This is a genomic window from Pseudoalteromonas sp. Of7M-16 (assembly GCF_022347805.1).
GTDB lineage: Bacteria > Pseudomonadota > Gammaproteobacteria > Enterobacterales > Alteromonadaceae > Pseudoalteromonas > Pseudoalteromonas luteoviolacea_F.
This window is the reverse complement of the sequence record NZ_JAKRFY010000038.1, coordinates 1-49790: the sequence shown is the minus strand read 5'-3', so window position 1 is coordinate 49790 and position 49790 is coordinate 1. Positions and strand designations below refer to the sequence as shown.

Sequence of the window (49790 nt, the reverse complement as noted above, 5' to 3'; positions counted from 1 at the left end):
CGCTCCTATCCCTTTTGACATTTCCTATGTCTGCACATCCTGTGCTGTATCCTTTGCCACCTTGGCTCCTCTTCACCTAATCCGTCGGCGCTCCTATCCTTTTTGACATTTCCTATGTCTGCACATCCTGTGCTGTATCCTTTGCCATCTTGGCTCCTCTTCACCTAATCCGTCGGTGCTCCTATCCTTTTCGACATTTCCTATGTCTGCACATCCTGTGCTGTATCCTTTGCCACCTTGGCTCCTCTTCACCTAATCCGTCGGTGCTCCTATCCCTTTTGACATTTCCTATGTCTGCACATCCTGTGCTGTATCCTAGCCTCTTGGCTCCTCTTCACTTAGTTCCTTAAGCGCTCCGAACTTCCCGTGTATAACTTTTCCGATACCTTCCTGGTAGCAATCTTTGCTTTGCATCCTTTCGTCCTTCAACACCAACAAGTCTACGCAACTTAGCGCTAATAAATAGGATATATTCTCAATTAAATAACTTAAAAACTATTGAAACATTGAGTAAAAGCAAATTAAAACAATAATTTAAGGTTAATTTTAAGATGCTGACACGCGATACTTCCCACTAATACGCACAAGCTTGTAGGAAAAGTCTTACAGTGGTTTTTCCAAAACGTCTGTTCGAGCTTTAAACAGTAACTCGCCAGAAACCGATCGAAAGACAACTTCTTTCACTAAATGGTAGCCATGCTCTTCAAAGAAGTTGACTTGATTACCCTGTGTGACAAACACTGCCATGCCAGACATAAAGTCATTTTCACGAACTAAGGTATCCAGTGCACTAAGCAGATAATGACCGTAACCCTGTCCTTGGTAATGTGGATCTACAGCAATAAAAGATAGGAAATAGTATTCCCCCATTTCGCCTAAATGTGCTTTTATTGCGCGCTCTTTTTCCATGATTTGTTTGGCTTGCAGCACACCAGCTCCCATCATTAAGGTTAACCTCCAATGCCAACCAAAGCTTTTCTCTATTTCACAATGAGATGCAAATGCACACGCTACCGCCACTAAATTATGTTCAATGTAGATACCTAATATCGGTTGACCCGACTTGCTAAAACGTGACAACTCCTGGCGTATGAGCGCCCTAAGCTTCGCATCATACTTACTTTGGTTTGGCTCATTTAAAATTTGCATAAGCAATGGATCTTGTCTGTAAGCTTGAAATAGTAGGCTAGCAGCAACATGGATATCTTCTGGCTCAATAAACTTCGCACCAACAGTGGGGGCGTGCACCTGTTCTTCTGTATTAGACATAATATTCCCTTGTATATTATTTATTCTAAAAAAGAGAGTCGTATATAATCGGCTTGGCTGTACTGAATTAAACCTGATGTATAAAACAGCCGTAAATTTACTATAGTTGTAGAGTATTTCTTGTTCAATGGAGAACATATGGATAACAGCTACCACTCACTAAAATCACTATTTTCCCAACTAGGCTTGGAAAATAGTGATGAGAAAATATCGCAGTTTATCGACAACAATAAGCTACCTAGCCAAACACTGTTGGTCGATGCGCCATTTTGGAATCAGGGACAAAAACACTTTATTGAAGAGTCGTTAAGAGAAGACGCAGACTGGAGTGAAATTATTGATACGTTAGATACTTTGTTGAGATAAGCGTCTAAGGTACCTCAAAGCTTAGATCTCTCTTTGGGCAAATAAGATAAAAATGATAAACTAAGCTTTATTTTTTGGTCTTTTCTTATGCACCCAGCAGCTCAACAAGCCATCAGTACATTACTTGCCGAAGGTAAAACTCCGACAGTGGCCACCGTCAAAGCTAAATTGACAGAGCCACTGCCTATGCCAGTCATTATCGCCGCATTAGCAGCATACAAAAATAACCCAGATGCAATAACTCAATCTGCATCAATTAGTGCACCTGAGCCTTCAGAGCCAAAAAGCCAATTAGACAGAATAGAGGCTAAACTGGACAGACTCTTAGCACTACTGGAAGAGAAGAAGTAATATGTTTGTTGTAGATTTAACATTTGACTGTTACCAAGACACGACCCTTGAAAAGGCGGAGCAGGCCATAAACCAGCTTGTCAATGCATTGCGTTTTAATGGTCAGATCATAGGTGATGAATTTCCGACGGTACTCAAAGATGGTTTTTTCATTACTCGAGTCATGTGCCCACTCGAAGACTCATTACACCCTTTGCATCACAGTCCCTTCGTCAAACATGCAATTGAGCAGCTGCAACAAGCGGGTCTACTGGCCCCAAAGGTTAAAGTGATTGGTCAAGATATTCACGCTAATGGCGCAGATCTGTGCCAAGCACCATCTAGCTATATCCTTTATACAACCTATGTCCATACTTGTAGTCCACTGTATTGTGGTGACGACTTTCAACCTGTACCGCTATACAACATCCCAGCAATTGCAAATGGCGACTATAAAGCTCTGATAAAATGGCAAGAAGATTGGCAGGCTTGTGATCAGATTCAAATCAATGGAGCCACACGTTGTGAATTTGCCGCTTTGGAAGAGATAACCAGTTTATCCAGTGATTTATCTCGCAGAGGCTTAGATCTCTCAAAACGTATTCGCTACCTCACCAAAAAGCCCGTTTACTATTATTTATACCGCGTTGGTGGTGAAAGCCTTGAAACGGAGAGGCAAAGAAAGTGCCCAAGTTGCGATGGCGACTGGGCACTGAGTGAACCATGGTTTGGACTATTCGATTTTAAATGCGATAAGTGTCACTTAGTTTCGAATATTTCATGGGATTTTCAGTAATTAAAGCTTAGGGCTGCTAGAAACGATTCGATGTTCTCAGCCAGCACATGATGTGTTGGCTTACCAACATACTCTAAACATACCTCACCGCTATTGAGTTTCACCGAGATCAGTAAATCATCTCTGTCTGTCAAACCAATAAATACGGTGTCATCTTGCTTCAATCTTCGTTTCATTAAAACATGGCCAGTAATATTCTGTTGTAAATTTACAAAGTCTTCTTCATTCCAAACTTGCAATAATTCAATATCATTGCCATCAAATTGGGCGCGGATATTACCCGCAAATACAGCGCCATAATAGGCATGCAATGCAGCTGGAAACTCTACTTCTAATGCTTTAGCAAGATCTTCCAACCCATTCATAGGTTGACGAGTAACCGCTTGCCACTGGATGTTGCCTGAAGTATCCGCTTCACCAACCTCACATGCGCTAGGATAGTCTGGATCGTGTGGGATTTGAGGCAGGTGCCCGAGTTGTTGTTTCGTTGCCGTCGCATATTGCTGATGTAACGTTTCCATCATGGTCGTTAAAGATGCCATACTGCCATTCTCATTTTAATTCGCTATAATTCCGGCCATTGTAACCACTATTGGTGAAACATGACAGATTACAACAACGCACCTGAACTCAAAGCATCAGTGCTTGGTAAAACTACCGAATATGCATCTCAGTATGATGCCACCTTGCTACACCCTATTGCGCGAAAGCTCAATCGTGACCAAATTGCCGTCGATGAGCAAGCATTGCCCTTTAAGGGTGAGGATACCTGGACTGGCTATGAGCTTTCTTGGTTAAATAGTAAAGGAAAACCACAAGTTGCAGTCGCAACCTTTGTCTTTCCATGTCAAAGTTCGCATATTATTGAATCAAAGTCATTTAAGTTATATTTAAATAGCTTTAATCAAACTCGATTTACCTCTGAGGAAGAAGTACATAAATACTTAACCACGGATCTCTCCAAAGCAGCAAATTGTGATGTCACTGTGACACTTTACGGCCCGGATGAGTACAATTGCTTACCATTTACGCAGTTGCCTGGGGAATGCATTGACGAATTAGATATTGAAGTTGATGCCTACAGCCCTGAAGAGGGAATATTGGCACATAGCGAGCAAAGCGAAGTTTCTGAAACCTTGTATAGTCATCTTTTGAAATCTAACTGCTTGATCACCTCCCAGCCAGATTGGGCCAGTATCGTGATCCGCTACCAAGGCCAACAGATCTGCAAAGAGTCACTTCTGAAATACTTGATTTCATTTCGCGACCACAATGAATTTCATGAACAGTGTGTTGAACGTATTTACTGTGATATTCAACGCGCTCTCAAACCGACAAAGTTGGAAGTCTATGCCCGTTACACTCGTCGCGGAGGGCTAGATATAAACCCTTACCGCTCAAGTGAGCAAGACGCAACCCGCTTTAATATTCGTGTAAACAGACAGTAATTACTCGCTTCAAAGTGCCGTTGCGACGGCACTTTCTTTAACCTTTTCTTCTTGTTGGTACAGTGATAGAACACACATCCACAAAATTGGGCGTAAATTTAAACCACGGCTCTGGTCGGTTGGTTCTTGCCGCTACCAGCTCCTCAAAATGCGTCGAACTAGTATCGAAAAACTCAAACACACTGTTGTCTTGTGAGGCTATGTCGCTTAAGACTTCAACTCCTTTGATGGGATTAAATGGACGTCCATTTTCAGGTTCCCTTTGCAACTTCTGCACATGTTGCATTCCCTCCAGCACACGGCCAAAGACGGTAATATTGCGGTCTAAGTAACGCTGTGGTGCCAGTGTGATATAGAACTCAGTGCCACCACTATTAATCTCATTCCCCCTCGCCATAGCAAAAGTACCAGCGCAATGAGTCATCCAAGTTTTTGTACCATCTCGATTTTGCCCAACCGCAAAACCATCCAAAAAGCCGGTGCGTATCGCATAACCATCAGAACCATCTAACGCCATAATATTCAAAGCACTGTTTGTTTTGTAAGATAACTCAGCTGCGAGCCGTTTCTGTCCTTTTTTGGGGATCTTAGTATCAGTTTGGTCTCCACCTTGCGCAACAAAACCTTCAACAAATCGATATACACTCAAGCCCTCATAAAACCCTTCACGTGCCAAAAGCTTTATATTATTGGTATGATTTGGGGCCAATTTGGCATTGAGTTCAACGTAAACATGACCTGTTTCAAGTTCTATTCGAATTACATTGTCATTGTTAACGCTACGCCATGCACTACTCGGGGCTGTATTCACAATATCAAAAGGTGCACGCACAGCTTTATTGGGCTTGTCTGGTTGCTGCATGCAACCGCTCAGTAAAGCCACTGCACATAGCAACGTGGATTTAGCTTTTATCATTTTGTTTTTTATACCATAACTGGGAATTATTAAGCGGCGCACTGGGCGGGAGACTGCGGTTTCTCAGCTCAATCAATGTGCGCTGTTCAAGTGAAAGCTCTTCGACAAGCTTGGCAAAATGGCGAGAGAACAATTGTTCAAAACTGCCATCTTTGAGTGCCTTATTTAAACCTTCTTGGAGCACTGTATACAGCGCACTATCTTGTTTATCTACGAAAAAATAAACCGCTGATGGATAGTAAAGTAGCAACTGCTGCTCTGCAAAAGCATTATAGGTTTTTAAAATGTCAGGCAGCTCCAAAATACTGATGGGAATAGCATCAAAACGCTTTGAGGTCAGCATATTTAAAGCGCCGGGTAAAGCGTGAAAGGCGTTAACAGACAGCTTGTTGTCAACAAAAATATCGTGATCTGGCCAATCATGCCTCAGCCCATAATGAAAAGACTGTAACTGAGAGATATGGCTCAAATTTGAAAAGCGGTGCTGTTGAGACTGGTCAATCAGTAAAATGCGGTAACCAAGTAACCCTTTTACAATTGGCACCCTGATCGCACGCGCAATGTTTTCTCGCTCAAAGCTGGTTACAGACCAAAAAATATCGATGCCATTGTCTTTGCCCAGTAGGCGGATCGCACGGCTCTGGGTTGGTATATTTTTTATATACTGTAATTTATATGGTGTGCTTTGATATGACAGTGCAAGCTCGATCAACTCAATTACGTAAGGATGGGCCCCATCTGTGACTCTTACATATTTTGCTTCTTTAGCAAGGGTCGAACAACAAAACAAGGCAACGAGCAAACAGCTCAAATAGCGCATTAATCACCCCAATCAAACTTGTACAACAGATCAATACTATCGTAGAGACCACTCGTCGCTTCTAAGTAAAGCTTTGAAAATACTCGATAACGTACTGCTATTTCACTCAATGAGGCAAATACACCAACTCGATAGCTGACTTGTACGCTCGGTGTAATGTAACCTGAAAGTTCAACTTGTGTATCATCACCACTTCCCTTTGCCGCTAAATTTATATCTCTTAATCCTAACTTTTTTCCAGCTTTTGTAAATAATCTTTTACTTTTATCAATGCTTTTCGCAAGCAGAAATTGAGCTAACAACGTATTATTCGAACTTTCCCCAGCCCCCAGCCGTTCGCCATTTAACAAATACTCCAATGCTTCAGCCTGATCCTTTGCTGGCTCTGCAAAAATAGTTAATTGCGGAGATGCAATGCTCCCTGTAACAGATACACCTGCGATAACATCGTCAGCTGTGGTCTCGGGATTGCGAATCGCACGAATGTTCAGATAAGGCTTGTCCAAAGGCCCATTAAACCCAAGTTGCCCAGTTTCAATTAATAAGTCTTGTCCAAACGCCGTATACTTCCCTTCTAGCAGGGATACTTCTCCACCAGCCAAAGGGGCATTGCCAACATGACGCTCAATATCTAGTGCTCCGGTCAAATACGCATCTAACCCAAGAGCAACAACTCGAACATCATCCAGTAATTTGATATCAATATCAGCACGATAATCCACAAGCGCTTGATCCTTTTCTGACTCAGTGTCATCGACAATGATCTGATCGCCACTTACCACAACGGCCTCGTCTGGCAGAGCATCTAATGTGAATCGAGCAAATGGTATTGACACTTCTCCGCCAATATCAATTAATTTGTCAGCATAATCTACTGTTAGATCAGGAGATACAGCCACTTTTACACCTGACATAGGTGTGACGTGCAGATTTGTTCCTTGAATTTTTGCATTTAGCGCCAATTCAGATTGCCAATCTACATGTCCAGACAATTGTGCTACTCCATCTTGCGGTGTTTTAAAGCCCCCTTGCAGAGATAACTGGCGCTCATCAAACTCTGTAGATAACGTCAATTCGGTTACTTGCATCGGTAGATAACTCGACTCGATACTCAGGTTTTCAGCATGTAATTGGCCATAAAGTGATGGGTTGCTCAGCTCTCCTGAAAAGTTGATCGTGCCGTTTAATGATCCGTCTAAACTTATATCAGGCCATGAATAGGCACGTGCGTAAGGGGTAAATTGACGTAGTTTGATCTCATTTATATGGATATACCCAGTTGCTTGCTGACTTATTTGCATGTTTGCAAAAGACAACCCACCTTTAATCAATCCCAATTTCTCAAACTCTACATGCCACTGAGCCTCAATATTTTTCTCGCTTGAGGCTAATGACACTTCAAACTCTTCCACATTCAGCACATTAATAGGTAACTCATCGGTGACTTCAACCTCTGCCGGCAAATCAATCGCCACCTGTGCGCCCTTAACCCATAGCTTGGTATCGAGTGCTGCAACATTTCCATGTTTAATGGAGAGCTTACTTGTGCCATTCAGCTTGCCTTGAACAGATACGCCATTTTTTATCCATTTATTTACGCTGTTTAATGGAATATGCTCCAAATTAATACTCATCTCGCCCTGCTGTTCCGCCAACATAGCCGAGGCACATGCCCTACCACCATTGATCAACCAACAAGTGTTTGCCAAACTGAATCTATCTTGGCCTACTTGCAGATCGACTGGTGCTGCAAGCTTGCCTTTTAAATCGTCAATAGCAAATGCACCTTTTGAGATCTGTCCGCGCCAGATATTTTTATCAAACAGCCCATGTAGGCTTGTCATCAACGCATACTGTGCGCTGTGCAATGACAAGTGAGCAGCATGGGACTGGCGGCTTCCATCTAAAACAAATTGTAATTTTCCGTGATTGAGCTGTGCTGCATTGATATCAGAAATATCAAGCCTGACCTGCCCTTGATAGTCTTTTGCTGTATCTAGCTCTGCTGACAACGTGCCTTGATTGATTGATATTTTATCTTCGAAGTCAATTTTGGAGAGCTGCGCATTGAGTTTTAATTGCGGCTTTGTAACGCTGCCTTTTACGTATAGCTGTGCATCCATCAACGCATCCAAAGGTATAACACGATTCGCGCTGTGGTTAATATTTGCATTGAAGTGCAAGTCTGCACTGTTACCAATTTCACCAGTAGCCTCCACTGTGCTACGGCCATATGTGATCCGAGCTTGCTCTAGCTTGCCTATATACTCGTCATTCACTTCTCCACTGAGTGAAATTTCCAAAGGTGTATCGGCTACCATACCCATCAGCTCTAGTTTGGGAATATTCACTGACCACTGTTCATGCGCAGATAAAAACCGTAGCTCATACTCTCCGGATAGCGTTGCCGCTTCCTCAATCCCCAAATGTGGTAATGGAAGCGCATGTAACTGACCCTGTAATTGTGCTTTCAGTCCATTGTGCCATGAAGCCTGAGCTGACAATTCTGAAAATGCATCACCGACTGTGATACGACTTTTGTTAAAATCAACCATGGACAAGCGCCCTGTCAGCGACATATCTAACAAGACATCTTCACCAACATCATAATGCGCTGAACTATCAAATACCGCGTTAACATTGGCTTGATAGTTATCTAAGTTACCACTGCCTGATAAGTTGAGGTGATTCACTCTACCCACTTGAGCAATGTCTAAACTTGACAGACGCGCATGGAGGTTAAAAGGCCAATTAACCACTGTAGGTGAAACTTGCAAGGATATACGGCCGCTGGCTTTTCCCGAGACACGACCTCTTAAAGCTATATTGTCCATGTCTCCATCAACAAGCAACACGGCAATCGAGTGCGTATTGCCATAGCTCAAAGCGCCTTTTACAACGCTGGTCGACATATCATAATGTAAGTCCATATGAGCAGATGCATCTTTATAGGTAAGCTGAAGCTGACTGACCTCTGCTATTTGTTGCTTAACACTGATACCAGCACGAATATCACTCAGTACTGTTGGTGCATCGCTCGGTGTCTGGTATGTCACCTCCTCTAAATGCACTCTTTGTATTTCAACATCTAGAGGAATGAAAATCGAAGGAAGCTGCAAAGGCGCAATTTTATCGGGCAACACAAAAGCTCTTTTTTCTGCCACAGTTTGGCTGTCAACTATCAATCTTTGTGCGCTGAGATAGGCCACCTGAATATGAGCGTCGCTAGCTCGGGCGGCAAATGCTAAGTTTTTTGCTGATACCCGTTGCAGACCTGTATTGAGCGTCATTGATTTGACCGTAAGGCTCTCAATACCAATTGAAAATGGAAGTTTAATATATTCATCACTTGCCTCAGAAGCACTCGTAGGTAATTCAGATGAAGTACTTTTCACCTCTGATGAATTTGTTAAACGCACATTTAGCTCGCCACTACTTGCGCTTAGACATAGGGTTGCGCAATCAAACCAATTAAGATTCAAATGCATGTTTTTAGCAGTAACAGCTGCGCCTTGCGTTGTAAATTCTAATTGAATCAAACCACCTGAAAATAATCGCCCAGAAAGTAGCTCAATTTTGAGACCCGACACCCAATAATTTGCTGCCAAGAGCAATATTCGATTACCTGTATGTGTCTTAAATAGCACTGTGAGCATCACCATTCCAGCAAGTAGCAGCATAAGCCACTTGCTTTTCAACAGAGGTAAAATACGCTGTTTCATCATATTTCTGGCCCTATAACAATGCTTAAACGCGTACTGCGGCTTGGTTTGCTCACCCCCCAAGCATGATCAACACGCACAGGCCCGATCGGAGTAAGATAGCGCACGCCAAATCCAGCCCCCACAGCCCACTTTTCTTCAAAATCATTGGTTGCAGTACCCATATCAACGAACACAGCCGCCCGCCAATTGGGTAAAAACTGATAGTTATACTCAGAACTGGCGGTAACTAAATATTTGGCCCCCAGCAATTCCCCCTGCTCACCTTTGGGTGAAATCGATTGATATGCAAATCCACGAATACTTTGATCGCCCCCAGCAAAAAAACGTAAGTTGAGCGGAGTTTTATCGAAGTCTTTTGCAATAACGGCGCCCAGTTCAGCCTTTAGTATCACTAAATGCCGCTCCTGAAAACTTCTGAGCCAGGCTTGTTTCCAGTGCACTTTGGTTAACGATGTTGAGGAGATCAGGCTTTCATGAGCAACTTCAATAGTAAATAGCTGCTCGCTCCCCCAATACGGTGTCATCCCCCCTTGGCTCTGTTTTTTGGCATAGCTCACACCTGGCAATAGCATCTCGGTATCAAGTATGAGTCCAGTTTGCTCACTTCTTTCATGCTCTCGCTTGATAAAAGCCGTTCTTACCCAGTGACTTTGCAAAACCCACTGTCTTTGCAATTGTACATTCCATGCCGTTAGCTTAACCCCGTCAGTTAAGTCATCTTGCAACTGATAACCTCCTAGCACACGCAGTACATCAGTGTTAGGGTCTTCCACCGGGATGGTATAGGTTGCGCTGACATCTTGTTTGCGCTGCGATACATTCAAATCAGTATTGAAGGAGTGACCAAAATCATTCACCCATGGCTTATTCCACTTACCACGAAACTTTGCGCCAAGATCCGTGCTATAACCGCCTCCTACTTCGAAGCTGTTGGCAGGCTTATCTGTCACATCCACCCGGATCGGTACGCGGCCCGCAGTACGCAATTTAAGTAAAGGGTACACTTTAACGCTGGCAAAGTAGGGAGTTTCATTCAACGCGAGACTAAAATCGCTTAATAGCTTTGCATCATATTTTGTATGCGGCCTAAAGGGAGCCAATTTAGTAATAAAATGTGCAGCTTTTGACGTACCAGATAGCTTCATTTCACCAAATTGATAACGTACCCCGGAGTCCACAATAAGCTTTGCTGTTCCCTGCTTTAGAGCGCGATTAATCTCCAGTGCACTTTGCGACCAAACAAAATCAAAATAACCTCGCTCTAAAAGTGCACTCTCAATTTGATTTTTCGCAGCACTGTATAAGTCATGACGGATCTGCTCGCCTTTTTTAATCGGTAAGGAGTCGAGCAACAAACTTAATTCAAGATCTCTGCTACCTTCGCCCTTAATTTGCACTTCGATAGATTGCCAGTGAAATGCAGGTGCTAATGACAAGTTGATATTTAGAACCTGAGCTTGGCTAGAATAAGTAAGTTCGCTTTCAAAGTTATAATAACCCACAGCCTGCAACGCCAACTGTATATCGGCCGAAATTGCCTGTTCCTGACGGTGTGAGAAAATAGTATTTTGGTACTTTTTTAAATACAGATTCGTATTTTCTTCAGCAAGTTCACTAGTCGAGTGCACTTTGATCTCAGAAATTCGCTTTTGCTCGTTGGCAAAAACAGGTTGAATACACACACACAGAGTGATCAGAAAATATATTAGACGTGGCACACAAACCCTTTTAGCAAAATTATCAACGCTTTGATTCTTCGTAAGCGCTACATACGGGTAAAGCTATCACAAGCAACCGCATATTCTCGACAAATATTTTACTGCGATGCTTTTTATTTCAGCTAGGATAACGGACAATATGCATAATTTTACTAATTGAGTGATGATATGCAATTTCCAAACGATGACAATGGTCAGCTGTTATCTGAGATCGCGGCTGCAGGCGTCGATCTTACGCAAATGCAAAAAATTGATTTCTACATATTATTTGAGCAAAAGGATAATGCAGAACGCTTTATTGAAGCCATCAGTAAAGACGATTTAGCACCGCAAACTAAGTTAGGGAAATGTCCAGATACTGGTGTTTGGGAAGTTTTAACTACCGTGACTATGGTCCCAATGCATGAGTTGCTCGATCAAACTGAGCAATACCTTGAGTCCATCGCAAATAGCCACGAGGGATACGGGGATGGTTGGGGTTTAATGGCCCAAGAGTAACGCCCTGATAAAGCCGCAGATCCATCCATGCTGCGGCTTGCTATTATACTAACTTTTATCTGCGACTCTAAAACTGCCCTTATAGTCAAAAATCTTTTCGACTATTTGCCAGCCATACTTTTTATGTTGCTTTGCAATGACAAAATCAGGGGCCGTCAAGGTTGTTATTTCAACCTCATTTGCACTACTCCACTTACCTACCGCACTGCCTGATTTAACGCGCTTAGCAAAGTTCTTATGAAAGTAAAACTTACTGCCTTTGACATTAAAGTCATACACTTCACTTGCTTCAGCCCCATCTTCATCAAAATACGTGACTTTAAGGACCTCAGACTTGATCACTTCCGCTGTCATACCACAACATCGAATGACTAACGCATTTTTCAGGTTTAATGCGTCACGCAACTTATCGTCTGGATCAGCCATAACTTCGCCACAATTGAGGCATTGGCGCGCAGCGATATCATTTTCAGCACCACAGTGATCACATTCTTTAAATCTAAAGCGATAATCACATTGCACCGACTCAGCGTCGGCTTCATTTTCTAAAATACCTTTGCAACGGCGGCCAAAATGTTCAATGACTTTACCTTGTTCATCAAGTTTGCCCCAAAATGTATTGGCAAACCCACAACCTGGACACAGGACTTGAACTGGCTCGCTGTCTGGATTGGGTTTAACACTGCCGACTTCAGGGTGAAAAAGATCAAAGTCATTACCTGCGTAATCAATTACAAGGCAATCTCGTTTATTCTTATCCAAACGAAGACCCCTACCCACAATTTGTTGATATAAACTTACGGATTCAGTTGGTCTAAGGATCGCGATAAAATCCACATGTGGCGCATCAAACCCAGTGGTTAATACGGACACATTAACTAAAAATTTTATCTGCTTATTTTTAAATCGAGCAATAATATTATCACGCTGTTTGTTTTCAGTATCACCGATAACAAGTTCAGTCTCTGCACTCGGCAGATAACTGACAATTTCTTTTGCATGTAGCACAGTTGCGGCAAATATCATCACCCCCTGCCGTGACTTTGATTCCGTTAAGACATGTTCAATAATACTTTTAGTGGCGCGAGTATGGTTGCTTAGCAAGTTATTCATATCGCTTTCACTAAACTTACCAAAACTATCTGGCTTTAAAGCTGAAAAATCGTAATTTTCAATCGCAGGATCGACTTTCTTAGGTGGTGTCAAATACTGATTATTGATCATATAGCGCAATGGCAATTCATAAATGCACTTTGAAAATGGACTTTCTTTTTCGCCTCTTATAAAGCCATGGTAATGCTCGTGATATATCCATCCAAGCCCTAGACGATAGGGCGTTGCTGTCAAGCCCAGTAGCTTTAGCTGCGAATTAAACTCTTTCAACCTGTTTATCACTTGCATATATTGGCTGTCTTCGTCACCACTGACACGATGGCACTCATCGATAATCACTAATGAATAAAATGTATTTAGTTGCTCTAGATTACGAGCCAATGATTGAACAGAAGCAAAAGTGACCTGCTGATCGAGTTCTTTTTTATTTAAACCAGCAGAAAATATGCTCGCCTTTAATCCATAACTCTCATATTTTTGAGCGTTTTGCTCTACCAATTCTTTGACATGTGTCAGTACTAATATTTTCCGCTTTGCAACCCTCGCTAGCTCAGCAATAACCAGACTTTTTCCTGCCCCTGTGGGTAATACTATAACTGCAGGATAGTTGCTTTTTCTAAAGTGCGCGATGGTGTTTTCCACGGCTTCTTTTTGGTAGGGCCTTAGCGTATAAATAATGCACCTCAAGTAATCAATCTACGCAAAAGAAAAGTATACCACTGAATCTTCACGAGGAGCTATGTCAAGGTATTGCCATCCATAAAGTACGACAATACAGCTGCCCAACAAAACCCATAAGAGGTACATTTATATATCTGTAATTATTATAGGTAATTAATTCAAAAGTAAAAAAGAAATAGTTTTAAAATAAAGAGAAGAAGGCTTCTATCAAGATAAATAAACTAAAGCAGGTACGCAGTGGTTTTGTATTGAAAATAAAAACAGGTGAAGCAATTTAGTGCTTCACCTGCTCAAACGAATAGTTCCTTTCAATTTAGAAAGTGATTAAAAAATATTTTATACTTATATCTTATAATCATCTAAATTTACGTTTGCGAACGCTTTTGGTGTTTTACCGCGCCCGGTCCACTCATGGACTTTACCGTCGATTTCAATTCGATATTTTGGACTGACTTTGCTGCGCTTGTCCATAGCACCAGAACCAACTAAGTCATCTAGCGTTAATCCCTTTTCTTTTAGCAAAGCTAGTACTTCTTCTTTAGCTTGTGCCTGCTCTTGTTGTTGAGCAATTGCATCTTGAAGTAGTTCATGTGCTTTAGTTAGCTCACTGAAGCTAGCATTTTTAATAAAAGATTTTATTTCACGCATTAGATTTCTCTCACAAAGTGTTGATTACAATTTTCATTGAAGTATTAAAAAGCTCTAATACTGAGAGTATATTATATTTATATAATTTCAAATTAATAGACATTATTTTAATCAAATTAGGTTTTATTAAAAATAGGTACACCTTAACAATTAACATAACCTGCATTAACTTTTTTCATTTTGAATGTATCAAAAATTTATTAAGCCCATGTTTAATAAAGAATTAGCTTATCTTACCCTGACAAGGAATCACTATTTTTCTAATAAAATTTTCAACATTCTTTTCTCTTTAAATTTTAAACTATCTAAGTTATCAGACCTCTTTTTAATAGATTTATCAGTCAATTCGAGACTGTGCTTGCTTCGACAGTGCTGAAAACCAGTGCAACTCCATCAGAATTAACTACACATTTGTGAAGCGACACAACTAAAAAATGAAAATAAGAGAACCAGAATCGAGTCATAATCGTATTACAAAGAACTCAAATCAATATAGTCGAATAATACTAATTACTGCGCGAACACGCCTAATTTCGAGGGATACAGATACATAGCATGCATGGATAACTAAAACGTTCACTTTGCATTGCTTGGCCATAAAGAATGTTGGACAAAATGAAAGTGATAATAAATAGTCACTCACCTTTATTATCGAGAGCTATCTAGATGCCGGTTATTAGTGTTTGGCGCAGCCAATTTATAGCGGCTAACTCTGATAAGCGGACAATTTGGTTTAGGTTCGAAAAAGGCTGCAAATGCAGCCTTTTTATTACACTCAATAAATGGTGTGAAATAATGGTTATTCTACAACTTGCCAATCAATTGTAGCGCCGGCTTTAATTGGCACAACGTTAGTGTCACCAAGAGGGTATGACTCAGGCACTTGCCAAGCACTTTTCTCCAATGTAATGGTATCCTGATTGCGCTCCAAACCATAAAAGTCTGGGCCATAAAAGCTCGCAAAACCTTCTAGTTTATCCAGTGCACCCGCTTCTTCAAAAGCTTCAGCGTATAACTCTATTGCCGCATGTGCGGTATATGCTCCCGCACAGCCACACGCAGCTTCTTTTTTATCTTTTGCGTGCGGAGCTGAATCCGTACCTAAGAAAAACTTTTTGCTTCCACTGGTCGCAGCATCAATTAAAGCCTGCTGGTGGATATTGCGCTTCAATATAGGGAGACAGTAATAGTGAGGTCTTATCCCACCTGCCAACATATGATTGCGATTGTACAGAAGGTGGTGAGCAGTAATAGTCGCCGCCACATTGTCCGGTGCAGAGCGAACAAATTCTACCGCATCTTTTGTCGTTATATGCTCAAGTACAATTTTTAACTGTGGAAATGCATCAACAATTTTTGCCAACTTAGTCTCAATAAACACTTTTTCTCTGTCAAAGATGTCGATAGAGGAGTCCGTGACTTCACCGTGGATCAATAACAGCATGCCGACTTCCTGCATTGCCTCTAGTGCAGGATATACTTTTTCGATATCGGTTACACCTGAATCAGAGTTAGTCGTTGCCCCAGCAGGGTACAACTTAGCAGCAAAAATATGACCGCTTGCTTTTGCTTTTTTGATTTCTTCAGGCGTCGTTTTGTCTGTTAAATATAAAACCATTAACGGTTCAAAACCCGCTTTCGGTCCAGCTGCCATAATACGATCTCGATATGCTAGCGCAGTGTCTGTACAAGTCGCTGGAGGTACTAGGTTAGGCATAATAATTGCGCGGCCCATATATCGACTAATATCGCGTACAGTATCTTTAAGAACTTCACCGTCTCTTAAGTGTACGTGCCAATCATCTGGGCGAGTAATGGTAAGGGTCTGATTACTTGTCATTGCTAATTTCCACTGCTGAATTTGCCCGATCATAGGCGCTGTAAGGCTTTTAGTAAAGCAATTCAAGGTATTTTGTAGACGACGAAATGTGCTGGCTCAGCTATATTCCGGCTATGTTCATTTTGATGTAATACTATATAAGGTATCAACACTTGAAAGGCTTAACACATTCTCTTCCAAAAAGTACCTGTTTGAAGTACGGATTGTGCGCTTTTTTTTACAGTGGTATTTCTACTTTTTTACAACATAATTTGAGATTACATTGTTAAGTGAGATAACGTACAATCAATGTCCAACCGAGTATTGCCTATGCTGTTAGAAAAAAAACTAGAATCAAAAACAGAACAGTTGAGCATTATCAATCAGTTTTCATCCTCGTTATTGCAAATTACCCATTTAGAAGAGCTATTTGATTACGTTACTTCGCAAGTTGTTAAACGCCTCGGCTTTGTCGATTGCGTAATTTATTTAGCTGATCAAGATTGCCAGTATTTAGAAGTGGTTGCCAGTATGGGAGTTGCACAACACAGTGAACGCTATGAGGTAGCACAGCAAACTATTCCTATCGCGGCCGGGATAACTGGCCATGTTGCACGAACTAAAAAACCTTTTATATCTGGTGATTTGTCTCTAGAGCCGATGTATATAGCAGATTCCCAGCCCGCACTGTCTGAGCTATGCGTTCCATTGGTATATAAAGAACAGTTAATTGGCGTCATTGATTGCGAGCACCCAGAGCAAAACTACTTTACTTCAAGCCATTTACAAATACTCTCGACCGTCGCACATTTGTTAAGTGCCAAAATATATCAAGTTCGTACGGTAGATCACCTCACTGCAACGGTTTCTCAGCTCAATGAAGCACAGCTAATCGAAAAATGTATCCTGAAGATCGCCAATATAACATACCACTCTCAAGAGCTTGATACGTTTTACGATGAGCTTTATAAAATAATCAATACAGTGTTGCCTGCCAATAATTGTTTTATCGGCATCTACGATACTAAACAAGATATGCTCGAGATCGAGTATTTAATTGAGGATGGTAATAAGTGCCTTGCGCAGCAAAAAGTGTCCAAGTCACAATTAAAGCATACCGCTTCATATTATGTGATCCGGACACAATCCGCTTTACTGTGTGACCATCAACAATTTCAGCATCATATTGATCAGGGCCATTTTGAAATGATAGGCCGCTCTCCACAGGCTTGGCTTGGGGTGCCTTTTGTAGTCAATGATCAGTATCAAGGCGTGATTGTTTTGCAAAGCTATGAGCAGCATGAAACATTTAATCGCCAGCACTACACCATCCTAACCTATATAAGCCGGCAAATCAGTATGGCCATTGACCGTCGATTGGCTAAACAAGCGCTTGAACACAGGGCCTTACACGACGACTTAACTGGGCTGGCCAACCGTTACTTATTAATAGAGCGAATGAAGCATGCGATCTTATCTCTCGGTCGCCAAACCGAGTCAAACCTGCACTGTCTGATTTACCTCGATCTCGACCGATTTAAAAGTATCAATGACTCTTTGGGGCACGATGTAGGCGATCGCTTTTTAATCGCGATAGTTAAAGCACTGCAAACATGTATTCGTAAAACAGATACATTTGCTAGGCTCGGTGGTGACGAGTTTGCTATCTTCATGGAAAATATCCAAGATGAAGAGCAAGTCTCAAAAGCACTGCACAGACTGACACAAGCAATTGCAAACCCGTTCACCATAGATACACATGTATTGCAGGCATCTAGCAGTATTGGTGTCGCGTTCACCGAGCACGACTCGGATAACGCCATCACACTATTACAACAAGCCGATGCAGCCATGTACGAAGCTAAATCTGCCGGGCGAAGTCAGATCCGTTATTTTAACAATGCCATGCGTAGCAAGTTGAAACATCAAGCAGACATAGAAAATGATTTACAGCATGGAATTATTAATGACGAATTTGAACTGTTCTACCAACCGATATTTACTTTAAACCAACCCAAGGTAGTTAGCTTTGAAGCACTGGTGCGCTGGCATCATCCAAAAAATGGATTAGTCGCGCCAGATCAGTTTATTCCCATTGCTGAAAGTACAGGACAAATTATTGAGTTAGACCGGCATATTTTAACCCTCGCGGCAAAGCAATTATCAAATTGGCGACAACAGGGCGTGTCAGACATAAAAATGACTGTCAATGTCTCATCTCGGCACTTTGCAAGTTTAGAATTTATTGAGTATATCCATGCACTGTACGACGAGTATAAATTGCCAAGCGGTAGTTTATGTTTAGAAATTACAGAATCGGGACTCATTGAAAACTTAAGCCTCGCCACTAAGATCATTAATGGCATTACTCCGCTAGGTGTGCGGCTATACCTAGATGACTTTGGCACTGGCTATTCAGCGCTCGGCTATTTACATCAACTCCCCATTCACGTTTTGAAAATAGATAAAAGTTTTGTAGAGCAACTGTCAACAAAAGACAGCCCGCTTATCGATGCCATTTTATCGCTGGCAAAGTCCTTGCGACTACAAGTAGTTGCTGAGGGAATAGAAACGCCAAAACAGTGGGCAAGGTTAAAACGTAAAGGGTGCCAGTTAGGGCAAGGATATTTAGTCTCTCGGCCTATGCCAAGTCAAAAAGCGCTGGCTTTTTTACAAGCGCAATCAGCAAAAATAATTGAACACTCGCATTAAGTAATACCGGATATGCCCACGCAAGGGCATATCTCGGTTTGCACACTTAAACTTCTATGAGTAATAAAAAGCGCAAATAATTATTAGGGCTCAGTCTGATCTAGATAGTTCTGCTCGTAACTCTTTTGTCGCCGTCACCATATTATCGAGTGCGGCTCGTGTTTCTTCCCATCCTCGTGTTTTCAATCCGCAATCGGGGTTTACCCAAAGCCGAGTAACCGGGATTTTTTCTGCTGCTTTATGAATTAAACCTTTTATCCACCCAATATCTGGAACATTTGGTGTGTGGATATCATATACGCCTGGGCCAATTTGATTTGGGTAGTCAAAGCTTTCAAAAGCCCCCAACAATGCCATATTAGAGCGAGAGGTCTCTATGGTGATCACATCAGCGTCCAAATCAGCAATCGCTTCAATGATGCCATTAAATTCGGAATAACACATATGCGTGTGTATTTGCGTTTCATCCTTTACCCCGCTAGCGGACACACGAAAAGTGTATGCTGCCCAATCTAAATAAGATGACCACTGTGAGGCTTTTAGCGGCATGCCTTCTCTAAATGCAGGTTCGTCAATTTGGATGATCTCGATGCCTGCATTTTGCAGGTCAACGACTTCATCTCGAAGCGTCAAGGCAATTTGATTTGCAATTACATGTTTATCGACATCTTCACGGATAAAGGACCAAAATAGCAGTGTAATGGGCCCCGTTAACATGCCTTTTATCTTCTTTTTAGTTAGTGACTGTGCAAACACAGTCCATTCAATAGTCATAGGTCGCGACCTTGTAACATCTCCCCAAATAATTGGCGGTTTTACACAACGAGAGCCATAACTTTGCACCCAACCTAATTGAGTACACGCGAACCCATCCAGCAATTCCCCAAAATACTCAACCATATCATTGCGCTCAGCTTCACCGTGTACCAATACGTCCAAACCCAACGCCTCTTGTGCAAGCACTGCATCACGAATTTCCGCCTTCATTTTTGCGTGATATGTAGCTTCTTCAAGCTCCCCAGCTTTAAAAGCCCGTCGCGCAGCTCTAATCGACTGTGTCTGCGGAAATGAACCTATGGTTGTCGTCGGTAATAAAGGTAGCTGTAAAACACTCGCCTGCTTTAGATTGCGTATTGGAAAAGGATTATTACGCTGACCATCTGTTTCAGCTAATGTAGCTACCCTTGCTTGAACATCTAGTCTATTTACTCGTGGCGAGTTCTTTCTCGCATTGATAGGCGCTGAGTAATCAGCAATCGCAGTACTGTCATCGGTTGACAATGCCTTCTTGAGCAGAGATAACTCGGTACCCTTTTGTCTCGCAAAGGCGAGCCAAGATCTCATTTCAGAATCGAGTTTTTCCTCCTGTTCAAGATCGACAGGCGTGTGAAGCAATGAACATGATGGCGCTATCCATAGGCAATCTCCTCGTTTTTTCGCTACCGTTGAAACTTGCTGATATATCGCTTCAAGATCGGCACGCCAGATGTTTCTGCCGTTGATAACACCCAAAGACAATATTTGCTCATCACGCAATAGTACGTCGAGTTTTTCAATATCTGACTCACCAGTCACACAATCAAAATGGATGCCCTCAACAGGGTAGGAGGCAATGTCCTGATAGTAATTTGCCACCGAGCCAAAATAGCTTGCAAGTAATATTTTAACGCCCTGGCCAGATAATTTACTTAGGCTGGTATTTAATGCAGCTCGATAACTGTCGTCAATTTCAAGTGCCAAAATGGGCTCATCGATTTGAACCCACTCGATGTTTTGCTCTGCGAGCTTTGCCAATATTTGTTGATAAACATTCAACAAACTATCCAATAGTGTCAGTTTGTTAAACTCTTCCCCTGCACATTTAGCCAGATATAAATATGTGACAGGACCTATTAGTACAGGCTTTACTTTATACCCAAGTTGCTGAGCTTCATTAACCTGCTCAAACAACTCCTGCCAGCCCAGTTTAAAGGCTTGGTTAATGCTCAACTCGGGTACAATGTAGTGATAATTGGTGTTAAACCACTTGGTCATCTCACTTGCAGCGCATGTGCAGCCTGTGGGCGCGCGACCTCGAGCAACACGAAATAAAGTGTCAAGATTGGCGTCATCACAGCCTTGGTGATGACGTTCCGGTATCGCGCCAACCAACATAGAAGTCGTCAATACATGATCATACCAAGCAAAGTCTCCAACAGGTAATAACTCAACACCCTGCTCTGCCTGTAAAGCCCAATTCTCAGCGCGGATCGCGCGCCCTTTTTCAACCAGCTCTGTGCGGGAGATCTTACCAGCCCAATAATTTTCTAGTGCGAATTTGAGCTCGCGCTTTTTGCCGATGCGAGGAAAACCTAAATTATGAATAGTTACCATGACGAACAACTCCACTTTAGATGTTTAGACGTCTAAAAATTAATTCTAATGTAGATTTTTCTCAACTGATCGATTCTCAAATGCAACTTGAGCAAAATTAAATTGTATTTTTTTTAAAAAAAGTTAAATAAATAATGACAACGCTGTCAAAAATAGTGTTATAGTGATTTAGTGAAATTTTGAACAATCGCTGGTGGAATTGTAGACGTCTAGACGTTGAATGACCTGCTAGTACAGCGTAATATGGATGTAATCTGAGTTTTACTCACGTTTAGAATGAGATTTATTAATGATGATAGACATTAAGCACCTAAAAACCATTGCTACCCTGAAAGATACTGGATCACTGGTGAACACTGCACGTGAGTTATTTTTAACTCAGTCTGCTTTGTCTCATCAAATTAAAGATCTAGAAAATAAATTAGATTGTCAATTATTTGAACGTAAAACCCAACCCGTGCGGTTCACCCCACAAGGTATGTTGCTATTAGAGCTAGCCAGTGAAGTGTTGCCTAAAGTAGAAGCAACTAAATGCCGACTTAAAGAAAGTTTGAATCAACCAATATCCCAGCTAAAGCTGAGTGTAGAATGTCACGCCTGCTTTCATTGGTTGCTACCAACAATCAAAGAGTTCAATAATTTTTGGCCAGATATTCGCGTAGATTACGAGCAGGGGTTCAGCTATGATGCGATCCCTGAGCTACTAAATGACGAATTAGATATTGTACTTACGTCAGACATTAGAGAGCCTGAACTGCTCGAGTATGCACACGTTTTCGATTTCAAGCTCAAGTTGATTGTTGCGCCAGATCATGAGCTTGCCAAAAAAGCCTATGTCACGGCACTAGATCTCAAAGATGAAACAATCATTTCTTACCCGATCCCAAAAGAGCGACAAGATATATTTAAGCACTTTATTCAAAATGCACGCTTTGATGGCACACTCAAGTCGGTCGATCAGGGCCTCCTGATCTTTCAACTAGTCAGTGCAGGTATGGGTGTAGCAGCTCTGCCGGATTGGCTAGTAACACCATATGAAAGTCAGGGACTCATAAAGTCCATTCCACTTGGCGCACTCGGCCTCAGTCGCCCTATGTACTTGGCCATGAAAAAGAGCATGAAAGATAACCCTGTTTACAGACACTTTTTGAATACGTGTAAGCAATCTATTAGCCGATAATAGACAGACAGGTTAAACTAGCTCTAACTGGGAAAGTTAGAGCTAATTATGTTTGAACTAAAAAAAATTATCGGTAGCCTGCTGATGCCGCTACCGATGTCTCTTATTATTATTTTTCTTTTATTACTGCTTACCTCTAAAGCAAACAAAAAGAGCTACCTAGCCTGTTTAAGCACCGTTCTAACCTTATGGATGATCAGTACCCCTTTTTTTGCAAACTTCATAATTACGCCCAAAGAGCAAACTCAGAAAACATTCTCTGTAAAAGCACACTCGCAGATTGATGCAATTGTCGTTCTGGGCAGCGGCGTGCACCCCAATACAAAACTGACAGCCAACCAACAACTTTCGAGTACCGGTATAGCAAGGCTTATTGAGGGCATCAGACTGGCACGCATTTATCCAAATGCCGAGTTAATTGTCTCCGGCGCAGGACTAAGCAATGTCACAAGTAGCGAGTTGATGGCACAAGCCGCCCTATCTATAGGGATCAGTTCACATCGCATTAGACAAAACCCACAAGCGTATGATACTGCTCAAGAGGCCAAACTTTTAGCGCCGCGTTTAGTAGACAGCAAGGTGATCCTCGTTACGTCAGCCAGCCACATGCATCGCGCACAAGACCTCTTTTCCGCACAAGGAATTGATACGTACCCTTCGCCAGTGGAAGTATTCAGCTATCACAATACGCCCACTTATCTGAAATTTATTGCCTCTAGCAGCGTATTAAACGCCATTACAACCTATACTCACGAGTGGATTGGCCAAAAGTGGATAACCCTTAGAAGAGCGCTAGATAGTGAAGCCCTGTAAGCACATGGACGGTAAAAAGGTGTAAATTGCATAAAGTTAGACCTAATGAAACTTGAATCTGTGCTTAAAAACGCAAAAAATTGAAAAATTGCTCAAAAATAGGTATAAATGGCGTTTATTCTTAACCTGCGTATCCACGTACAACACGACTGGGATCTACGATGAGTAAACTTGATAAGACTGAAGTTCTAAGCGCATTTGAAGCTGCTTATGAAGCTGTGAATGGCAAAAAGCCTGAAATCACAATCAAACCAGGCTGGTACAGCATTGATGGCGGCAAAAATATGCGCCTAGCTGACGTCGCGGCATTAACCGAAGAGCTAACTTCAGGTTCTGCTGGCGCTAAAGCGGAAGAAAAGCCGGCAACTAAAAAAGCAGCTCCTGCTGTTAAGGCAAAAGCAGCAGCTTTTAACGTTGTAACAGCAAACGAAGAAGGCTTTAAAGCTGAGGAAGCTTGGATTGTAGAGCTTGCAGAGAAAGACCACGACTGTCGTCTTCCTCGCGGTGTTGTTTAAGCACTAAAATGTGTGGTGCCACATTCATCTATGTCGGCACCCTCATTTCCCTAAACCAACCTAAAACAAATCTAACATTCAAAACGCTGTCTTGTTACCTTCCCCCAGTATGGATCTACATATTCATCTTCAATCAAATCTAAACCCGGCAACTTTAAAATAGCACTGCGCCAAAACTCTGTGGCATAACCCGCCCCAGCAATTTGCTTTATCGTCCAACTGCCTGGATACATCGCCCATAGTGCATGCGCAAACTGAGTCCCTAACTTTGCTTTTCTAAATACTGGTACAATATAAAACTCAGCAATTTCCATATCTTTGTCACTGTGCATATAAATAGCAGCAATCCCGGCAGGCACGCCCGATACATAGCAGACAAAAGCAGACACTTGCTCCTGTGCAATATCTGTATCTAGCTCAAACATGCCATCTTGTCGTGGCACTTTTTCAGTTAATTTAGAGAACTCAGCTTCATAAGCTTGTGCAAGGTTATAGTACACAGCTTGGTTTAAATCATTTACGGCGACGAGTTCCATACTCTTTCCCATCAATACAACTCCCTCAATGCTACCCCTAAATTTGGGCTAAATTATGGAGTGATTACTTACTCTGTTCGTTCTGTGCCAGCTTCATCACACTCGACGACTTCATGTTCAAGTAGCGCCTGCTCACGCCACTTGCCCAGTACAGGACAAGCCAATACATGGTCAATATACCTCGAAGCTGTTTCGTTAAGTGTGACGCCATACGTATAAAAACGCATACACACCGGGGCATACATGGCGTCTACTATTGTCCAATGACCAAACAACCAATCTCCTTGATGGCCATGTTGCATTTGCTCGGTAAAAATATCTTCAATTCTCTGAATGTCTGTTGACACTTTTGCATCGACTTCAACATGACGCTTCGCTCTAATATTCATAGGCATTGCATTTTTTAGTGCCGTAAATCCGCTGTGCATTTCAGCACACAATGCCCGTGCACGTGCCCTTTGTTCACGATTTTTAGGTAAGGCTTGCCCCGATAAGTAAGTTTCATTGATATATTCCAAAATAGCGAGGGACTCCCATACAGTCACTTTACCATCAACTAATGTCGGCACTTTTAATGTTGGACTGATATTTTCTAAGGTATTGTAAAATTGCTCAGTTTCTAAGCCAAGCTTCACTTCTTCATAGTCCACATCAAATTTTTCAAGTAGTAACCAAGCTCTCAGTGACCATGTAGAATAATTTTTATTACCAATAAATAACTGCATCGTAACTCCTTTAAATTTAAAACTCTTTGAAAAGACAGTTAATGCTAGATTGCAATTTCAACTAAAACTAGCGGATAATTTAAATACAATACATCAATATATTTGATACATGGATATAGAAGCTTTAAAGAGTTTTCTGGCATTTGTCGAAACCGGCAGCTTTACACGCACAGCCACACAAATGCACAAAACACAATCTGCAATCAGCATGCAAATGAAGAAGTTGCAACAGGACATAGGGCAGCAGCTGTTTGTTAAAGAAGGGCGACAACTGCATTTAACCAGTGAAGGCATGGCTTTGGTGGGCTACGCAAAAAAAATAGTCCAACTGCAGCAAAGTGCATTGACGAACTTAGCTTCTGCAACGCCCAAGACACTGCTCCAGCTAGGGTGCCCCGATGATTATGCCGAGTCTGTCCTGCCTAAGCTCATTGAACTTTTGCACCAAAATGTAGAACACCTAGACCTGCAAGTTACATGTGCTTCAAGCCCACAATTATTAAGTCAATTAGATCAAGGGTTACTCGACCTCGCCATCGTGACACGCAGTGCCAATTCAGAGCAAGGCTATTTACTTTGTCAGGATCATGGTGTCTGGGTTGGCGCAAACCAAGCCAACCTTTTAGAACAATCAACACTTCCTCTTGCCGTTTTTCAAAAAGAGTGTCGATTTCATCAAGCGGCAATTGAAGGCTTGATGAAACAGAATCAAGCTTTTAGTGTTATCGCTTGTTCAGGCAGTGCCAGTGCACTACGCGGCTTGGTTAAACAAGATCTCGCAATATCCGCTATGGCTAATTTGAGCCGAAACGCCCTACCTGTACTGAAAGATCCCCGACTACCACCACTACCAAGTATCGAAATCGCTTTAGTAAAACACAGTGGCTCCTCTGCCGTAGTTTCCCAAAGCCAAGTTGAACAGATCTGTCAGCAATTTCAATATCGCTTTAGCACACAATAGTGTTTTTCGCATATTTTCACTGACCCTTACATTTTTTGACAACGGTGCCACAGACTCTCACAGGCCTTCTCCCTAAACTGAGTCACAAGTTAACCAAATGGAATATGCGTAATGAAAACTTTATCTCTACTCTCACTAGTACTGGCTGCGGCAACTTCTTTTTCAACAATGGCAAACATCAGCGATGATAAGCACAGAGTGGGTGCCCAGTTATCTGGTGGCTCAGCATCTTACAAAAGTTCGAGCCAAGATGGCGACGGCGTTGGCCAATTGTACGTTTATTACAACTATCAATTTGACCCAACTTGGGCGCTTGAAGTAGGTCTAAACGGCGGTGGTGACTCAGATAAGTGGGAATGCACAGACACACAAAACAGAAAGTTCACGTGTACTCAATTGAACAAAACCTTATTCGAAATAGGTGCAAACGATTTGGAATATGGCAATTTGATCGTCGCGGCCAAAGGCCAATATAAATTGACAGAGCGAAACTCTCTATACGGTAAATTAGGTGCTAACTTTTATGATTATGAACTCAACCGAGGTAGCAAAACCTTAGAAGAAGATGATGGTGTCGGCTTTGTCGCTGAACTAGGATGGCAGTACGACTGGCAAAATGGCATGGCGATGAACGTCAACTATCAGTACCTAGATATGGGTGACCTGGACGTATCTGCACTAGGCGTTGGTGTCAGCTATCGCTTTTAAGTAAACTCTGATGTGGTATATACAGCGTAATGGCAACTCCGCCCATTTCGCTGTGTGAAGCACTGATCTCCCCCTTGTGTGCTTGGATGATCTGCTGACAGATCGCCAAGCCAAGGCCCGAACCTCCATGATCTCTGCTGCGTGACCCCTCGCAGCGATACAGCCGCTCAAATATTTTCTCTAAATCTTCATTGGCGACACCTGGAAATGAGTCCTCGACTAAGACCGTCAATCCCTTTTCATTCACATTCATGGATATCTGAGTTTTTCCGCTTGAACTGGTATAAAAATGACTATTTCTCAAAAGATTAAAAATAACCTGTCGGATCCTCGCTGCATCCAAATTACAAATAGAGTCGTGCACTTTTTCAGAAAATGACAAGGTTTGTTGCTTGGTCGCATACATAGGCTGAAATTCCTCGACAATTTCTTTAAGCAATATGCTGACATCTACAGGCTGTTTATCTAACACCATGGCATCATTATCAAATTGCGCCGATTGGTAGATATCTTTTATTAAATTATCGAGATGGCTGATCTTTTTCTGGATTTTCAAAAAACCTTTGACTGGATCAGGCTCTATATTGTGCTGCATTGCTTCTACAGTCAATTTTAAAGCCGCGAGTGGGGTTCTTAGTTCGTGAGAGACATCAGCCAATAAGCGATTTTTCTGAGCGAGAGATTCAGCCATCATGTCGGACTCTAGCTCAACAAATTGCTGCTTCTGTTTTTGTCTTTTGTATATATAGATGGCAACAGCCATAAAGCATAATAGCAACGACGCCCCCATGCCACGCTGTAGTTTTAAGTTTTCTAGGGTTGCTTTTGCCAGGTCTTGTTCATTTTGGATCAGCTTCAAAGCCTGCTCTTGCCGTATAAACTCTACGTTTTGCTGCATGGTCAGGGCTTGCTGTTTATCTAGATCATGATATAGCTGAGTTTTAGTATCTATAAATGCTTCAAGGCTGAGCATTGCGAGCTTATACTCTTCTAGCTGCTGTAATGCTTGCGCCTGATATTTCAGCAAAGTAGCGCGATATGAGTTGCCAATTCCCGGCAGTGCCATCACAGCTTCGATTTCAGATAACGCCTGCTTGTATTGAGCTTGAGCTAGACGGATCTCTATAATGACGATGCGAACAGTGTGTTCTGTTCGTTTCGCTTTCGCCTCAATTGCAAGTTCTAAAGCTTCTTGCGCCACTGATAAAGCCTGTGCCAAAGCTGACTGTGCAACATAAATATTGGCTAATATACTCAGCTGCCAGGCAAGATCGCTATTAGCGCCACTGGCGCGTGCGAGTTTGATACCTTCTTGACTATGATCTAGTGCTTCGCTTATCTTTCCGAGCTGCAAATGAACTTGGCTTAGTTTACCGTGGCTGTTAGCGATATGAATCGGATCACCAAGCGCCTTGTCCACTTCTAAAGCCTGCTTAAAATGCTGAAGTGCCTGTGGGTACTTTTCTAGATCTCGATAAATTTCGCCAATATTATACAGTGAGTTGGATATCCCCTGCTGATTTTGTAGCTGACGCTGTATGTTAAGCGACTTTTCGTGAAAACGTAGAGCGAGTTGCAAACTCCCCATGTAATCGTAGATCACACCTAACTGATTGTAGTACTTGGCTAAACGCGCTTTGTCTTGGATCGGAGCAACCAAGGAAATGGCATCTTTAATGACCCGCTCTGCCTCACTGTAGTTAGCTTGATACCTCAAAGCTCGAGCGAGTAAATGTAATATGTCACTTCGTAAAGTCAGGTGTTCTTTTGGCACCAGATTTCGTGCTTGCTCCAATAGCAGTAATCCTGCACTTATATCGCTTTGTTTAATTGCTAACTGGGCCTGCAGCAATTTGATCTGTGCTGGCGCTTCCTTGAATGTACTCATTACGGGGAGATAAGACTCTAATTCATATAGATGCTGTTTAGCCTCCATAAAGTGTCCTAGTTTAGTCTTTGCTTTGACTTCAATAATTTTAAGTTCAAACCAAAAACGTGAACTTGGCTGCGGGTGTATAAATAGCTGATTAAGCTCATCTACTTTGACTAATGTTTGTTTTGGATTTTGTTCCAATGAGAGGGAAAGTTGAGATAATGAAGTCTGTACCTGCTGATCACTCGCATAAGTGAGCGGTATTGATAACAATAAAATGAGTAATAAACTAACTTGGTGACCAAATAACACAGTACAGAGCGACTCTCACAAAATGGCATTTCGATAACTATAAATGGTTCAGCTGCACCCGCTGGATATTCAGGTGCTACGCTTTGCCCACTTCATACACTAGATAATTTAACCGTTTTTCGCCAACTTAGCACCTATTGTTTATAAATAAGCCAGCAAAAGAGTCGTGTTATATCTGTACTTGGTATTTTTTTCCCTACTTTAACTATTTAAAAGCTGCTGCTGTAAAAGTTGGATTTGATCACGAACTTGCGCCGCTTTTTCAAACTCCAATTCACGCGCATGCGTCATCATCTGAGTTTCTAGCTGAGCTATCTGTTCGGTCAGCTGAGCCGTTGATTTACCTGCTGTCGATATTGGTAGACCTTTACCCTGCTTCACTTTATTTGAGTTTGTATGATCAATCTCTTGCACTTCTTCGCCCAAATCCATCACATCGGTGATCTTTTTATTTAAGGCTTGCGGCACAATACCGTGCTGCTCGTTGTAGGCTTGCTGCTTTTCACGTCGACGCTCAGTTTCATCAATCGCAGCGCGCATCGAGCGCGTGATCCGATCGCCATATAGAATCGCCTTTCCATTAAGGTGTCTAGCTGCACGGCCTATGGTCTGAATTAGCGATCGAGTCGAGCGTAAAAACCCCTCTTTGTCAGCATCTAGAATAGCCACTAGTGAAACTTCCGGCATATCGAGACCCTCACGCAACAAGTTTATCCCGACCAATACATCAAAAACACCTTTCCTAAGATCTCGAATGATCTCCATTCTCTCAACCGTATCTATATCAGAGTGCAAATATCGCACTTTGACATCGTGATCATTTAGATAATCGGTGAGATCTTCAGCCATTCTCTTCGTTAAAGTAGTCACTAAAACACGCTCTTTCAACTCGACGCGCTGATAAATCTCAGATAACAGATCGTCAACTTGCGTTGTCACTGGGCGCACTTCAAGCACGGGATCAAGTAAACCTGTCGGACGGATCACCTGCTCAGCGACTTCGCCACTTGAGCGTTCAAGTTCATAGTCACCCGGTGTAGCCGACACGTAGATCGTCTGAGGGGCAATAGATTCAAACTCTTCGAATTTTAACGGTCGATTATCCATTGCCGAAGGTAACCTAAAGCCATACTCAACAAGATTTTCTTTCCGACTTCGATCCCCTTTATACATAGCACCAACTTGCGAGACCGTGACGTGTGATTCATCAATGATCATCAATGCATCATCTGGCAAATAATCGAGTAAAGTCGGGGGTGGCTCACCTGGTGCTCTGCCAGACAAGTATCGACTGTAGTTTTCAATGCCTGAACAAAAGCCCAGCTCTTGCATCATTTCGATATCGTATTGCGTACGCTGCGCAACTCGCTGCTCTTCTACGAGTTTATTTGCATCCATCAAATATGCTCTGCGCTCTTTTAGCTCGCCTTTGATCTTATCAATCGCATCGAGTATTTTTTCTCTTGGCGTAACGTAATGCGTTTTTGGGTAGATGGTTGCTCTGACTAGGTGTTTGTCGACTGCACCGGTTAGCGGATCAAATAAACTGATACGTTCGATCTCATCATCAAACATTTCAACCCGTACCGCTTGTGTTTCTGATTCAGCAGGGAAGATATCAATAACCTCTCCACGCACTCGGTATGTACCGCGCGAGAAATCCATGTCATTGCGAGTATATTGCAGTTCAGCCAAGCGACGGAGCATAGCCCGCTGCTCCATGGTTTCACCCACTTTGAGCAACAGCATCATTTTCATATAAGAGTCGGGATCACCCAAACCATAAATCGCAGAGACCGAAGCGACAATAATAGTGTCCCTTCTTTCGAGCAGTGCCTTGGTAGCAGACAATCTCATCTGCTCAATATGATCATTGATCGAAGCGTCTTTTTCAATAAAAGTATCACTGGCTACAACATAGGCTTCGGGCTGGTAATAGTCATAATAAGAAACAAAGTATTCGACGGCATTGTTTGGGAAAAACTCTTTCATTTCGCCATATAATTGTGCCGCTAGCGTTTTGTTGTGCGCCATAATAATAGTTGGGCGATTTAGCTTGTGAATAATATTCGCCATCGTAAAGGTTTTACCTGTACCCGTTGCACCTAGTAAGGTTTGATGGGCAAGCCCGGCCTCTAGACCATCACACAGCTGAGCAATCGCAGTCGGCTGATCACCATTTGGTGAAAATTCGGATACTAACTCAAAAGATTCATTCATGAAGGTTGCACCTCAAGACGTTCATGTTGCATGTTGTTTAGGGTTTTTCTAAACCACATATACGCTGAAACAGCTGTAAATAAGTTACCAATTGCAGCGCCAATAAACAGTCCTGTTAACCCCGCAATATGAGAACCAATATAAGCGCAGGGTATATAAAAAACAAACAGTCGAACAATACTTAAGATCAACGCATTCATTGGTTTATGTAAAGCATTGAAAGATGAATTGGTTAGTATAATGATCCCCTGTAAGCCATAACTAAGCGGCAACGTGTAAATGAAGAGCTTAATAATTTCTATGACTTCAGGTTCATTACCAAAAGCTTGACTCACCCAGTGCGCTGTGAGGAGTAAAACGATGTAAATTGCAAATTGCCAAACAAGTACAAATCTAAGTGTTCTGGTATAGGCTTCTTTGACCCTTGCAAAATTACCCGCTCCATAATTTTGGCTAACAAAAGGAGGTAAGGTCATCGATAATGCCAAAATAACCAAACAAGCAATAGACTCGATACGACTTCCCACGCCAAATGCCGCAACAGCTTGCGCACCATAAGTTGCAACGATTGCAGTCATCACAGCCATTGCAATAGGCGTCAGCATATTCGCACCAGCCGCCGGCAAACCTATTTTCATAATTTTGGATACAGCCTCCCAAGTACTTTGGGTAGGGCTTGAGCAGCTTAAAAGACGTTTTTTTACTGCCAGTAAGTAAATAATTACCACCACACCAACGGCCCATGCAACTACCGATGCAATTGCAGCCCCTTGTACGCCCATCTCAGGAATAGGCCCTAAACCAAAAATGAGTATTGGATCCAACACTGCATTAATGAGACCGCCCAGCCCCATAATCATGCTTGGGGTCTTGGTGTCCCCTGATGCTCGAAGCACCGAATTGCCGATCATTGGCGTGATCAAAAATACTGCGCCAAAGAACCATACATTCATATACTCATGTATATAAGGAAGTGTGGTTTCATCTGCCCCCAAAAGTGTAAATATTGGGTCCATCAACAAATACCCTACTCCAGCCAACAGCGCGACCAAGACCGCCGCCAAAACAAGAGAAACAAATGCATCAAATTTGGCTTCTTCTATATTTTTACTACCCAGAGCTTTCGCTATCACAGCAGAAGTACCAATGCCTAGACCAATCGCTAAGCTAATAATGGTGAATGTAACAGGAAAGGTGAAACTCACCGCGGCAAGCGGCTTGGTGCCTAGTAAACTGATAAAAAACGTATCGACTAAATTGAAGCTCATCAACATGATCATGCCAAATATCATTGGCACAGTCATACGCTTTAACGTAGCTGGAATAGAGCCACTCAAAATATCACTATGGGAACTAGATTGGCGTACTGCGGACATAAATTATGATACCTCGTATAACAGCCCATCATTCTAAATCATCATACTGGATGATGCCATGCTATTATTGTGCGCAATACGATTGAAGCACAAAAAAGGATTAACACAGCTAAAATTGGTTTTTTTGCCCAATTCTTTGTCAAACAGACCTCTGAACAAAAAATGTCAATTTTGTTTCAGATTCAGTCATTCTTCGGCTCACTTTTTGCACATCAACCAAACAATGTTGAAATAAATCTTTAAAAATACTCACATCTGCCATGAATTCTAACCAAAAGAGCTATATATATGATTTTATTGAAATTTAAAAAAACATAAAAAACTATTGCTTCCCTCTAATGCCACGGTTTACTTAGCTTTCGTAGAGTTCTTAAAGATTAATAAACAATGTTATCCACAGATTCCGTGGATAAGTTTGTAGAGCCTTTAAAAATAAAGGCCTAGGCAGGGATCATATCGGCCAATTCATTTTATTTAAATGATCATTTTATTTAATAGCCATGATCACACCCATTCTTTGCGTTTTTTTGCTCGTGTGTAGCCCAATTTGACAAATATGCAAGCGGCCAAATGATAGGTAAAAAACACATAACAGATTGTTTTTAAGTAGCTTTTAAAAAACAGATGGCTAGCCTATGCATTAAATAGGTAAAATTTGAGTAAAATATTTACCAAATCGACTGTAAAAGAAGTGCAAACTAATCTACTTTTAAGATCCCTATTAGGATCAACTTTATCAAAATCTACGATCTCAGAAAAAGTGCAAAAAATAGTCCTTTCGAATAATTTTGAGACATAAACCACAAAAAACACGCAATAACTTAATTATGTGGGTTCTTAATACAGACATGAGAAAGATAAATTTGCGAACTCATATCGCTGCGATCCTGTAAATAGCTCCCTATTTCATATCTAATCTGCGCTCACGTCCACTGTTCCGAAGTTAAAGATGATTAAAAAAAAGCTTAATTGTTGATTAATCCATCGAAAAGACAGTTTTTTTGCATAACTGTGATTTTTATTGTTGACACTTCGCCGTGTCGTCATTAATATTTCGCCCCGTTGAGAGACATGCTTCCCCCTTAGCTCAGTTGGTTAGAGCGACGGACTGTTAATCCGCAGGTCCCCCGTTCGAGTCGGGGAGGGGGAGCCAAGTTTCTAAACATATAACGATTCCCCCTTAGCTCAGTTGGTTAGAGCGACGGACTGTTAATCCGCAGGTCCCCCGTTCGAGTCGGGGAGGGGGAGCCAAATCGTTATAAAGTGTAGTTCCCCCTTAGCTCAGTTGGTTAGAGCGACGGACTGTTAATCCGCAGGTCCCCCGTTCGAGTCGGGGAGGGGGAGCCAACTACTCTTATCATTCTATTGTTCCCCCTTAGCTCAGTTGGTTAGAGCGACGGACTGTTAATCCGCAGGTCCCCCGTTCGAGTCGGGGAGGGGGAGCCAATTCTCAGAATATGTTAGACTTTTTCCTATCAATGCTCTACTCTACAAGCACCTTGACTGGTGAATTTTTGCTATATAATTAGGACTACTACCTATATCGAAATGCACGATAAGCGTATTTTCAATATGAGCAATTCTCAGTAATCCCGATTTATGTTTGGCAGCATTATATTCATTTACTAATGCTAAAGGGTATTTCTTCCATTTTCAGGCAGAAGATTAATAATGGCAGGCTTTAAAAAACTCATATTTCTACAATTTGCATCTTGGTTACTTTTCTCTGCGGTGGGCAGCTTTTTTGTTGCTTCAAGCTTTGACAGCGCTGTAAGTCGTGCGCAAATGAGCGCACAACAAATGGTCAGTAATTACATTCAAGAAAAAACCATGAATGATATGACCCCAGAACATATTCGCCTGTCATTGAGTAATGGAAATGTTTTTTCTACTTTTATAGTAAGAGACTTTTCCGGCCAAGCAGTTTTGCAACTGGGCGCCCCTACCCAGCTACCATTTTTAGCTGATCTCATTGCCAACACCTTTAATTCCATTCGACCACAATTTGCTGTCAATAAAACCAAAGACATCAAAATAGAGTTTGTGATCAATGCTCAGAGTCAAGCTTCTTTGTTGCAGCAGTCACTGCTATTAATGTTATTGATTTCTGCGCTTGTTGCTTTTATTCCTATCTTTTATATGCAAGCCATCTATAAAAAGCTGAATCGCAATGTCAGTATGACTGTTGCCAACGCCGTTGATGTGTATATTACGCAAAACCAAGTAACAGAAAGCATAGAAGAAGACTTCAATACCGGTAAAGTTACCGAACTGGGCGCAGAATTAGCCCCCTCTTTTAATCGCTTAGCTCACTTTCTGAAAAGTAAACAAGAAGATATTAAGTCAGCTGCACACTCTATAAAGCAAGAAGCTTATAAAGATGTTGTAACTGGGCTTGGCAACCGCAATATGTTTGTAGAGTATTACGAACATCAAATTGAACAGGCGAACAATAAAAGCTTTGGTACTTTGGCAATGATCCGTTGTAGTGAATTGCAAATGATCAACCAAACTCGTGGTTATCAAAAAGGGGATGAATATATTCGTGCCGTGTCAGATATTGTTAAGCACGTTAGCGGCACCTATACAGGAAGCCAAGTTTTCAGACTCAACAGCTCTGACTTTGCCGTTATTCTACCAAATGTTCCTTCAAAAGAGGCCGAGCAATTTGGTGAGACACTTCAGGCTAGATTTACCCAATACCAGCAAAACCAAGAGCTGGCCTCCGTTGCAAACGCTGGTATTGTGTCCTATGAGTCCGGCAAACCCCTTGGAGAGCTGCTCTCTGTCGTCGATAACGCAATGAGCATGGCGCAAAGTAAACAAGCTAACGCGTGGCATTTACAGCGCGAAAGTGACATTGTTAATAATGTAGGTGCTGGGTTTGGTAACCAAAACTGGCGCCGAGTCATTCGGGAAGTTATCGACAGCCGCCGTGTTAACCTGATGATGCAAAACATTATGCCTATCGGTAAAAATGTCAAAGCCTATGCCGAGATCCAATCGCGCTTCAAAACTGAAGACAATCAAATGCTGCCGACGGCTTCCTTCTTAGCCATGGCTGAAAAGCTCGACATGGCTATTGAGATTGACCAACTGATAATTGATAGCTCACTTGAATTAATAAAAACACGTAATTTCAACGAAAAGTTTTTTGGCATCAATGTTACCGCCTCTAGTGCCCACAGCGATCAATTTGTGATCTGGCTAGAAAGAAGACTACTTAAAGATGGTAACTTGGCATCTAAGCTCATTTTTGAGGTCAGTGAGTTTGGCTTACAACAAAATATCAAAGCCAGTAAACGCTTTATAGATATGGTTCACCGTGTCGGTGCACGTATCACTGTAGAGCGATTTGGTGTTGGCTTGACCTCATTTAAATTCTTTAGGGATTTAAAACCTGATTTTATCAAAATGGACGCAAGTTATACCCGAGGCTTGGAAGAAGACAAAAACAATCAATATTTTATGCGTTTAATGGTTGATTTGGCGCACCGTATCGGTGTCAGTGTTTTTGCCGAAGGCGTTGAAAGCCAAGAAGAAAAGCACATCGTTGAAACGCTCTGTCTCGACGGTGTACAAGGTTATTACATCGAAAAGCCCAAAGAAGTCTAAAACCACAAGTTTTGGAGGGATACTTTATCCCTCCATGAATTGTCAACATTCCCTACCAATTTTTCATTTCAATGCAAATAAAGTCTGCTAAATGTTGTGATCTCAGCGTGGAAAATTGTTAGAATTTCCAGTCTTATGACACGTTGCGAAACGCAGATAGATAGTTAGTTAAGGGGCATGAATGACAGAGTATATGTTGTTGCTTATCGGCACGGTGCTGGTAAACAACTTTGTATTGGTTCAATTCTTGGGACTTTGTCCATTTATGGGGGTTTCAAGTAAACTTGAAACAGCCATAGGTATGTCATTGGCAACCACATTCGTTTTAACGCTTGCGTCTGTCACCAGTTACTTAGTTAATCAATATATCTTGCTGCCATTAGATCTGACTTTTCTCCGCACCATGAGTTTTATACTGGTAATTGCCGTGGTTGTGCAATTTACAGAAATGGTGGTGAGAAAAAGCAGCCCTACTTTATATCGATTGCTGGGGATTTTCCTCCCACTGATCACCACCAACTGCGCTGTTCTTGGAGTGGCATTACTTAACATTACAAAAGAGCACACATTTATTAGCTCTGCCGTATATGGTTTTGGCGCGGCTGTAGGCTTTTCATTAGTGTTAGTGTTATTTGCTGCACTGCGAGAGCGTTTAGCCGTTGCAGACGTCCCTACCCCGTTTAAAGGCGCTTCAATTGCCATGATCACCGCAGGCCTTATGTCGCTTGCATTTATGGGCTTTTCTGGATTGGTGAAGTTGTAAAATGACATTACTGTATGCTTTGATAGCTATCGGTGCACTCGCACTCGTTTTCGGCTTAATTTTAGGCTATGCAGCCATTAAGTACCGTGTTGAAAGTAACCCTATTGTGGATCAGGTTGATGCCATTTTACCACAAACTCAGTGTGGTCAATGTGGCTACCCAGGCTGCCGACCTTATGCAGAAGCAATTGCCAATGGCGACGATGTCAATAAATGTCCCCCGGGTGGTGAAGCAACGGTTAAAAAGCTCGCAGACTTGATGGGCGTTGAAGCAAAGCCGCTCGCCGGTGGAGAAGAAGCTGAGCCAATTAAAAAAGTCGCTTATATACGCGAAGATGAATGCATTGGGTGTACCAAATGCATCCAGGCATGCCCTGTCGATGCGATTGTCGGCGCGACCCGACAAATGCATACTATCATTGCCGACGAATGTACCGGATGTGATTTATGCGTAGAGCCCTGCCCTGTTGACTGCATAGACATGATCCCAGTCGCCGAAACAAAACAATCTTGGAAGTGGCAAATAGACGCCATTCCAGTGAAGCAACTTGATTGAGAGGTTTAAGTGGAAACATTACTTGAACAAATTGAAAGCGGCAAGCTGTGGCAATTTCCCGGCGGCATTCATCCACCAGAACAAAAGTCTATCTCCAATCAGGTCTCAATCGGTTCTTTACCTCTACCTGAATACTTGGTGCTGCCGTTAAAACAACATATTGGTGCTAATGGCCAGCTCCTTGTTAATAAGGGTGAGCATGTATTAAAAGGTCAAGTGTTAACACAACCTGGTACTAACTGGTCTTTACCGATCCACGCGCCGACCTCTGGGACAATCACAGATATCAAACCCATGCCCTCAGCTCACCCTTCCGCAATGCCGGAACTGAGCATCGTATTGACGCCTGATGGTGAAGATAAGTGGTGTGACTTGCACGCTCGAACATCTATTGATGACCTAGACAATAAAGCGCTGATAGATATTATCCACCATGCAGGTATTGCAGGCATGGGTGGCGCAGGCTTTCCAACATATGTTAAAGCCGATAGTGCTAAGACGATTGAATTTTTGGTAGTCAATGGCGTCGAGTGCGAGCCATACATCACCGCAGATGATATGCTGATGCGAGAGCATGCTGAAGATATCATCCGAGGTATTGAGGTGATGATGTCTATCTTGTCTCCTCAGTGCACCTTAGTTGGCATAGAGGATAACAAACCTGAAGCACTGGCTGCTATGAAGCTTGCAGCTCAACACAACGACAAAATATTGGTCCGCGCCATCCCAACCAAGTATCCTTCTGGTGGCGAAAAGCAATTGATAAAAGTGCTCACTTCCAAAGAAGTACCCAGTGGTGGGATCCCCGCAGATGTAGGCGTATTGGTTCAAAACGTTGGTACTTTATTTGCCGTTAGTGAGGCGATTTATAAAGGTAAACCATTGATAGAGCGGGTAGTCACTGTCACAGGTAATACCATACAAACCCCTCAAAATGTTTGGGCACTGCTCGGCTCTGAAGTAAAACACCTATTATACAGCCAAGGTTTTACGCCTGTTGATGAACAGCGTGTGATCATGGGCGGTCCAATGATGGGATTCACTCTGCCAACAGTTAGGATCCCAGTAGTTAAAACTACCAACTGCGTTTTAGCACCTGACAATCAAGAATTAGCTATCGCAGGACAAGAACAAGCTTGCATTCGTTGTAGTGCTTGTGCAGACGCCTGTCCACAAACCTTATTGCCTCAACAACTGCAATGGTTTGCGAAAGGACAAGAGTACGACAAGCTCGAAGAATACAACCTATTTGACTGTATTGAGTGTGGCGCTTGCTCTTACGTTTGCCCAAGTGAAATTCCCTTGGTGCAATATTACCGTGTAGCGAAAGCCGAGATCCGAGAGCAAAAACTTGAAAAGGTTAAAGCTGAGCGTGCCAAAGAGCGTTTTGAAGCGCGAAAAATTCGTCTTGAAAAAGAGCAAGAAGAAAGGCAAAACCGTCATAAACGTCCAGCGCGTAGCGCGCCTGCAAAAGACAAAGCTAAAGTTTCAGAAGCGCTTGAACGTGTTAAGAAAAAGCGCCCAGAGCAATCTGCGGTACAAGCTGCTATTGAACGTGCTAAAGCGAAAAAAGCAGAAGGTGATGCAGCTACACTTGAGCCCGATAATAGCGCCGTTGCACTAGAAAGAGCAAAAAGAAAAGAACAAGCCAGAAAATACAAAGAAGAAAAAGCAGGCGCAGATCAAGGTAGTGTACCAAAAGATGCTGTTGCAGCGGCTATTGCACGCGCCAAAGCGAAAAAAGCAGCGCAAGCTGAGCAACGCCCTGTGGAAAATGATGAGCAAGATCCACGTAAAGCAGCTGTTGCAGCGGCTATCGCTCGTGCAAAGGCTAAGAAAACAGCGAAGGCAACCGAGGAACCGGTGAACGAGGAACCCGCAACTGATGCTGCGCCGGAAGATCCGCGCAAAGCCGCAGTAGCCGCAGCCATTGCTCGTGCCAAAGCTAAGAAAACAGCGAAGGCCGCCGAGAAACCGGTGAACGAGGAACCCGCAACGGATGCTGCGCCGGAAGATCCGCGCAAAGCCGCAGTAGCCGCTGCCATTGCTCGTGCCAAAGCTAAGAAAACAGCGAAGGCAGCCGAGAAACCGGTGAACGAGGAACCCGCAATTGATGCAGCGGTGGAAGATCCGCGCAAAGCCGCAGTAGCCGCAGCCATTGCTCGTGCCAAAGCGAAAAAGGCGGCAAAAGCTGCCGCTGAGCAAACTGAAGAGCCAGTTAGCGAGGAACCTCTAACAAACGAAGCGGTGGAAGATCCGCGTAAAGCCGCAGTAGCCGCAGCCATTGCTCGTGCCAAAGCGAAAAAGGCGGCAAAAGCTGCCGCTGAGCAAACTGAAGAGCCAGTTATCGAGGAACCTCTAACAGACGAAGCGGTGGAAGATCCGCGTAAAGCCGCAGTGGCCGCAGCCATTGCCCGCGCAAAGGCGAAAAAAGCAGCAAAAGCAGCCGCTGAGCAAGCCGAAGAGCCGGTCAATGAGGAGCCTGCAACTGACGAAGCGCCGGAAGATCCGCGTAAAGCCGCAGTAGCTGCTGCTATTGCCCGCGCAAAGGCGAAAAAAGCAGCAGAAGCAGCCGCTGAACAAGCTGAAGAGCCGGTCAACGAGGAGCCCAAAACTGACGAAGCCCCGGAAGATCCGCGTAAAGCCGCAGTGGCCGCAGCCATTGCCCGTGCTAAGGCAAAAAAGGCTGCTAAAGAAGCAGAACAAGCTCGTGTGGAAAGTACAGATACATCAGAAGAAAACAGTACTTCGACACCTGAAAACGAACTCAACCCTGAAGATAAACGCAAAGCAGCAATTCGCGCAGCCGTCGAACGCGCAAAAGCCAAGAAGAAAGCCCAAGAACAAGAAGGAAATGATCTGTCATGAAATTAACCATGGCTTCATCGCCCCATAATCACAGCCTGAAATCCGTCAACAAGCTCATGCTTTGTGTGATGTTAGCCTGCATTCCTGGGATCTTGGTGCAAAGTTACTTCTTTGGAATGGGTGTATTTATTCAGCTCGCGCTGGCACTGATCACCGTAAGCCTAGCAGAAGCTGCAATGCTCACACTGCGCGGTCGGCCCGTATGGCCAACATTAAGCGATGGAAGTGCTTGGCTAACCGGTGTGCTGATCGCGGTGAGTGTGCCTCCCCTAGCGCCTTGGTGGGTTGTCGTCATCGGCGCATGTTTTGCCATAGTTATTGTCAAACAACTCTATGGTGGACTCGGATTTAACTTATTTAACCCAGCTATGGCTGCGTATGTGCTGTTACTCATTTCATTCCCTGTACAAATGACCGCTTGGCTACCTATTCAGCCTTTATTGAGCGCACCACTCCCTGTACTTGACCAACTGGCTTTAGTTTTTACTGAATCCACCCGTTCAGGTCTAACTCTGGAGCAAGCTAGGCAAGTCATTGATGGAGCAACCGGCGCCACCCCCCTCGATCATGTAAAAACGGCAACAGGGCAAAACTTGACGGTCTCAGAAGCCATGGATAATAGCGCTTTCGCTCACTTTGCCGGTGAAGGCTGGCAGTGGGTAAACATCGCATATCTTCTCGGTGGGCTTTACCTACTGAAAGCCAAGGTGATCAATTGGCATATTCCTGTTGCCATGATTATGTCATTATCAATTTGCAGTCTATTTGGTTATGTATTGGGCAATCAAGCAGGCATAGCATTCCACTTACTGAGTGGGGCAACCATGATTGGGGCTTTTTTCATTGCCACAGATCCTGTATCTGCTTCAACAACAAACAAGGGCCGGCTGATCTATGGCGCATTAATTGGCCTTTTAGTGTATTTAATCAGGCAATATGGCGGCTACCCTGATGCTGTTGCTTTTTCTGTGTTGCTTCTGAATATGGCGGTCCCCTTGATTGACTACTACACCCAACCGCGCACATATGGACATGGAGCTAAAAAATGATCCTTGCATCAATGAAAAAAAATGGCGCGATCCTGACTGCGTTTGCGCTAGCAACCACAGGCAGCGTAGCACTAGTCCAGCAGCTCACTGCGCCGCGTATTGAGGCGCAAGAGAAAAAGCATTTAATGCGCACGCTGACACAGGTGTTACCCGCTGATAAATATAACAATGAACTGTATTTAGACTGTATCGAAAGTAACGCACCTGAACTTGGCCCCAATGGCCCACACCGTATTTATCGTGCAAAACATAACGGCCAGCCTGTTGCCCTACTTGTGCAACATATTACACCTGAAGGATATAGTGGCAACATTGATATATTAACTGCGCTATATGCCAACGCTGAAATCGCAGGGGTACGAATTACTCAACATAAAGAAACACCGGGCTTAGGCGATAAAGTCGAAGTTAAAAAATCTGATTGGGTGCACAGTTTTTCGGGGGTAAAAGTGCAATCAGCAGAGGATCCCCGCTTCAATGTTAAAAAAGAAGGTGGCATGTTTGATCAGTTTACCGGTGCCACCATCACTCCCAGAGCAGTGGTGCACTCAGTTAATACCGCAACTTGGTATGCACATCAAAACTTTGACAGCTTATTTGCACAGCCAAATACTTGCCAAGAGGAACAGTTATGAGTGAGTTAAAAACTCTGGCCCATGAAGGGTTATGGAAAAATAACGCCGCGTTGGTTCAATTACTTGGCCTATGCCCTCTTTTAGCCGTCACCAGCACGGTCACCAATGCACTTGGTTTAGGTATCGCGACGCTACTGGTTCTTGTAGGCTCAAATGTAACCGTATCAATTGTGAGAAACTGGGTGCCAAAAGATATACGTATCCCCGTTTTTGTCATGATCATTGCCGCGTTTGTAACGATTATTCAATTACTTATGAACGCATATACCTTTGGGCTGTATCAGTCTTTGGGGATCTTCATTCCATTAATCGTGACCAACTGTGCCATTATCGGCCGTGCAGAGGCCTACGCATCAAAGAATACGCCTATCTTATCAGCATGGGACGGAGTGATGATGGGTCTAGGGTTTGCCGCCGTATTAGTCATTTTAGGGGCAATGCGAGAGCTAATTGGTCAAGGGACTTTGTTCGATGGTGCAGAGCTACTGCTCGGGGACTGGGCTGCATCACTGCGCCTTGAAATCATCAGCTTTGATAGCCAATTTTTAGTTGCCATTTTACCGCCGGGGGCATTTTTAGGTTTAGGCCTTATCATCGCGGCTAAGAATTACTTTGACGAGCGTAAAAAGTCACAAACAAAGCCCGCGGCACCTGTCGAAAAAACACAAAGAGCACGCGTAACCAGTCTTACTTAATTCATTTTTCACACTCACTTGAACCGTCATTCAATGGGTGTGAATAACCAAGTGTGATTGCTCGGGGTAATCAAGGGCTGTCATGCTTGTTCAACCATAGCAAAACACTGAAAAAACCGTCATGAATAAAGCAAAACGTTTAGAGATCTTAACTCGTTTACGTGAAGACAATCCAAACCCTGAATCAGATCTTGAATACAGCTCCCCATTTGAGCTATTAGTCGCGGTAACCTTATCCGCTCAAGCCACAGATGTAGGTGTTAATAAAGCCACACGTAAACTCTTTCCTGTTGCCAATACTCCTGAAGCCATCGTAGAGCTAGGCGTTGAAGGATTAAAAGAATATATTAAAACTATAGGTTTATATAATTCCAAAGCCAACAATGTTTATAAGCTTTGCCAGATCCTAATTGAAAAGCATGGCTCTGAAGTCCCTCAAGACCGCAAAGCATTAGAGGCGTTGCCAGGGGTTGGTAGAAAGACCGCCAATGTAGTACTCAATTGTGCATTTGGCTGGCCAACCATTGCGGTAGATACTCATATATTTCGAGTGTCCAATAGAACGAAATTCGCCATGGGCAAAGATGTCGTCGCCGTCGAAGAGAAACTTGAAAAAGTGGTTCCAAGAGAGTTTAAAGTCGATGTACACCACTGGCTCATTTTACATGGTCGCTATGTTTGCACTGCGCGCAAACCAAAGTGTGGCTCCTGTATTATTGAAGACTTATGTGAGTTTAAAGAGAAAGTTGAATAGCAATTTAACTTCTTAACCTCTCTGGCTACCGCTTTTTGGAGATTGATTGGTGTTCGAGGCTATGTGCTATTAACTCCTTAAGAGCTGAAAATAGCAGTCCGCTCTCACAATTGCTCAACCTTGATATAAAGCAGCGAAGGGTGTGCATATGCACCCCCTAGATATCATCGCTGTTTTGAATACGTTTATTGTTATTACTTGTTCTTGTTGATAGGCTTTTTCCGTCTCCAAGGCTCAATTGGTTGCATAAAGTACCTCCACCACACGTACTTCCATGGAACCAAAATAATGAGCACACAAATTCCAATGAGCGATGCCTTTGCGTTTACAATGCTAGGGATCTCCTGACCTGCTATGAATGGCGGTAGTGCGACAACAGCCAGCCAAACTATTTTCCAAGCCATTTCATAGATCATAACCGGAAGGAATGCTAAAGGGCGAAATACGCCTCCAATTGCCAATATAGCAAGTGTGAATAGCATAGAGTGTCCGAGCCCTCTCCAATTACTCCACTGCGAAGCGCCCTCGAGAAGATAATTCAATTGCTTAGAGCCCAATACGATGACCATCGCCGCAAAAATTATTCGAAGTCCCCAGGTCTTCCAAAGCGCGACTTTTGGAGCGTCATCTCGCATCGGATCATACTCGTTCCTATTATCACTACTTACATAACTGCCTTCAATACCACTCATAGATTTTCTTCGCATAACCATACCTTGTTTTCTAAATTTCACCGCAATGCTGCCATGGGAGTGAGCTTAAAGAGCATCGAATTTGAAAATCGATGCTAAAAAAAGTTAATAAATCATAAGATTATCGAAAAAGAACAGAATTAATGTAGAATCACTGTAAAAGTAGGAGGGAGTATAAATTGGATCTGCTAAAAATTGCGCAGCTAATTACTGTATTGCTATGTATGACATTTGCTATCTTTCATTATCGCCTTCGAAAAATACATGTTTTACATTTAGCGTTTGCCGTTTTTTGTGCATCTTCGTCAATGCATATTGCATATAAATTAACAGATCACTATCTATCCCCTTATCACCACCTGATAGGTATACTCGGTTTTGCCACTTGTAGCGGATACTGGCTATTTTCACGTGCATTTTTCCGAAAAACCAATCCAATTAACCGCCACCACCTCCTTTTTGTCGGCTTACTCGGGGCGTGCTTGATATTGAGGCACCTTTTACGTTTTTCTGAAAAGATGTGGCTGCTAGATACAAATTGGCTACCTGTGCTAATAACCGTTTTATCAGAGGCAATTGCAATATTCTCTTCAGGTATGCTCATTCTCGCGTTTTGGGAAGGCTATCGAGTGTTACACAGTGCAACAGCAGTACAACGTAAAATAAGCACAATTTACCTATCTTCTTTCATGATTTGCATTGTCAGTGTGATGTTAGTTTCCACAGCACTACCAACGGATTTGTTAGCAGGTGCAGGACGAGACTGGCTTGTGGTTTTCGCTTATGCCTTAATATTAGCCAGCACACATGGGCTGATCCGAATTCGCCAACAGCAGCTTAACCAACAAGAAAAAAGTACAGAGCCTAATATTCAAGAAGAAAACGCGCTCGCTAGTCAAATCCAAACATTGTTAGTTGAAGAAAAACGCTTTTTAGAATCAAGTTTGCGCGTCGCCGATATTGCTCGAGAGTTAGATGTTCCCGAATATCGTATCCGCGCGATAATGCTCAATAGTTTTAATGCCAAAAACTTCAATCATTACGTTAACCAGATGCGCATTGAATACGCTAAAGCGTTGCTAAGTGCACCTGACACACGAGATTGGCCCGTGCTCGTTATTGGCATTGAAAGTGGTTTTGCTTCTGCCGCCCCTTTTACCCGTGCATTTAAAGAGTTTGCTGGCTGCACCCCAGGGCAGTATCGCAAGCAACTAACCGAAACTAGGCACTGACTCGATAGAGTGTTGTGTAAAGCGATGTGCATCAGCTGCTCATTTTACATGATCGCTAAGCGCACACCACTAGAAAACACAAAACAACAAGAGCAACCTATATTGGTTGAAGACCCAACAGAAAATATACTTTTGTTATTATTGGCTGCAATTCATGATGTTTTTACAGTTCGCTTCAATACTAACAATCGCTTTGCCAAGACACTCGTGCCAAGAGTATCTTTTAATCGATTGTGCCAACCTGTAAAAAGCACTCTGATCAACCAATAAAAAAGCACGCCAATCATAAGATAAATAAGGGCATTGCTGTCTATAAAGTCTGGCCATCTATCTGATGTATTTGCAGAAAAAGACATCACAGCACCTAACAAAGCAAAACACGCTCTCCATGTGTGCCTTGCTATTCGATGTTTGCCACTAAGGCCACCACCTAAAATCATTTTAAGGTCTAAACACGCGGCCATCAGCGCCACTGATGCATGAATAGTGAAAATAGTTTTAAAAGTATTAGAAAGTTCAGTAGCAGTATAAACAAAGTAAAACAGATCTAGACTGACGTACAAGATTAAACACATTGCCAGCACGTCAAAAATACCCGTTGATTGCTCTTTTCTTAAGACAATGGCCCAAGCGGTAACGCCATAGTAAAATGTCAGCATTGACATGGTTAAGCCACCATTAAAAAACGCGGCTGTAACAGTCATGATTATCATAGCTAAGAAAAAAAGATTGCCGGACCATCTATGCCAGAGCTTTCCCTTAGTAAAACTTAAAGCACCTATACCAAACAACAACAAAAATGAACCTGCCATAATATGTACTGTGAGCATGACGTCTCCTTGTGATTTTGCATATGCCAGGGTGGACCAGCTGAGCCGTCAAACTGATGACTCATTCATATTGATGCCTATCCACACCATTAACCTGGTTGATTTTTAAACACCTTGTATTTGGTAATTTGGCATAACAGTCATCCAATGGACACCAATGAAATGTTACAAAAAATGACCGCCCCTATTTCCGAAGTAACTTTAAATTTAAAGTCTGTTACCTAGTAAATATAAAGACTATTACATTTCGTGATTTCTAGAATTGAACTAGCTTGTCGAAACAGCGCTTATGTTAGAAAGCCGATCCACAAAGCCTCTATGACAAGTATTGGAGTTGTTTTTAACTAATGTAATAAGCTTTTTGCCTGTCTGATTGTCATACCAAATGTACTTCTGAATGTGCGGCTCAAATGCGCGCTGTCAGAAAACCCAGCGCCGTATGCAGCCTCTGTAGCCGTTGCGCCATTCATCATCATCTGCAATGCGCATAGCATTCTTCTCCACAATAGATATGGTCGCCACGCTATCCCGACTTGCTGCGAAAATAGATGCAAAAAACGACTCTCAGATAAGTGAAGTTTATGCGCCACATCCTTTGCTCGCCACTGATTGGGTTTGGCACATGCACCTGCGAAACAAATATTTAATTCGTCCAGCAGCTCACCTATACGAGTATCAGTAACAACACTTAAATCAGTATCTAACAAGCGCCCATCCAAGTTTATTGCAGCTAGCATACTGGCAAAGTGAGCAAACGCATCACCCTGCTGCTTTATTGGCAAATCAACTTCAGACCCTTGCGATGTTGGCATAGACATCCAAGACTGGCTATTCAATCTCTCTTTCAGACATTGTCCTAATATGCTACTTGGCTCAATCAGTAGTACCCACCCCTTAGTCATGCTCAGGCAGTGGATCTGTTTTGAATCAATGACTGCAACATTCTGAAGCACTTTTCCGTTCAAAGTACACATCGCATCGCTGTCAGGCCAGATAAGCTGCATGGCCAGATGGCTATGATAGTCCGCATCAATACTCTCACCATATGTCAGTACTAAGCCAGTCTTTATCCAAACATTAGAGGTTGTCACTTAAGTGCCTATCAATCTTCTTTTAACAATAGTGTATCCGCAATCCTAGTCACAACACTAGCGAATTACATTTTCAATCACGCAAGAGGCTTCGAAGATCATGTGGTATTGGCATAGACCTAAACGGGCTCACATTTGTCCCACCTGTATTCCCTTTCGGCACCCAAATACGTGAGAAAATAATCGAGGCAAGTATTCTCATTATTTGCCCAAACACCTCTCTTTTATCACCTGTTTTAAAACCGACTTTTAGCATCCACCAATGGCTTTGGGTATGTCTGACCACATAGGACTGCCCTAATATATGCGCTCTTTCGAGATGCTTGAAACAGTTATCAAAATCTCCCTCCGTATACAGCGCTTTTGCGGTTATCAATTCATGCTTGAAAGCTTGTCGTAGTTCTTTGTTCATATGAAACCTCTGTCGTTAGGAGCCGATATGGCACACCCACTCTTTCTCTAAAAGGAATCATAATTAATATGGAAATAATAAAATTGAACAAACTGGCTATTTGTATACTTTTGACACCCGCGAAAAGGGCTGTATAGATGTGTTACGGTAAGGGTGTGCAATCACACCCTTTACCTTGTTATTTACCCTTGAAACTTAGCAATAAATTGATCAACCAAAGACTTTTGATCAGACAACGCTTTTTGTGTATTTGACATGGTTTCTAACGACTTATCAGAGCTTTGCAACGAGTCAGTTGCCAGTTGAGAAATTGTCACCGCATTATTGTTTAACTCATTACTCACCCCTGACATCTCTTCGGTTGAAGTCGCTATTTGATAATTCAAGCTAGAAATGTCGTTAACAATGGCATTGATGCTATCCAAAGAAGCCTTAGTACCTTCTGCTTTTTCGACACACTGCCCTGACTTTTCCACGCCATTTTGGATAGCTTGCACAGCCCGTTCAGCTCTCTGTCTAAGGTTTGCGACAATGTCATCTATCTCTTTGGTAGAGTCTTGGGTTCTTTGAGCCAGCGCACGAACCTCGTCCGCTACCACCGCGAATCCTCGACCTTGTTCCCCAGCCCGTGCGGCTTCAATCGCTGCGTTAAGTGCAAGTAAGTTAGTTTGTTCGGAGATCCCTCTGATCACATCGACAACACCACCAATGTTCACCGTTTGCGCATTCAAGTCTTCAATATCAGATTGTGTTTGCGTCAACTCTTCAGACAAAGTGTAGTTGTTCTCCATATTTTCATTAACCGCTAGACTGCCCTCTTTGACTGACTTTAGCGCAGCTTCAGATTGAGATGCCGCATTGTTTGTATTCGAGGCGATCTCTTGAATCGTTGCGGTCATTTGATTAATCGCCGTTGCCAATGAACCCGTTTGCGCCTGCTGGTTGTTGAGTAACTGTGCGCTTTTATCACACTCATCAACGGTTTCTTTTGCGTGCTCACGTACCGTATCACTGGCATCTTTAACTCGCCCAAGCACTGCTCTTAACTCCGACTCGCGCGCTAATAAAGCCAGTTCGATTGCTGCAATGTCGTTGACTTTATTGATATAAATTTTCTGCATCAAGGGGTTATCATAAACCTTACGCGCTTTTTCGCTTAGCTCTCGAACAGGCGATAACCTTTGGTATGTCAATGCCAATGCAATAACCACCAGTACCGTCTCTAAAATATAAGACCACGGCGAGGGCAGCGACGCGAAGACCATACTCAATATGTAAAATACACCGATAATCAACATCATTTGAGTAGACAGGGACATTGAAGCTCGGGTAAAACTTTCCGCCGAGGCACCGTCATTGAGTTTTTGATAGATTTTTTCTGCTCTATTAACGACTGCACGATCAGGCTTTGTTCTTACTGATTGGTATTCTACAGTCTGGCCACTGTTATTTGTAATGGGTGTGACATAGGCGTTCACCCAGTAGTGATCACCGTTCTTACAGCGGTTTTTTACCATACCCATCCAAGGTTTACCTGACTCGATATAGTTCCATAAGTTTTGAAACGCAGCTTTAGGCATACTTGGGTGGCGTACAATATTATGTGGCTTTCCCTCTAGTTCATGAAGTTCAAAACCTGCAACTTCGCAAAATTGGCGATTCGCATATTTAATTTGGCCTTTGGTATTAGTGGTAGACAGCAAATTATAGGAGCTGGGATAGTCGTACTCTCGGTTGGTTACCGTGGATCTTCCTTTAGTCATAGCAACTCACTCTAAATAAAAAAGCAATAGTAAGTGATAAAGCTAATGCGAGCATGACAAAAATGACTAAAAATTGTTCTAAATCAAGCTTATGGGATTGGATTACATTGAAATCTTGCCCAGTGACAAAAACTCAATAAACAATATTATGATGAATATCGCTCTTTATTTACCAAAGTCATTAAACACGAACGTCACATGCGCATTGCATAGTAAATTAAAGTTAGCAAAGGGAATTTAATAAGCAAGATTAATGAAGAATATCATTATAAGAGAAGTGTAATAAAGTGGCGTCCCCTAGGGGATTCGAACCCCTGTTACCGCCGTGAAAGGGCGGTGTCCTAGGCCTCTAGACGAAGGGGACACAATTTTTTGTGTCACTAG

General features: G+C 42.7%; 40 protein-coding genes and 5 tRNA genes. 24 read left to right on the top strand and 21 right to left on the bottom strand.

From position 1 onward, the window contains the following. Nucleotides 1–603: 603 nt before the first annotated feature. A complete protein-coding gene (locus tag MHN81_RS26255) occupies nucleotides 604–1269 on the bottom strand; it encodes a GNAT family N-acetyltransferase (RefSeq protein ID WP_239427171.1) in 666 nt (221 codons plus the stop codon). A 138-nt stretch (nucleotides 1270–1407) separates the two neighbouring features. Between MHN81_RS26255 and MHN81_RS26250 the strand changes: the two genes are divergently transcribed. The 3 genes from MHN81_RS26250 to MHN81_RS26240 all read left to right on the top strand — a co-directional run bounded on the left by MHN81_RS26250 (nucleotide 1408) and on the right by MHN81_RS26240 (nucleotide 2761). Next, nucleotides 1408–1635 carry a DUF2789 domain-containing protein gene (locus MHN81_RS26250; RefSeq protein ID WP_023400894.1) on the top strand — a complete coding sequence of 76 codons (228 nt, stop codon included), beginning with the start codon at nucleotides 1408–1410 and terminating at the stop codon, nucleotides 1633–1635. 87 nt (nucleotides 1636–1722) lie between these two features. Further along, a complete protein-coding gene (locus tag MHN81_RS26245; protein WP_023400895.1) occupies nucleotides 1723–1986 on the top strand; it encodes a hypothetical protein in 264 nt (87 codons plus the stop codon). A gap of 1 nt (nucleotide 1987) precedes the next feature. Next, nucleotides 1988–2761, top strand: coding sequence for a Zn-ribbon-containing protein (locus tag MHN81_RS26240; RefSeq protein ID WP_239427170.1), 774 nt, complete (start codon nucleotides 1988–1990; stop codon nucleotides 2759–2761). On the opposite strand, the gene syd is transcribed toward MHN81_RS26240, so the two are convergent. Continuing rightward, on the bottom strand, nucleotides 2755–3303 hold the full coding sequence (gene syd / locus MHN81_RS26235; protein ID WP_023400897.1) for a SecY-interacting protein: 549 nt from the start codon (nucleotides 3301–3303) through the stop codon (nucleotides 2755–2757). The genes MHN81_RS26240 and syd overlap by 7 nt on opposite strands. Before the next feature lie 60 nt (nucleotides 3304–3363). Here syd and queF point away from each other — a divergent pair, with 60 nt between their 5' ends. Beyond that, a complete protein-coding gene (gene queF, locus MHN81_RS26230) occupies nucleotides 3364–4209 on the top strand; it encodes an NADPH-dependent 7-cyano-7-deazaguanine reductase QueF (RefSeq protein ID WP_239427169.1) in 846 nt (281 codons plus the stop codon). A 37-nt stretch (nucleotides 4210–4246) separates the two neighbouring features. Here queF and MHN81_RS26225 read toward each other — a convergent pair whose 3' ends face one another. The 4 genes from MHN81_RS26225 to MHN81_RS26210 are packed head-to-tail and all read right to left on the bottom strand — an operon-like array spanning nucleotide 4247 to nucleotide 11388. Continuing rightward, on the bottom strand, nucleotides 4247–5071 hold the full coding sequence (locus tag MHN81_RS26225) for a peptidylprolyl isomerase (RefSeq protein WP_023400899.1): 825 nt from the start codon (nucleotides 5069–5071) through the stop codon (nucleotides 4247–4249). Nucleotides 5072–5111: 40 nt separating this feature from the next. Continuing rightward, nucleotides 5112–5945 carry a transporter substrate-binding domain-containing protein gene (locus tag MHN81_RS26220; protein WP_023400900.1) on the bottom strand — a complete coding sequence of 278 codons (834 nt, stop codon included), beginning with the start codon at nucleotides 5943–5945 and terminating at the stop codon, nucleotides 5112–5114. After that, nucleotides 5945–9670: a translocation/assembly module TamB domain-containing protein gene (locus MHN81_RS26215; protein ID WP_239427168.1), complete on the bottom strand. Its 3726-nt coding sequence runs from the start codon at nucleotides 9668–9670 to the stop codon at nucleotides 5945–5947. The genes MHN81_RS26220 and MHN81_RS26215 overlap by 1 nt, the downstream gene beginning before the upstream one ends. Then, nucleotides 9667–11388: an autotransporter assembly complex family protein gene (locus MHN81_RS26210; protein ID WP_023400902.1), complete on the bottom strand. Its 1722-nt coding sequence runs from the start codon at nucleotides 11386–11388 to the stop codon at nucleotides 9667–9669. The genes MHN81_RS26215 and MHN81_RS26210 overlap by 4 nt, the downstream gene beginning before the upstream one ends. Before the next feature lie 168 nt (nucleotides 11389–11556). Here MHN81_RS26210 and MHN81_RS26205 point away from each other — a divergent pair, with 168 nt between their 5' ends. Beyond that, a complete protein-coding gene (locus MHN81_RS26205) occupies nucleotides 11557–11886 on the top strand; it encodes a ribonuclease E inhibitor RraB (RefSeq protein ID WP_023400903.1) in 330 nt (109 codons plus the stop codon). A 48-nt stretch (nucleotides 11887–11934) separates the two neighbouring features. Here the strand turns inward: MHN81_RS26205 and MHN81_RS26200 are convergent, their stop codons facing one another. From MHN81_RS26200 to pyrC, 3 genes are all read right to left on the bottom strand, one after another. After that, complete coding sequence (locus MHN81_RS26200) at nucleotides 11935–13677, bottom strand: DEAD/DEAH box helicase (RefSeq protein ID WP_036976940.1); 1743 nt, start codon at nucleotides 13675–13677, stop codon at nucleotides 11935–11937. A gap of 345 nt (nucleotides 13678–14022) precedes the next feature. Beyond that, nucleotides 14023–14328: an H-NS histone family protein gene (locus MHN81_RS26195; RefSeq protein WP_023400905.1), complete on the bottom strand. Its 306-nt coding sequence runs from the start codon at nucleotides 14326–14328 to the stop codon at nucleotides 14023–14025. 799 nt (nucleotides 14329–15127) lie between these two features. Then, complete coding sequence (gene pyrC / locus MHN81_RS26190) at nucleotides 15128–16168, bottom strand: dihydroorotase (RefSeq protein ID WP_239427167.1); 1041 nt, start codon at nucleotides 16166–16168, stop codon at nucleotides 15128–15130. Nucleotides 16169–16477: 309 nt separating this feature from the next. On the opposite strand from pyrC, the gene MHN81_RS26185 reads away from it, so the two are divergent. After that, nucleotides 16478–18859 carry an EAL domain-containing protein gene (locus MHN81_RS26185; protein ID WP_239427172.1) on the top strand — a complete coding sequence of 794 codons (2382 nt, stop codon included), beginning with the start codon at nucleotides 16478–16480 and terminating at the stop codon, nucleotides 18857–18859. Nucleotides 18860–18949: 90 nt separating this feature from the next. Here the strand turns inward: MHN81_RS26185 and metE are convergent, their stop codons facing one another. Then, nucleotides 18950–21232, bottom strand: coding sequence for a 5-methyltetrahydropteroyltriglutamate--homocysteine S-methyltransferase (gene metE / locus MHN81_RS26180; RefSeq protein WP_239427166.1), 2283 nt, complete (start codon nucleotides 21230–21232; stop codon nucleotides 18950–18952). 292 nt (nucleotides 21233–21524) lie between these two features. Between metE and MHN81_RS26175 the strand changes: the two genes are divergently transcribed. The 3 genes from MHN81_RS26175 to MHN81_RS26165 all read left to right on the top strand — a co-directional run bounded on the left by MHN81_RS26175 (nucleotide 21525) and on the right by MHN81_RS26165 (nucleotide 23740). Beyond that, a complete protein-coding gene (locus tag MHN81_RS26175) occupies nucleotides 21525–22412 on the top strand; it encodes a LysR substrate-binding domain-containing protein (protein WP_036976941.1) in 888 nt (295 codons plus the stop codon). 48 nt (nucleotides 22413–22460) lie between these two features. Continuing rightward, nucleotides 22461–23225 carry a YdcF family protein gene (locus MHN81_RS26170; RefSeq protein ID WP_023400911.1) on the top strand — a complete coding sequence of 255 codons (765 nt, stop codon included), beginning with the start codon at nucleotides 22461–22463 and terminating at the stop codon, nucleotides 23223–23225. Nucleotides 23226–23386: 161 nt separating this feature from the next. Next, entirely contained in the window at nucleotides 23387–23740 is a 354-nt protein-coding gene (locus tag MHN81_RS26165; RefSeq protein WP_239427165.1) for a hypothetical protein, read from the top strand. Nucleotides 23741–23811: 71 nt separating this feature from the next. On the opposite strand, the gene MHN81_RS26160 is transcribed toward MHN81_RS26165, so the two are convergent. Both MHN81_RS26160 and MHN81_RS26155 read right to left on the bottom strand, forming a co-directional pair. Next, entirely contained in the window at nucleotides 23812–24288 is a 477-nt protein-coding gene (locus MHN81_RS26160; protein ID WP_239427164.1) for a hypothetical protein, read from the bottom strand. A 56-nt stretch (nucleotides 24289–24344) separates the two neighbouring features. Then, the gene (locus tag MHN81_RS26155; RefSeq protein WP_023400914.1) at nucleotides 24345–25001 is read right to left on the bottom strand and encodes a glutathione S-transferase family protein; all 657 of its coding nucleotides are present in this window, start codon (nucleotides 24999–25001) and stop codon (nucleotides 24345–24347) included. Between the two features lie 109 nt (nucleotides 25002–25110). On the opposite strand from MHN81_RS26155, the gene MHN81_RS26150 reads away from it, so the two are divergent. Both MHN81_RS26150 and MHN81_RS26145 read left to right on the top strand, forming a co-directional pair. Then, nucleotides 25111–25962 carry a LysR family transcriptional regulator gene (locus tag MHN81_RS26150; RefSeq protein ID WP_239427163.1) on the top strand — a complete coding sequence of 284 codons (852 nt, stop codon included), beginning with the start codon at nucleotides 25111–25113 and terminating at the stop codon, nucleotides 25960–25962. Nucleotides 25963–26073: 111 nt separating this feature from the next. Then, nucleotides 26074–26670 (top strand): porin family protein, encoded by a 597-nt coding sequence (locus MHN81_RS26145; RefSeq protein ID WP_239427162.1) that lies wholly within the window; start codon nucleotides 26074–26076, stop codon nucleotides 26668–26670. Here the strand turns inward: MHN81_RS26145 and MHN81_RS26140 are convergent. The 3 genes from MHN81_RS26140 to MHN81_RS26130 all read right to left on the bottom strand — a co-directional run bounded on the left by MHN81_RS26140 (nucleotide 26654) and on the right by MHN81_RS26130 (nucleotide 32451). After that, nucleotides 26654–28606 (bottom strand): tetratricopeptide repeat protein, encoded by a 1953-nt coding sequence (locus tag MHN81_RS26140; protein WP_239427161.1) that lies wholly within the window; start codon nucleotides 28604–28606, stop codon nucleotides 26654–26656. The genes MHN81_RS26145 and MHN81_RS26140 overlap by 17 nt on opposite strands. 450 nt (nucleotides 28607–29056) lie before the next feature. After that, entirely contained in the window at nucleotides 29057–31075 is a 2019-nt protein-coding gene (gene uvrB / locus MHN81_RS26135) for an excinuclease ABC subunit UvrB (protein WP_023400918.1), read from the bottom strand. After that, entirely contained in the window at nucleotides 31072–32451 is a 1380-nt protein-coding gene (locus tag MHN81_RS26130; protein ID WP_023400919.1) for an MATE family efflux transporter, read from the bottom strand. Before MHN81_RS26130 ends, uvrB begins: the two co-directional genes overlap by 4 nt. A gap of 1076 nt (nucleotides 32452–33527) precedes the next feature. On the opposite strand from MHN81_RS26130, the gene MHN81_RS26125 reads away from it, so the two are divergent. From MHN81_RS26125 to nth, 12 genes are all read left to right on the top strand, one after another. Next, a tRNA-Asn gene (locus MHN81_RS26125) sits at nucleotides 33528–33604 on the top strand. 21 nt (nucleotides 33605–33625) lie between these two features. Continuing rightward, nucleotides 33626–33702, top strand: a tRNA-Asn gene (locus MHN81_RS26120). Between the two features lie 19 nt (nucleotides 33703–33721). Beyond that, nucleotides 33722–33798 (top strand) — tRNA-Asn (locus MHN81_RS26115). Between the two features lie 22 nt (nucleotides 33799–33820). Then, nucleotides 33821–33897 (top strand) — tRNA-Asn (locus MHN81_RS26110). Nucleotides 33898–34122: 225 nt separating this feature from the next. Next, nucleotides 34123–36066: a GGDEF domain-containing protein gene (locus tag MHN81_RS26105; RefSeq protein ID WP_023399635.1), complete on the top strand. Its 1944-nt coding sequence runs from the start codon at nucleotides 34123–34125 to the stop codon at nucleotides 36064–36066. 181 nt (nucleotides 36067–36247) lie between these two features. After that, a complete protein-coding gene (gene rsxA, locus MHN81_RS26100) occupies nucleotides 36248–36829 on the top strand; it encodes an electron transport complex subunit RsxA (protein ID WP_023399636.1) in 582 nt (193 codons plus the stop codon). A 1-nt stretch (nucleotide 36830) separates the two neighbouring features. Beyond that, a complete protein-coding gene (gene rsxB, locus MHN81_RS26095) occupies nucleotides 36831–37385 on the top strand; it encodes an electron transport complex subunit RsxB (RefSeq protein ID WP_023399637.1) in 555 nt (184 codons plus the stop codon). Nucleotides 37386–37394: 9 nt separating this feature from the next. Then, nucleotides 37395–40253, top strand: a complete 2859-nt coding sequence (gene rsxC / locus MHN81_RS26090) for an electron transport complex subunit RsxC (protein ID WP_239427160.1) — start codon at nucleotides 37395–37397, stop codon at nucleotides 40251–40253. Continuing rightward, nucleotides 40250–41302: an electron transport complex subunit RsxD gene (rsxD, locus tag MHN81_RS26085; RefSeq protein WP_239427159.1), complete on the top strand. Its 1053-nt coding sequence runs from the start codon at nucleotides 40250–40252 to the stop codon at nucleotides 41300–41302. The genes rsxC and rsxD overlap by 4 nt, the downstream gene beginning before the upstream one ends. Continuing rightward, a complete protein-coding gene (gene rsxG, locus MHN81_RS26080) occupies nucleotides 41299–41937 on the top strand; it encodes an electron transport complex subunit RsxG (RefSeq protein ID WP_239427158.1) in 639 nt (212 codons plus the stop codon). Before rsxD ends, rsxG begins: the two co-directional genes overlap by 4 nt. Beyond that, a complete protein-coding gene (locus MHN81_RS26075; RefSeq protein WP_023400203.1) occupies nucleotides 41934–42632 on the top strand; it encodes an electron transport complex subunit E in 699 nt (232 codons plus the stop codon). Before rsxG ends, MHN81_RS26075 begins: the two co-directional genes overlap by 4 nt. A 121-nt stretch (nucleotides 42633–42753) precedes the next feature. Further along, a complete protein-coding gene (gene nth / locus MHN81_RS26070) occupies nucleotides 42754–43386 on the top strand; it encodes an endonuclease III (protein ID WP_211009902.1) in 633 nt (210 codons plus the stop codon). Between the two features lie 194 nt (nucleotides 43387–43580). On the opposite strand, the gene MHN81_RS26065 is transcribed toward nth, so the two are convergent. Further along, the gene (locus MHN81_RS26065) at nucleotides 43581–44093 is read right to left on the bottom strand and encodes a hypothetical protein (protein WP_239427157.1); all 513 of its coding nucleotides are present in this window, start codon (nucleotides 44091–44093) and stop codon (nucleotides 43581–43583) included. Between the two features lie 164 nt (nucleotides 44094–44257). Here MHN81_RS26065 and MHN81_RS26060 point away from each other — a divergent pair, with 164 nt between their 5' ends. Continuing rightward, on the top strand, nucleotides 44258–45310 hold the full coding sequence (locus MHN81_RS26060) for a helix-turn-helix transcriptional regulator (RefSeq protein ID WP_023400200.1): 1053 nt from the start codon (nucleotides 44258–44260) through the stop codon (nucleotides 45308–45310). Nucleotides 45311–45462: 152 nt separating this feature from the next. On the opposite strand, the gene MHN81_RS26055 is transcribed toward MHN81_RS26060, so the two are convergent. From MHN81_RS26055 to MHN81_RS26035, 5 genes are all read right to left on the bottom strand, one after another. Beyond that, nucleotides 45463–46140 (bottom strand): hypothetical protein, encoded by a 678-nt coding sequence (locus tag MHN81_RS26055; RefSeq protein WP_239427156.1) that lies wholly within the window; start codon nucleotides 46138–46140, stop codon nucleotides 45463–45465. Between the two features lie 344 nt (nucleotides 46141–46484). Then, nucleotides 46485–47231 carry an AraC family transcriptional regulator gene (locus MHN81_RS26050; RefSeq protein ID WP_239427155.1) on the bottom strand — a complete coding sequence of 249 codons (747 nt, stop codon included), beginning with the start codon at nucleotides 47229–47231 and terminating at the stop codon, nucleotides 46485–46487. 73 nt (nucleotides 47232–47304) lie between these two features. Then, a complete protein-coding gene (locus MHN81_RS26045) occupies nucleotides 47305–47643 on the bottom strand; it encodes a DUF3703 domain-containing protein (RefSeq protein WP_023400197.1) in 339 nt (112 codons plus the stop codon). A gap of 182 nt (nucleotides 47644–47825) precedes the next feature. Further along, nucleotides 47826–49406 (bottom strand): PAS domain-containing methyl-accepting chemotaxis protein, encoded by a 1581-nt coding sequence (locus MHN81_RS26040; RefSeq protein WP_023400196.1) that lies wholly within the window; start codon nucleotides 49404–49406, stop codon nucleotides 47826–47828. Nucleotides 49407–49694: 288 nt separating this feature from the next. Further along, nucleotides 49695–49770, bottom strand: a tRNA-Glu gene (locus MHN81_RS26035). Nucleotides 49771–49790: the final 20 nt, after the last annotated feature.

Coding starts and splice junctions, on each gene's coding strand:
- MHN81_RS26255 (WP_239427171.1), bottom strand. CDS start 1,269: ATGTCTAATACAGAAGAACAGGTGCACGCCCCCACTGTTGGTGCGAAG.
- MHN81_RS26250 (WP_023400894.1), top strand. CDS start 1,408: ATGGATAACAGCTACCACTCACTAAAATCACTATTTTCCCAACTAGGC.
- MHN81_RS26245 (WP_023400895.1), top strand. CDS start 1,723: ATGCACCCAGCAGCTCAACAAGCCATCAGTACATTACTTGCCGAAGGT.
- MHN81_RS26240 (WP_239427170.1), top strand. CDS start 1,988: ATGTTTGTTGTAGATTTAACATTTGACTGTTACCAAGACACGACCCTT.
- syd (WP_023400897.1), bottom strand. CDS start 3,303: ATGGCATCTTTAACGACCATGATGGAAACGTTACATCAGCAATATGCG.
- queF (WP_239427169.1), top strand. CDS start 3,364: ATGACAGATTACAACAACGCACCTGAACTCAAAGCATCAGTGCTTGGT.
- MHN81_RS26225 (WP_023400899.1), bottom strand. CDS start 5,071: ATGCAGCAACCAGACAAGCCCAATAAAGCTGTGCGTGCACCTTTTGAT.
- MHN81_RS26220 (WP_023400900.1), bottom strand. CDS start 5,945: ATGCGCTATTTGAGCTGTTTGCTCGTTGCCTTGTTTTGTTGTTCGACC.
- MHN81_RS26215 (WP_239427168.1), bottom strand. CDS start 9,670: ATGATGAAACAGCGTATTTTACCTCTGTTGAAAAGCAAGTGGCTTATG.
- MHN81_RS26205 (WP_023400903.1), top strand. CDS start 11,557: ATGCAATTTCCAAACGATGACAATGGTCAGCTGTTATCTGAGATCGCG.
- MHN81_RS26195 (WP_023400905.1), bottom strand. CDS start 14,328: ATGCGTGAAATAAAATCTTTTATTAAAAATGCTAGCTTCAGTGAGCTA.
- pyrC (WP_239427167.1), bottom strand. CDS start 16,168: ATGACAAGTAATCAGACCCTTACCATTACTCGCCCAGATGATTGGCAC.
- MHN81_RS26185 (WP_239427172.1), top strand. CDS start 16,478: ATGCTGTTAGAAAAAAAACTAGAATCAAAAACAGAACAGTTGAGCATT.
- metE (WP_239427166.1), bottom strand. CDS start 21,232: ATGGTAACTATTCATAATTTAGGTTTTCCTCGCATCGGCAAAAAGCGC.
- MHN81_RS26175 (WP_036976941.1), top strand. CDS start 21,525: ATGATAGACATTAAGCACCTAAAAACCATTGCTACCCTGAAAGATACT.
- MHN81_RS26170 (WP_023400911.1), top strand. CDS start 22,461: ATGTTTGAACTAAAAAAAATTATCGGTAGCCTGCTGATGCCGCTACCG.
- MHN81_RS26165 (WP_239427165.1), top strand. CDS start 23,387: ATGAGTAAACTTGATAAGACTGAAGTTCTAAGCGCATTTGAAGCTGCT.
- MHN81_RS26160 (WP_239427164.1), bottom strand. CDS start 24,288: ATGGGAAAGAGTATGGAACTCGTCGCCGTAAATGATTTAAACCAAGCT.
- MHN81_RS26155 (WP_023400914.1), bottom strand. CDS start 25,001: ATGCAGTTATTTATTGGTAATAAAAATTATTCTACATGGTCACTGAGA.
- MHN81_RS26150 (WP_239427163.1), top strand. CDS start 25,111: ATGGATATAGAAGCTTTAAAGAGTTTTCTGGCATTTGTCGAAACCGGC.
- MHN81_RS26145 (WP_239427162.1), top strand. CDS start 26,074: ATGAAAACTTTATCTCTACTCTCACTAGTACTGGCTGCGGCAACTTCT.
- MHN81_RS26140 (WP_239427161.1), bottom strand. CDS start 28,606: ATGGAGGCTAAACAGCATCTATATGAATTAGAGTCTTATCTCCCCGTA.
- uvrB (WP_023400918.1), bottom strand. CDS start 31,075: ATGAATGAATCTTTTGAGTTAGTATCCGAATTTTCACCAAATGGTGAT.
- MHN81_RS26130 (WP_023400919.1), bottom strand. CDS start 32,451: ATGTCCGCAGTACGCCAATCTAGTTCCCATAGTGATATTTTGAGTGGC.
- MHN81_RS26105 (WP_023399635.1), top strand. CDS start 34,123: ATGGCAGGCTTTAAAAAACTCATATTTCTACAATTTGCATCTTGGTTA.
- rsxA (WP_023399636.1), top strand. CDS start 36,248: ATGACAGAGTATATGTTGTTGCTTATCGGCACGGTGCTGGTAAACAAC.
- rsxB (WP_023399637.1), top strand. CDS start 36,831: ATGACATTACTGTATGCTTTGATAGCTATCGGTGCACTCGCACTCGTT.
- rsxD (WP_239427159.1), top strand. CDS start 40,250: ATGAAATTAACCATGGCTTCATCGCCCCATAATCACAGCCTGAAATCC.
- rsxG (WP_239427158.1), top strand. CDS start 41,299: ATGATCCTTGCATCAATGAAAAAAAATGGCGCGATCCTGACTGCGTTT.
- MHN81_RS26075 (WP_023400203.1), top strand. CDS start 41,934: ATGAGTGAGTTAAAAACTCTGGCCCATGAAGGGTTATGGAAAAATAAC.
- nth (WP_211009902.1), top strand. CDS start 42,754: ATGAATAAAGCAAAACGTTTAGAGATCTTAACTCGTTTACGTGAAGAC.
- MHN81_RS26065 (WP_239427157.1), bottom strand. CDS start 44,093: ATGCGAAGAAAATCTATGAGTGGTATTGAAGGCAGTTATGTAAGTAGT.
- MHN81_RS26055 (WP_239427156.1), bottom strand. CDS start 46,140: ATGCTCACAGTACATATTATGGCAGGTTCATTTTTGTTGTTGTTTGGT.
- MHN81_RS26045 (WP_023400197.1), bottom strand. CDS start 47,643: ATGAACAAAGAACTACGACAAGCTTTCAAGCATGAATTGATAACCGCA.
- MHN81_RS26040 (WP_023400196.1), bottom strand. CDS start 49,406: ATGACTAAAGGAAGATCCACGGTAACCAACCGAGAGTACGACTATCCC.